The organism is Streptomyces sp. NC-S4 (assembly GCF_054353315.1).
Genome location: NZ_CM135937.1, coordinates 2,825,672 through 2,883,342 on the forward strand (window position 1 = coordinate 2,825,672; position 57,671 = coordinate 2,883,342).

45 protein-coding genes and 1 other RNA gene (2 of these 46 running past the window's edge) are annotated in these 57,671 nt (G+C 71.7%); 23 read left to right on the forward strand and 23 right to left on the reverse strand.

Annotated features, from left to right (window positions below; all coding sequences use genetic code 11):
• From ACXNSR_RS12295 to efeU, 4 genes are all read left to right on the forward strand, one after another.
• Nucleotides 1-492 carry the 3' portion of a heme ABC transporter ATP-binding protein gene (locus tag ACXNSR_RS12295; RefSeq protein ID WP_458643282.1) on the forward strand. It extends 336 nt beyond the left edge of the window, so only the last 492 of its 828 coding nucleotides appear in the window; its start codon lies off the left edge, out of view; its stop codon occupies nt 490-492.
• 190 nt (nt 493-682) lie between these two features.
• A complete protein-coding gene (gene efeO, locus ACXNSR_RS12300) occupies nt 683-1,837 on the forward strand; it encodes an iron uptake system protein EfeO (protein ID WP_458642103.1) in 1,155 nt (384 codons plus the stop codon).
• A 32-nt stretch (nt 1,838-1,869) separates the two neighbouring features.
• The gene (gene efeB, locus ACXNSR_RS12305) at nt 1,870-3,177 is read left to right on the forward strand and encodes an iron uptake transporter deferrochelatase/peroxidase subunit (RefSeq protein ID WP_458642104.1); all 1,308 of its coding nucleotides are present in this window, start codon (nt 1,870-1,872) and stop codon (nt 3,175-3,177) included.
• Nucleotides 3,178-3,203: 26 nt separating this feature from the next.
• A complete protein-coding gene (gene efeU / locus ACXNSR_RS12310) occupies nt 3,204-4,061 on the forward strand; it encodes an iron uptake transporter permease EfeU (RefSeq protein ID WP_458642105.1) in 858 nt (285 codons plus the stop codon).
• 59 nt (nt 4,062-4,120) lie between these two features.
• Here efeU and ACXNSR_RS12315 read toward each other — a convergent pair whose 3' ends face one another.
• The 3 genes from ACXNSR_RS12315 to ACXNSR_RS12325 all read right to left on the reverse strand — a co-directional run bounded on the left by ACXNSR_RS12315 (nt 4,121) and on the right by ACXNSR_RS12325 (nt 6,396).
• On the reverse strand, nt 4,121-4,711 hold the full coding sequence (locus ACXNSR_RS12315; protein WP_458642106.1) for a GNAT family N-acetyltransferase: 591 nt from the start codon (nt 4,709-4,711) through the stop codon (nt 4,121-4,123).
• A complete protein-coding gene (locus ACXNSR_RS12320) occupies nt 4,708-5,571 on the reverse strand; it encodes a PhzF family phenazine biosynthesis protein (protein ID WP_458642107.1) in 864 nt (287 codons plus the stop codon). Before ACXNSR_RS12320 ends, ACXNSR_RS12315 begins: the two co-directional genes overlap by 4 nt.
• Nucleotides 5,572-5,634: 63 nt before the next feature.
• Complete coding sequence (locus ACXNSR_RS12325) at nt 5,635-6,396, reverse strand: SDR family oxidoreductase (RefSeq protein ID WP_458642108.1); 762 nt, start codon at nt 6,394-6,396, stop codon at nt 5,635-5,637.
• Nucleotides 6,397-6,504: 108 nt separating this feature from the next.
• Between ACXNSR_RS12325 and ACXNSR_RS12330 the strand changes: the two genes are divergently transcribed.
• Entirely contained in the window at nt 6,505-7,818 is a 1,314-nt protein-coding gene (locus ACXNSR_RS12330; RefSeq protein WP_458642109.1) for a Bcr/CflA family multidrug efflux MFS transporter, read from the forward strand.
• A 106-nt stretch (nt 7,819-7,924) separates the two neighbouring features.
• Nucleotides 7,925-8,923, forward strand: coding sequence for a small ribosomal subunit Rsm22 family protein (locus tag ACXNSR_RS12335; protein WP_458642110.1), 999 nt, complete (start codon nt 7,925-7,927; stop codon nt 8,921-8,923).
• 7 nt (nt 8,924-8,930) lie between these two features.
• Here the strand turns inward: ACXNSR_RS12335 and ddaH are convergent, their stop codons facing one another.
• Nucleotides 8,931-9,800 (reverse strand): dimethylargininase, encoded by an 870-nt coding sequence (gene ddaH, locus ACXNSR_RS12340; RefSeq protein WP_458643283.1) that lies wholly within the window; start codon nt 9,798-9,800, stop codon nt 8,931-8,933.
• An 84-nt stretch (nt 9,801-9,884) separates the two neighbouring features.
• Between ddaH and ACXNSR_RS12345 the strand changes: the two genes are divergently transcribed.
• Both ACXNSR_RS12345 and ACXNSR_RS12350 read left to right on the forward strand, forming a co-directional pair.
• The gene (locus ACXNSR_RS12345; RefSeq protein WP_458642111.1) at nt 9,885-10,496 is read left to right on the forward strand and encodes a TetR/AcrR family transcriptional regulator; all 612 of its coding nucleotides are present in this window, start codon (nt 9,885-9,887) and stop codon (nt 10,494-10,496) included.
• Nucleotides 10,497-10,666: 170 nt separating this feature from the next.
• The gene (locus ACXNSR_RS12350; RefSeq protein ID WP_458642112.1) at nt 10,667-11,416 is read left to right on the forward strand and encodes a bifunctional DNA primase/polymerase; all 750 of its coding nucleotides are present in this window, start codon (nt 10,667-10,669) and stop codon (nt 11,414-11,416) included.
• 119 nt (nt 11,417-11,535) lie between these two features.
• On the opposite strand, the gene yaaA is transcribed toward ACXNSR_RS12350, so the two are convergent.
• Nucleotides 11,536-12,339 (reverse strand): peroxide stress protein YaaA, encoded by an 804-nt coding sequence (gene yaaA / locus ACXNSR_RS12355; RefSeq protein ID WP_458642113.1) that lies wholly within the window; start codon nt 12,337-12,339, stop codon nt 11,536-11,538.
• 568 nt (nt 12,340-12,907) lie between these two features.
• Here yaaA and ACXNSR_RS12360 point away from each other — a divergent pair.
• From ACXNSR_RS12360 to ACXNSR_RS12370, 3 genes are all read left to right on the forward strand, one after another.
• Nucleotides 12,908-14,803, forward strand: a complete 1,896-nt coding sequence (locus ACXNSR_RS12360; protein ID WP_458642114.1) for a PhoX family protein — start codon at nt 12,908-12,910, stop codon at nt 14,801-14,803.
• A 58-nt stretch (nt 14,804-14,861) separates the two neighbouring features.
• The gene (locus ACXNSR_RS12365) at nt 14,862-16,679 is read left to right on the forward strand and encodes a peptidoglycan recognition protein family protein (RefSeq protein ID WP_458642115.1); all 1,818 of its coding nucleotides are present in this window, start codon (nt 14,862-14,864) and stop codon (nt 16,677-16,679) included.
• A gap of 107 nt (nt 16,680-16,786) precedes the next feature.
• Nucleotides 16,787-18,229: an RNB domain-containing ribonuclease gene (locus ACXNSR_RS12370; protein ID WP_458642116.1), complete on the forward strand. Its 1,443-nt coding sequence runs from the start codon at nt 16,787-16,789 to the stop codon at nt 18,227-18,229.
• Here ACXNSR_RS12370 and ACXNSR_RS12375 read toward each other — a convergent pair.
• Nucleotides 18,226-19,062: a hypothetical protein gene (locus ACXNSR_RS12375; RefSeq protein WP_458642117.1), complete on the reverse strand. Its 837-nt coding sequence runs from the start codon at nt 19,060-19,062 to the stop codon at nt 18,226-18,228. The genes ACXNSR_RS12370 and ACXNSR_RS12375 overlap by 4 nt on opposite strands.
• Nucleotides 19,059-19,793, reverse strand: coding sequence for a MerR family transcriptional regulator (locus tag ACXNSR_RS12380; protein ID WP_458642118.1), 735 nt, complete (start codon nt 19,791-19,793; stop codon nt 19,059-19,061). The genes ACXNSR_RS12375 and ACXNSR_RS12380 overlap by 4 nt, the downstream gene beginning before the upstream one ends.
• A gap of 87 nt (nt 19,794-19,880) precedes the next feature.
• Here ACXNSR_RS12380 and rnpB point away from each other — a divergent pair.
• Nucleotides 19,881-20,282, forward strand: an RNA gene (rnpB, locus tag ACXNSR_RS12385) — RNase P RNA component class A.
• A 537-nt stretch (nt 20,283-20,819) separates the two neighbouring features.
• Here rnpB and ACXNSR_RS12390 read toward each other — a convergent pair.
• Genes ACXNSR_RS12390 through ACXNSR_RS12400 form a run of 3 tightly spaced genes read right to left on the reverse strand, consistent with a single transcriptional unit; the run spans nt 20,820 to nt 23,736 of the window.
• On the reverse strand, nt 20,820-22,136 hold the full coding sequence (locus ACXNSR_RS12390; RefSeq protein WP_458642119.1) for a bifunctional RNase H/acid phosphatase: 1,317 nt from the start codon (nt 22,134-22,136) through the stop codon (nt 20,820-20,822).
• Nucleotides 22,136-22,879 (reverse strand): zinc ribbon domain-containing protein, encoded by a 744-nt coding sequence (locus tag ACXNSR_RS12395; RefSeq protein ID WP_458643284.1) that lies wholly within the window; start codon nt 22,877-22,879, stop codon nt 22,136-22,138. The genes ACXNSR_RS12390 and ACXNSR_RS12395 overlap by 1 nt, the downstream gene beginning before the upstream one ends.
• The gene (locus tag ACXNSR_RS12400) at nt 22,876-23,736 is read right to left on the reverse strand and encodes a Nif3-like dinuclear metal center hexameric protein (protein WP_458642120.1); all 861 of its coding nucleotides are present in this window, start codon (nt 23,734-23,736) and stop codon (nt 22,876-22,878) included. Before ACXNSR_RS12400 ends, ACXNSR_RS12395 begins: the two co-directional genes overlap by 4 nt.
• 436 nt (nt 23,737-24,172) lie before the next feature.
• On the opposite strand from ACXNSR_RS12400, the gene ACXNSR_RS12405 reads away from it, so the two are divergent.
• Nucleotides 24,173-25,249 (forward strand): hypothetical protein, encoded by a 1,077-nt coding sequence (locus ACXNSR_RS12405; RefSeq protein ID WP_458642121.1) that lies wholly within the window; start codon nt 24,173-24,175, stop codon nt 25,247-25,249.
• Nucleotides 25,250-25,277: 28 nt separating this feature from the next.
• Here the strand turns inward: ACXNSR_RS12405 and ACXNSR_RS12410 are convergent, their stop codons facing one another.
• Genes ACXNSR_RS12410 through ACXNSR_RS12420 form a run of 3 tightly spaced genes read right to left on the reverse strand, consistent with a single transcriptional unit; the run spans nt 25,278 to nt 28,201 of the window.
• Nucleotides 25,278-26,219 (reverse strand): 3-oxoacyl-ACP reductase, encoded by a 942-nt coding sequence (locus tag ACXNSR_RS12410; protein ID WP_458642122.1) that lies wholly within the window; start codon nt 26,217-26,219, stop codon nt 25,278-25,280.
• Nucleotides 26,220-26,243: 24 nt separating this feature from the next.
• Nucleotides 26,244-27,320 (reverse strand): Zn-dependent alcohol dehydrogenase, encoded by a 1,077-nt coding sequence (locus ACXNSR_RS12415; protein WP_458642123.1) that lies wholly within the window; start codon nt 27,318-27,320, stop codon nt 26,244-26,246.
• Between the two features lie 26 nt (nt 27,321-27,346).
• Nucleotides 27,347-28,201, reverse strand: coding sequence for a MaoC/PaaZ C-terminal domain-containing protein (locus tag ACXNSR_RS12420; RefSeq protein ID WP_458642124.1), 855 nt, complete (start codon nt 28,199-28,201; stop codon nt 27,347-27,349).
• Between the two features lie 253 nt (nt 28,202-28,454).
• Between ACXNSR_RS12420 and ACXNSR_RS12425 the strand changes: the two genes are divergently transcribed.
• The 4 genes from ACXNSR_RS12425 (at nt 28,455) to ACXNSR_RS12440 (ending at nt 30,338) form a co-directional block, all read left to right on the forward strand.
• Nucleotides 28,455-28,808: a DNA-binding response regulator gene (locus ACXNSR_RS12425; protein ID WP_458643285.1), complete on the forward strand. Its 354-nt coding sequence runs from the start codon at nt 28,455-28,457 to the stop codon at nt 28,806-28,808.
• Nucleotides 28,809-29,005: 197 nt separating this feature from the next.
• Nucleotides 29,006-29,560, forward strand: a complete 555-nt coding sequence (locus ACXNSR_RS12430) for an RNA polymerase sigma factor (RefSeq protein ID WP_458642125.1) — start codon at nt 29,006-29,008, stop codon at nt 29,558-29,560.
• On the forward strand, nt 29,547-29,831 hold the full coding sequence (locus tag ACXNSR_RS12435; RefSeq protein WP_458642126.1) for a hypothetical protein: 285 nt from the start codon (nt 29,547-29,549) through the stop codon (nt 29,829-29,831). Before ACXNSR_RS12430 ends, ACXNSR_RS12435 begins: the two co-directional genes overlap by 14 nt.
• Before the next feature lie 78 nt (nt 29,832-29,909).
• On the forward strand, nt 29,910-30,338 hold the full coding sequence (locus ACXNSR_RS12440; protein WP_458642127.1) for a hypothetical protein: 429 nt from the start codon (nt 29,910-29,912) through the stop codon (nt 30,336-30,338).
• Between the two features lie 39 nt (nt 30,339-30,377).
• Here the strand turns inward: ACXNSR_RS12440 and ACXNSR_RS12445 are convergent, their stop codons facing one another.
• Together ACXNSR_RS12445 and ACXNSR_RS12450 are read right to left on the reverse strand one after the other, a co-directional pair.
• Nucleotides 30,378-30,893 (reverse strand): YcxB family protein, encoded by a 516-nt coding sequence (locus tag ACXNSR_RS12445; RefSeq protein ID WP_458642128.1) that lies wholly within the window; start codon nt 30,891-30,893, stop codon nt 30,378-30,380.
• 521 nt (nt 30,894-31,414) lie between these two features.
• Nucleotides 31,415-39,058 carry a polymorphic toxin-type HINT domain-containing protein gene (locus ACXNSR_RS12450; protein ID WP_458642129.1) on the reverse strand — a complete coding sequence of 2,548 codons (7,644 nt, stop codon included), beginning with the start codon at nt 39,056-39,058 and terminating at the stop codon, nt 31,415-31,417.
• 385 nt (nt 39,059-39,443) lie between these two features.
• On the opposite strand from ACXNSR_RS12450, the gene ACXNSR_RS12455 reads away from it, so the two are divergent.
• Complete coding sequence (locus ACXNSR_RS12455) at nt 39,444-43,643, forward strand: ricin-type beta-trefoil lectin domain protein (protein WP_458642130.1); 4,200 nt, start codon at nt 39,444-39,446, stop codon at nt 43,641-43,643.
• A gap of 75 nt (nt 43,644-43,718) precedes the next feature.
• Here the strand turns inward: ACXNSR_RS12455 and ACXNSR_RS12460 are convergent, their stop codons facing one another.
• Nucleotides 43,719-44,930 (reverse strand): lipid-transfer protein, encoded by a 1,212-nt coding sequence (locus ACXNSR_RS12460; protein ID WP_458642131.1) that lies wholly within the window; start codon nt 44,928-44,930, stop codon nt 43,719-43,721.
• 12 nt (nt 44,931-44,942) lie between these two features.
• Nucleotides 44,943-47,075, reverse strand: coding sequence for an acyl-CoA dehydrogenase (locus ACXNSR_RS12465; protein ID WP_458642132.1), 2,133 nt, complete (start codon nt 47,073-47,075; stop codon nt 44,943-44,945).
• Nucleotides 47,076-47,215: 140 nt separating this feature from the next.
• On the opposite strand from ACXNSR_RS12465, the gene ACXNSR_RS12470 reads away from it, so the two are divergent.
• Nucleotides 47,216-47,839 carry a histidine phosphatase family protein gene (locus tag ACXNSR_RS12470; RefSeq protein ID WP_458642133.1) on the forward strand — a complete coding sequence of 208 codons (624 nt, stop codon included), beginning with the start codon at nt 47,216-47,218 and terminating at the stop codon, nt 47,837-47,839.
• Between the two features lie 77 nt (nt 47,840-47,916).
• On the opposite strand, the gene ACXNSR_RS12475 is transcribed toward ACXNSR_RS12470, so the two are convergent.
• The 3 genes from ACXNSR_RS12475 to ACXNSR_RS12485 all read right to left on the reverse strand — a co-directional run bounded on the left by ACXNSR_RS12475 (nt 47,917) and on the right by ACXNSR_RS12485 (nt 50,183).
• On the reverse strand, nt 47,917-48,279 hold the full coding sequence (locus tag ACXNSR_RS12475) for a hypothetical protein (protein ID WP_458642134.1): 363 nt from the start codon (nt 48,277-48,279) through the stop codon (nt 47,917-47,919).
• A 186-nt stretch (nt 48,280-48,465) separates the two neighbouring features.
• Nucleotides 48,466-49,530, reverse strand: a complete 1,065-nt coding sequence (locus ACXNSR_RS12480; RefSeq protein ID WP_458642135.1) for a helix-turn-helix transcriptional regulator — start codon at nt 49,528-49,530, stop codon at nt 48,466-48,468.
• A gap of 38 nt (nt 49,531-49,568) precedes the next feature.
• Complete coding sequence (locus tag ACXNSR_RS12485) at nt 49,569-50,183, reverse strand: hypothetical protein (protein WP_458642136.1); 615 nt, start codon at nt 50,181-50,183, stop codon at nt 49,569-49,571.
• A 536-nt stretch (nt 50,184-50,719) separates the two neighbouring features.
• Here ACXNSR_RS12485 and ACXNSR_RS12490 point away from each other — a divergent pair.
• Nucleotides 50,720-51,097 (forward strand): peptidase inhibitor family I36 protein, encoded by a 378-nt coding sequence (locus ACXNSR_RS12490; RefSeq protein WP_356795048.1) that lies wholly within the window; start codon nt 50,720-50,722, stop codon nt 51,095-51,097.
• A gap of 127 nt (nt 51,098-51,224) precedes the next feature.
• A complete protein-coding gene (locus ACXNSR_RS12495) occupies nt 51,225-52,052 on the forward strand; it encodes a hypothetical protein (RefSeq protein WP_458642137.1) in 828 nt (275 codons plus the stop codon).
• Nucleotides 52,053-52,247: 195 nt separating this feature from the next.
• Here ACXNSR_RS12495 and ACXNSR_RS12500 read toward each other — a convergent pair whose 3' ends face one another.
• Genes ACXNSR_RS12500 through ACXNSR_RS12510 form a run of 3 tightly spaced genes read right to left on the reverse strand, consistent with a single transcriptional unit; the run spans nt 52,248 to nt 54,987 of the window.
• Nucleotides 52,248-53,876 (reverse strand): serine/threonine-protein kinase, encoded by a 1,629-nt coding sequence (locus ACXNSR_RS12500; protein WP_458642138.1) that lies wholly within the window; start codon nt 53,874-53,876, stop codon nt 52,248-52,250.
• A gap of 36 nt (nt 53,877-53,912) precedes the next feature.
• On the reverse strand, nt 53,913-54,179 hold the full coding sequence (locus ACXNSR_RS12505) for a DUF397 domain-containing protein (RefSeq protein ID WP_458642139.1): 267 nt from the start codon (nt 54,177-54,179) through the stop codon (nt 53,913-53,915).
• A complete protein-coding gene (locus ACXNSR_RS12510; RefSeq protein WP_458642140.1) occupies nt 54,139-54,987 on the reverse strand; it encodes a helix-turn-helix domain-containing protein in 849 nt (282 codons plus the stop codon). The genes ACXNSR_RS12505 and ACXNSR_RS12510 overlap by 41 nt, the downstream gene beginning before the upstream one ends.
• Before the next feature lie 203 nt (nt 54,988-55,190).
• Here ACXNSR_RS12510 and ACXNSR_RS12515 point away from each other — a divergent pair, with 203 nt between their 5' ends.
• Together ACXNSR_RS12515 and ACXNSR_RS12520 are read left to right on the forward strand one after the other, a co-directional pair.
• A complete protein-coding gene (locus ACXNSR_RS12515) occupies nt 55,191-56,993 on the forward strand; it encodes a serine/threonine-protein kinase (protein ID WP_458642141.1) in 1,803 nt (600 codons plus the stop codon).
• 115 nt (nt 56,994-57,108) lie between these two features.
• Nucleotides 57,109-57,671: the 5' portion of a class I SAM-dependent methyltransferase gene (locus tag ACXNSR_RS12520; RefSeq protein ID WP_402696285.1), read on the forward strand. It continues 79 nt past the right edge of the window; only the first 563 of its 642 coding nucleotides appear in the window; it begins with the start codon at nt 57,109-57,111; its stop codon lies off the right edge, out of view.

The following is a 57,671-nucleotide window of genomic DNA, read 5'->3' on the forward strand; positions in this document are numbered from 1 at the left end:
GTGGAGGACGTCGTACGGATGGGCCGCGCGCCCTGGGCCGGCACCCCCCTCGCCGAGGCCGACGAGGAGGCGGTGGCCGTCGCCATGGCCGCCACCGAGGTCACGGACTTCGCCGCGCGCCCCTTCTCCGCCCTCTCCGGCGGTGAGCGGGCGCGGGTCGCCCTGGCCCGCGTACTGGCCCAGCGGGCGCCCCTGCTGCTGCTCGACGAACCGACCGCCGCCCTCGACCTGCGCCACCAGGAGCTCGTGCTGCGCATCTGCCGGGAGCGGGCGGCCGCCGGGGACGCGGTCGTCGTCGTCCTGCACGATCTGGGGCTGGCCGCCGCCTACGCGGACCGGGCCGCGGTCCTGCACGACGGGCGGATCGCCGCGGACGGCCCGCCGGCCGAGGTGTTCGAGGGCGAGCTGCTGAGCCGGGTCTACCGGCAGCCGGTGGAGGTCCTCCCGCACCCGCGCACCGGGGCCCCGCTGGTGGTTCCCGTACGGACTTGACCTCCGCTTGACCGTGCCATGGGGTTGTCGTGGAGGGGCCGTGACAGGGCCGTGTCCGGGACCCAGACGTATGAGCTGAATCACGGTACGAGGGGGTATGGGTGAGGTAAGCCTCGGTTAAGTTAGGTCCGCCTCAACGGCCTCTCCCTCCTCGGGGCGGCCCCTAACGTCCGACGCCAGGAGCCCCCATATGCGCCCCGCCCGCCTCACTGTCATCGCCGCGGCCTCCGTGGCGGCCGCACTGACCGCCGTCACCGGCTGCTCCCAGAAGAGCGACGCGGGCGGCGACGACGCGATCAAGGTGGCGGCGTCCGACAGTGCCTGCGACGTGTCGAAGACGGAGTTCCCGGCCGGCAAGGTGCAGATCGACGTCGAGAACAAGGGCTCCAAGGTCACCGAGGTCTACGTCCTCTTCCCGGACGCCCGCATCGTGACCGAGCGCGAGAACATCGGCCCCGGCACCAAGGCCTCCATCACCGCCGAGATCAAGGCGGGCGACTACGAGATCGTCTGCAAGCCCGGCATGAAGGGCGACGGCATCTCCAAGAAGGTCAAGGCCACCGGCAAGGGCGGCGCCGAGGAGAAGCGCAGCCCCGAGGCGGACGCCGCGGTCGCCGCCTACCGCGCGTACGTGGTCGCGCAGGCCCAGGAGACCCTCCCCAAGGCGCTGGCCTTCGCGGACGCGGTGAGGGCCGGTGACGTCGAGGGCGCGAAGAAGCTCTACGCCGCCTCGCGCATCGGCTGGGAGCGCACCGAGCCGGTCGCCGAGTCCTTCGGTGACATCGACCCGAAGGTGGACGTCCGCGAGGACGGCCTGGAGGCCGGCCAGGACGTGGAGAAGGACTGGACCGGCTGGCACCGCCTGGAGAAGGCCCTGTGGGCCGACAACAAGATCGGCGACCGGGAGAAGCAGCTCGCCGACACCCTGCTCTCGGACCTCACCGACTGGCAGCAGAAGGTCGGCCAGGCGGAGATCACCCCGACCTCGATGGCCAACGGCGCCAAGGAGCTCCTCGACGAGGTCGCCACCGGCAAGGTCACCGGTGAGGAGGAGCGCTACTCCCACACCGACCTGGTCGACTTCAAGGCCAACGTCGAGGGCGCGCAGAAGGCGTACGAGCTGCTCAAGCCGATAGCCACGAAGAACGACCCGGAGCTGGTCAAGCAGCTCGACACCCAGTTCGCGGCCCTGAACACCCTTCTGGACAAGTACCGCGCCGACCAGACCACCTACGAGTTCACCTCGTACGAGAAGGTCGGCGAGCCGGAGCGCAAGGAGCTCTCGGACGGCGTGAACGCGCTCGCCGAGCCGCTCTCCAAGCTCGCCGCCGCGGTCACCAAGTAACCGGCAGAGACGAAAGCAGGCGGGAGAGCAGGATGACCGAGTCGGACTCGGCTGCGCAGCAGCCGCAGCAGCAGTCCCGGCAGGACGGCGACGGTGCGGCGCCGGCCTCTGCCGCGACGCCCTCGCGACGTGCGGTACTGGGCTGGGGCGGGGCCGGGTTCGCGCTCGGCGCCGCCGCGGCCGGCGGTGCGGTCGCGGCCTTCGGCAGTGGCCCGGACATGGTGTCGGCGGCCTCCGCCGGGGCGTCCGTGCCGTTCCACGGCGAGCACCAGGCCGGCATCGCGAGCGCGGTGCAGGACCGTCTGCACTTCGCGGCCTTCGACGTGAAGACGAAGGACCGCGAGGAACTGGTCAAGCTCCTCAAGGAGTGGACGGTGGCGGCCCGGCTGATGACGGCCGGTCTGCCGGTCGGCGAGGGCGGCTTCGGCGGCCTCCCGGAGGCACCGCCGGACGACACGGGCGAGGCGCTGGGCCTGAAGGCCTCCCGGCTCACCCTGACCATCGGCTTCGGGCCGGGCCTGTTCGCCAAGGGCCGGTTCGGGCTGGAGGGCAAGCGCCCCGAGGCGTTGGTGGACCTGGAGCTGTTCCCCGGCGACAACCTGGACCCGGCCCGCTCCGGCGGCGACCTCTGCGTCCAGGCCTGCGCCGACGACCCGCAGGTCGCCGTGCACGCGATCCGCCAGCTGGCCCGCATCGGCTTCGGCCGCACCGCGATGCGCTGGTCGCAGCTCGGCTTCGGCAAGACCTCGTCGACCACCCCCGACGAGCAGACCCCGCGCAACATGATGGGCTTCAAGGACGGCACCCGGAACATCTCCGGCACCGACAAGGCCGCCCTGGACAAGCACGTGTGGGTCGGCGCGGGCGACGGCAGCGACTGGCTGACCGGCGGCTCGTACCTGGTGGCGCGCCGGATCCGGATGAACATCGAGACCTGGGACCGCACCCCGCTCCAGGAGCAGGAGGACATCTTCGGCCGTGACAAGGGCGAGGGTGCCCCGGTCGGCAAGTCCAAGGAGCGCGACGAGCCGTTCCTGAAGGCGATGAAGCCGGAGGCGCACGTGCGCCTCGCGCACCCGGACACCAACAACGGTGCGACGATCCTGCGCCGCGGTTACTCCTTCACCGACGGCACGGACGGACTGGGCCGCCTGGACGCGGGCCTGTTCTTCCTCGCCTACCAGCGCGACATACGCAAGGGCTTCATTCCGATCCAGCGCAATCTGGCCAGGTCCGACGTCCTCAACGAATACATCCAGCACGTGGGTTCGGCCGTCTTCGCCGTCCCGCCGGGCGTCCGTGACAAGGACGACTGGTGGGGCCGGACGCTGTTCGCGTAAGTATCCGCCGGAGAGGAACAACCGCCGTGTTCGGCAACTATCTGATCGGCCTGCGCGAGGGGCTGGAGGCCAGCCTGGTCGTCTGCATCCTCGTCGCGTACCTGGTGAAGACCGAGCGCCGGGACGCCCTGCGTCCCGTGTGGCTGGGCATCGCGATCGCCTGCGGGCTGTCCCTCGCCTTCGGCGCGATGCTCGAGTTCGGCACCCAGGAGCTGACCTTCGAGGCGCAGGAGCTGCTCGGCGGCACCCTGTCGATCATCTCCGTGGGTCTGGTGACGTGGATGGTCTTCTGGATGAAGCGCACCGCGCGGCATCTGAAGGCCGATCTGCACGGCAGGCTCGACACGGCGCTGGCCATGGGCACCGGGGCGCTGGTGGCCACCGCCTTCCTGGCCGTCGGCCGGGAGGGCCTGGAGACGGCGCTGTTCGTGTGGGCGTCGGTACGGGCCAGTGGCGAGGGTTCCTCGGCGCCGCTGATCGGTGTGCTGCTGGGCATCGCCACGGCGATCGCGCTGGGGTACCTCTTCTACCGGGGCACGCTGAAGATCAATCTGGCGAAGTTCTTCCGGTGGACCGGCGCCATGCTGGTGATCGTGGCCGCGGGTGTGCTCGCGTACGGGGTGCACGACCTCCAGGAGGCCCGTTTCCTGGGCGGCCTGGGCGACAAGGCCTTCGACATCAGCGCGACGGTCCCGCCGGATAGCTGGTACGGGACCCTGCTCAAGGGCGTCTTCAACTTCCAGCCCGACCCGACCGTCCTCCAGCTCACGGTGTGGGTGCTGTACCTGGTCCCCGTGCTGACGCTGTTCCTCCTGGACCGCGGCCGTCCGGCGCCCGCGCCGAAGGTGCGGCCGGCGGACTCGGACTCCACGCCCGCGGGCTGAGTGCGGGCGGCCGGGCGGCCGCCGCCGCCGACAGGCTGTGGTGAAGGGCTTCGGGCCCGTCACCACAGCCTGTCGGTGTTTCCGGGGTGGAGCGGGACGCGGACGCCCGTGAAGGCGGCGCGGTCCCGGTCCGGGTCGCCGGTGAAGAAGGCCGCGAGCACCACCTTGTCGAAGCCGGGTTCGTCGGTGGCCAGGGGATCCTCGGGGGTTCCGCCCACCAGGACCGTGCCGGGCAGCACGTCGAAGCCGGCCGCCTCGTAGAAGGCGGCCAGGGGCCGGTCGCAGCTGAACAGCGCCAGGTCCACGGCCGGGTCGGCCGCCAGCTCGGCGCGGGCCGCCGCGACCAGCCGGCCGCCGAGCCCGCGGCCGCGCAGCGCGGGCCGGGTCACGACCGCGCTCAGCCCGGCCGCCCGGTAGGCCCGCCCCGCGAGCGGGATCTCCTTGAACAGCAGTGCCAGCGAGGCGGCCACGGTGCCGTCCGCGGCCAGCAGGAGCAGGGCCCGCGGGGCCAGGGCGGGGTCGTGCCCGGGCTCGGCCCCCGGCCAGGCCGCGTCCTCCAGCTCCGCGACCTGCCGCGCCAGCCCTGCGGGCAGGTCCGCCTCGGCGCATCCGATCACCCCGGAACCCCGGCCGGGCCGGACGGTGCTCACGGGATGCGGACGCCCTCGCCGCTGACCCGGACGCGCGGGTCGCCCTCGCACAGTTCCACGGTGAGCACCCCGGGGCGGCCCATGTCCGTTCCCTGGTGGAGGGTGAGCACGGCGTCCGCCGGGACCAGGCCGCGCTCGCGGGCGTACGCCCCGAAGGCGGCCGCGGCCGCTCCCGTGGCGGGGTCCTCGACCACGCCGCCGACCGGGAAGGGGTCGCGTACGTGGAACTCCGCCGGGCCGGCCCGGTGCACCAGCTGGACCGTGGTGAGGTCCAGGCTGCGCATGAGGGCCTCCAGGCGGGCGAAGTCGTAGGCCAGGTCCGCGAGCCGGGCCCGGGTGCGGGCGCCGATCACCAGGTGCCGGGCTCCGGCGTAGGCGATGGCGGGCGGGATCTCCGGGTCCAGGTCGGCCTCGGGCCAGTCCAGCGCGGCCAGGGCTTCGGCGAGGTCCGCCGCGCCGATCTCCTCGGTGTGCGGCTCGACGCTGGTGAGCGTGGCCCGCAGCTGACCGCCCTCGGAGGTGACGGAGACCGGTACGGTCCCGGCGCGGGTGGCGAGGAGGAGTTCGCCCGGCCCGATCCGCTCCCCCAGCGCGATGGCCGTGGCCACGGTCGCGTGCCCGCAGAAGGGGACCTCCGCCTTCGGGCTGAAGTAGCGCACGGTGAATGACCGGCCCTCCTCACCGCCGAACCCCTCGGGCGGGGGCGTCAGGAAGGCCGACTCGCTGTAGCCCAGCCCGGCGGCGATCTCCAGCATGGCGCGGTCGTCCAGTCCCGCGGCGTCGAGCACCACCCCGGCGGGGTTGCCGCCGTCCGGGTCGTGGGAGAAAGCGGTGTAGCGCAGTACCTCGGTGTCGGTCATGCGGTCATGATCGTCCGCGTCCCCGCCGCCTGGCAATGCGTTTGGGGCGGCGGATCGTGCGGCTCAGCCGCGGCCGATGTACGGCATCGAGGTCGCCATCACGGTCGCGAACTGCACGTTCGCCTCCAGCGGGAGCTCCGCCATGTGCAGGACGGTGCGGGCCACGTCGGCCGCGTCCATCACCGGCTCGACGGCCAGCTGACCGTTGGCCTGGAGGATCCCGGTCTGCATCCGCTCGGTCATCTCGGTCGCCGCGTTGCCGATGTCGATCTGGCCGCAGGCGATCCGGTACGGCCGCCCGTCCAGGGAGAGGGACTTGGTCAGGCCGGTCATCGCGTGCTTGGTCGCGGTGTAGGCGATGGAGTTCGGGCGCGGCACGTGGGCCGAGATGGAGCCGTTGTTGATGATGCGGCCGCCCTGCGGGTCCTGCCGCTTCATCTGCCGGAAGGCGGCCTGCGCGCAGAGGAAGGCGCCGGTGAGGTTGACGTCGACGACCGAGCGCCAGGCCTCGTAGGTGAGGTCCTCCAGCGGGACCCCGCCCGGCCCGAAGGTGCCCGCGTTGTTGAAGAGCAGGTCGAGGCGCCCGTACCGGGCCCGGACCGACTCGAACAGCGCAGTGACGTCGTCCGGTTCGCCCACGTCCGCCCGGACGCACAGCACGTCGGCGTCCTTCCCGGCCGCCTCGGCGGTCTGCTGCAGCGGCTCGGTGCGGCGGCCGGCCAGGGCCACGGCCCAGCCCGCGGCGGCCAGGGTCAGGGCCACGGTGCGGCCGATGCCGGAGCCGGCGCCGGTCACCACGGCGATCTTCTTCGTACTTTCGTCCATGGGGCCGCAGGGTACGTCACACGGCGCTCCGTTCCCCGGACGTTCCGATTGCTGAGAGCATGGGGCGGTCAGGGGTGCGTAGATCAGATGAGAAGACTGGAGTCCCGCATGTCGGAGAGAGGCCCCGCGACCGCCGCCTCGCACGACTCGTCGCCCGATTCGCCCTCTGTCCCCACCGCCGCAGCGCCCCTGACGGCCGCCCGCCGTACGAGCCTGCTGGTCACCTTCGTACTCGGCGGGCTCACCGCCCTCCCCCCGCTGTCCATGGACATGTACCTGCCGGCGCTGCCGCAGGTCACCGACGCCCTGAACAGCCCTGCCGCGACCGTCCAGCTCACCCTCACGGCCTGTCTCGCCGGCATGGCCCTGGGCCAGCTCGTCATCGGCCCGATGAGCGACAAGTGGGGCCGCCGCCGGCCCCTGCTCATCGGCATGGTCGTCTACGTCCTGGCCACCGCGATCTGCGCGCTCGCCCCGACCACCGAGCTGCTGATCGCCTTCCGGCTGCTCCAGGGCCTGGCCGGCGCCGCCGCGATCGTCATCGCCCGGGCCGTCGTACGCGACCTGTACGACGGGGACGAGATGGCCCGCTTCTTCTCCACGCTGATGCTCATATCCGGGGCCGCACCGATCATCGCCCCGCTGATCGGCGGCCAGGTGCTGCGCTTCGCCGACTGGCGCGGGGTCTTCCTCGTCCTCACCGCCGTCGGCACGGTGCTCACCCTGATGGTCTGGCGCGGCCTCGGCGAGACCCTGCCGCCCGAGCGGCGGCACACCGGCGGTGTCGGCTCCGCCCTGCGGACCATGCGCGGGCTGCTCGGCGACCGCGTCTTCGCCGGCTACACCCTGACCGGCGGCTTCTCCTTCGCCGTGCTCTTCTCCTACATATCCGCCTCGCCGTTCGTGATCCAGGAGATCTACGGGGCCTCGCCCCAGGCCTTCTCCCTGCTCTTCGGGCTCAACTCCGTCGGCCTGATCCTCGTCGGCCAGGTCAACGGCAAGCTGCTGGTGGGCCGGGTCCGCCTGGACAAGGTGCTGGGCGTCGGGCTCGCGGTGGTCCTGACCGCCGCGGTGTCGCTGCTGCTGATGTCGACCGGAGTGTTCGGGGAGGTCGGGCTGACCCCGATCGCCGCCGCCCTGTTCGTCCTGATGTCGGCCATGGGCGTGGTGCTGCCGAACACCAACGCGCAGGCCCTGATGCGGACCCCGCACGCGGCCGGATCGGCCTCCGCCCTGCTCGGCACCTCCTCGTTCCTGATCGGCGCGATCGCCTCGCCGCTGGTGGGGATCGCGGGCGAGGACACGGCGGTGCCGATGGCGCTGGTCCAGCTGGTGTGCGCCCTCCTCGCCGTGAGCACCTTCCTCGGCCTGTGCCGCCCCTGGCAGACCGCGCCCGCCGCATCCGGCCCGGCCGGCGTCTGAGGCGCGGGGTCCGGGGCTGAGGCGCGGGGTCCGGGGCGGAGCCCCGATCTTCGAGCCGCACCGGACCCGGCGGCCCGCACCGGACCCAGCGGCATAAACTTCGCTGGTGAACGCCTCCGCCCCCACCTCCGCCGAAACCCTGCGCAGCACCCTCGGCGGGCTGCTCGACGGACTCCCGCCCAAGCAGGCCGCGGCCGCCGTCGAGCGGCTCATCGCCAGCTACCGGGGGCAGACCCCGACCGACGCGCCCGTACTGCGCGACCGCTCCGACGTGGCGGCGTACGCGGCGTACCGGATGCCCGCCACCTTCGAGGCCGTCCGCAGCGCCCTCGACGGGCTGGCCGAAGCGGCCCCCGACTGGGCGCCGGGCTCGCACGTGGACGTGGGCGGCGGCACTGGCGCCGCGACTTGGGCGGTGGACGCCACCTGGGACGGCCCGCGGGAGACCACGGTGCTGGACTGGGCGGAACCGGCCCTGGACCTCGGCCGGGAACTGGCGGCCGCCTCCACCTCCGAGGTGCTGCGCGGGGCCGCGTGGCGGCGGGCCGTCATCGGCTCGGGGCTGAGCCTGCCCGAGGCCGACCTGGTGACGGTGTCCTACGTACTCGGCGAGCTGACCCCGCAGGCGCGCACGGCCGTCGTCGCCGAGGCCGCGCGGGCCGGCCAGGCCGTGGTGCTGATCGAGCCGGGCACGCCGGAGGGGTACCTGCGCATCCGCGAGGCCCGTGACCAGCTGATCGGGGCGGGGCTGCGGATCGCCGCCCCCTGCCCGCACGACGGGACCTGTCCGATCGAGGTCGGCAAGGACTGGTGCCACTTCTCGGCGCGGGTCAGCCGGTCCTCCCTGCACCGGAAGGTAAAGGGCGGCTCGCTCCCGTACGAGGACGAGAAGTTCAGCTACGTCGCCGCGACCCGCTTCCCGGCCGGGCCGGCCGCCTCCCGGATCACGCGGAAGCCGCAGATCCGGAAGGGGCTCGTCCTGCTGGAGCTGTGCGGTCCCGAGGGAGAGGGCCTGACCCGGGTCAACGTGACCAAGCGCCACGGCGACCTCTACAAGGCCGCCCGCGACGCCGACTGGGGCCAGGCCTGGCCCCCGGCGCCGTAGCCGGTGCCTAGGGCCGCAGCTCCTGGGTGCAGCACTTCACGCTGCCGCCGCCCTTGAGCAGCTCGCCCAGGTCCATCGGGACCGGCTCGAACCCCCGGTCCCGCAGCGGCTCCAGCAGGCCGGTCGCCGCCTGCGGGAGCAGGACGTGCAGGCCGTCGGAGACCGCGTTCAGGCCGAGGGCGGCCGCGTCCCGGCCGTCGGCGATCAGGGCGTCCGGGAAGAGCCGTCTGAGCACTCCCTGGCTGCCGGGCGAGAAGGCGTCCGGGTAGTACATGATCTCGTCGCCGTCGAGGACGCTGAGCGCCGTGTCCAGGTGGTAGTAGCGCGGGTCCACCAGGTCGAGGCCGATGACCGGGCGGCCGAAGAACTCCTGGGCCTCGTCGTGCGAGAGCGGACTGGAGCGGAAGCCCCGGCCGGCCAGGATGTAGTTCTCGGTGACCGCGAAGTCCCCCTCGCCCTCGTTGACGTGGGACGGCTCGTGGATGTCGGGGTAGCCGTGGGTACGGAACCAGTCCAGGTGCTTCTCGGCCTCGGCGGCCCGTTCCGGATAGGCGAACCGGGCCCCGAGGACGCGGCCGTCGACGACGAGGGCCCCGTTCGCCGCGAAGACCATGTCGGGCAGCGCGGGGTCGGGTTCGAGGGTCTCGACGATGTGGCCGAGGGAGCGGTAGCGGTCCCTCAGGTCTTCCCATTGGGCCAGTGCGAGGGGCAGGTCCACCGGTTTCGTGGGATCCATCCACGGATTGATGGAGTACGTGACCTTGAAGTGTGCGGGTGGGCACATCAGGTAGCGCCGGGGTGTGGCGTCTCTGCGCAAAGAAGGCTCCTCACGACTTACACGACTCTGGGCGAGTGCTGAAGAGAATCGTCTCTCCAACACGTGGACAGCACAGTGAACTGATTGGGTGGTTTACGCAAACCTATGGAAAGACGAGACGTCTCGCTTTGATACTTTCGGGCCATGCCCAAGACCCCTGACGCCACCCGCCGCAGCGACCGCTCCCGGCGCGCCATCCTCGACGCCGCGCTCGCCCTCGTCGGGGAGGTCGGCTACAACAAGCTGACCATCGAGGCCATCGCCGCCCGCGCGGGCGTCGGCAAGCAGACCATCTACCGCTGGTGGCCGTCGAAGGCCGCCGTCCTCCTCGACGCCTCGCTGGCCCTCTTCGGCGACGCCGAGACGGAGGCCGAGTGGACCGGCTTCCCCGACACCGGGGACCTCGCCGCCGACCTGAAGCACGTCCTGCGGCTGACCGTCGACCAGTTCAACGACGAGAAGTACGACGCCCCCACGCGCGCCCTGACGGCGGCCGGGGCCACCGACCCCGAGCTCGGCGCCCGCTTCACCGAGCAGCTGCTGGAGCCGCAGCTCGCCCTGTACGAGGACCGGTTGCGCGCGGCCCGGGAGGCCGGCCGGATCGCGCCGGACACGGACCTGCGCCTCACCGTCGAGATGCTCGTCGGACCGCTCACCTACCGCTGGCTGATGCGCACCGCGCCCCTGACGCACGCGTACGCCGACGCGCTCGTGGACCGGGTGCTGGGCGGGGTGGCCAACGTCACCGCCCGATAGCGGGCAAGGATTCGAAGAACGGCCGAGAACATTTGGCCTGTTTCTATGGTTATGTGTGGGTTTTCGGATGCGCATCCCCAACCCCCCGGTCGTCAAGAGCGGTCACCCGGGGCTCAGGATGGTGGGACCATGGGTTGGTCCGCCGGGGATACGGTGAGGTGAGGGGATAGATGGGGTCTGAGTCCGGCCGCGTCAAACGCGGCGAGCAGAGCAGGATTTCCCAGTGGCTGCGCCGGCGGCAGAAACCCACCGCCGAGGATCCGGGAGCGGAGCGCGAGGCGCTCCTCCTGGCCGTCGCCGCCGCGGGCCTGCCGCTCGCCCCCGCCGCCCATCCCGCCGGTTACCGGTGTTCGTGCGACCGGATCGGCTGTCCGACGCCCGCACGGCACCCCGTCTCCTTCGCCTGGCAGACCCAGTCGACCACCGACCGCGCACAGGTCGAGCGCTGGGCGCGCAACCAGCCCCAGGCCAACTTCATCACCGCGACCGGCATGGTCCACGACGTGCTCGACGTCCCGCTGGAAGCCGGCACCGACGCCCTCGACCGGCTCCTGCTCGCCGGGATCAAGGTGGGCCCCGTCGCCGAGTCGGGCGGCACCGGTGACCAGGCCCGGATGCTCTTCTTCACCGCCACCCGCGGCACCCCCGAGGACGAGGACGAGTGGTGGCCGTGCGCGCTGGACTGCCACCCCGAGACGATGGACGAACACCCGGGCCTGCGCTGGCACTGCCGCGGCAGCTACGTCCTGGTCCCGCCGGCGGCCCTCCCCGGTGACCACGCGGTGACCTGGATCCGCGGCATGGAGCACCCCCTCCCGGACCCGCTCACCCTCCTCGAAACCCTCACGGACGCCTGCGCCGCGTACGCGGGCTCGACCGACGGCACCCCGGCCACGGTGGCCTGGCCCCTGGGCCAGTAGCCCCGGAGGCCGCCGCCACTCGGTCTTTCGGGGCTCCGCCCCGCACCCCGCGCCTCAAACGCCGGCGTTCGAGACGCGGGGGGCCGGGTAGCGTCCCCGGCAACGGCGCCGGGCCCGGCTCAGTGGTGGATCTGCGTGACCACCACGTCGAGGGACCAGGCCCTGCCCGCCTTCGCGGGGGCCTCGGCCTCGACCACGTACCCCAGGTCCCGCAGGGCCGTGACCAGCTCCGCGGGCGAAGCCGGAGCGGCTCCGGCCAGCAGCAGGTCCCGGACCAGCCGCCCCTTCGTCGCCTTGTTGAAGTGGCTCACCACCGACCGCTTCTCCACCCCGTCCGCCAGCTGCGAGTGCAGCACCCGGACGGTCGCGGTCCGCCCCGCCACCTCGCCCTTCGGCTTCCACGCGGCCCCGTACGCCGCCGACCGCAGGTCCAGCACCAGCCCGTCCCCGGCCGCCTCCGGCATGACCTCGGCCATCGGACCCCGCCAGTACGCGCCCAGCGCGCCCAGCCCGGGCAGCTTCACCCCCATCGAGCAGCGGTACGAGGGGATCGCGTCGCCGATCCGCACCGCGCCCCACAGCCCCGAGAAGACGAGCAGCGCGTCCTCGGCCGTCGCCCGCGCCGCCGCGGGCAGGTCGGCCAGGCCCAGCGCGTCGTACAGCACGCCCGTGTAGATCTCGCCCGCCGGACGGGCCCCCGCCGTGCGCAGCTCGGCGTTCTTGGCGACCTCGCCGCGCAGGCCCTCGCTCAGGCCCAGCACCTCGCGCGCCTTCAGCTCGTCCGCCGCGCACAGCTCGACCAGCTCCTCCAGCACCGCCGCACGGGCCGGGGCCAGACCGGGCAGGGAGAGCGCCTCCGGCTTCAGGGGTGCGCCGGAGCCGCCGGCGGCCTTTCCTTCGGACGGCGGCAGCAGCACGAGCACGGTGGTTCTCCTTCGGTACGACGTCGCAGGGGGTGCGGCCCCCGAGCCAGGGTAGACGGCCCGGCACCCACCCCACCTCGCTCGCCGGCCGCAGGCCCGGCATCCGGCATGATCACGCCAGTCGTGGCCCCTGACGTGACGGGCCTGTACGGTGGCCCCGCCGCCGATGCCGCAGTCGGGTACGCCTGCCCGGGCCGGAGCGGCGGTCACGGCCGGATCCGGCGGCCTCATCGGGCAACACAGCCGCCGCGCGGGCCCGTTCGCCGTCCCACAGACCCCCGGAACATCCCGGGACGGGCACCGCGCCCACTGGGGTTCCGATCACCCGGAATCACGTGCGCACCGGTCACGGCCTGCCGCCCGCACGGGCCCACCCGCCGTCCCGAACCCGCATCCGGGCCGGTGGGACGCCCTGGGACACCCTGTCGTGGCCCGAATCTGCCCTAGGGTCTTCGCAGTTCGCCGACGAGATCCCGTGGCCGGGACCGCCTCCACAGCCGGCCGCACCCTTCTCCCCACTCGTTGCGGCGTCCCCTTCTGCCGCTCGCCCAGTCAGGAGCCGTGCCCTATGTCCCCTCACCCGAGCCCGTCCTTCACGGACGTGGTCGCCGCCCGGATGTCCCGGCGGGGCGTGCTGCTCACCGGCGCCCTCGCGGTGGCGGCCGCCGGCCTCTCCGCGTCCCCGGCGTCCGCCGCGGGCCGGACCGGCACCGGTCCGGACGGGGCGGGCCCGGACACCGCGGAACTCGGCTTCACCGCCGTACCCGTCAGCGACGCCGACGCGATCACCCTGCCCGCGGGCTACACGGCACAGACGCTCGCTCCGTGGGGGCAGCCGATACGTCCGGGCGGTCCGGCCTGGCGCAAGGACGGCTCCGGCTCCGCCGCCGACCAGGCCCTGCAGATCGGGTCCCACCACAGCGGAACGCACTTCTTCCCGCTGTACCGCGGTCCGGCCGGCAGCCGCCGCGGAATGCTCGTGATCAACCACGAGTCCGCGGACCCCGCCCTGCTCCACCACGACGCGGGCGCAGCCGGGCCGGCCGGGGACCGGATCGCCAAGGAGCTCGCCGCCCAGGGCGTCAGCGTCGTGGAGGTCGAGCAGACCGGGCGCGGCGACTGGCGCATCCTCGACTCGCGGCGCAACGCCCGGATCACCGGCACCAGCCCCGTCACCTTCTCCGGGCCGGTCGGGGCGGACCACCCGGCGCTGCGGACCGGACGCCCGCCGGTGGGCACGCTGAGCAACAGCGGGTACGGGGTGACGCCCTGGGGCACGTACCTGGCCTGCGAGGAGAACACGAACGCATGGTTCGGTACGGCCGACCCGGCCTGGCGGCCGACCCGCACCCAGCGACGCTACGGCCTCGGCGCGAACGGCCACGGGAGGCGCTGGCACGAGGCGGACCCGCGCTTCGACCTCGCCGCCAACGGCAACGAGCCGCACCGCTTCGGCTGGATCCTGGAGATCGACCCCTTCGCCGCACAGCGCACCCCGGTCAAGCGGACCGCTCTGGGCCGCTTCAACCACTCCTCGGCGGCGGTGACCGAATCGGGCGGGCGGGCCGTCGTCTACAGCGGCGACGACCAGGACGGCGGCTACCTCTACAAGTTCGTCGGGGACGGCCCCTGGAAGGCGCACCGGTCGAAGGGCCGCAGTCCGCTGGACCACGGCACCCTCCACGTGGCGCGCTTCGAGGAGGACGGCACCGGCCGCTGGCTGCCGCTGTCGCACGGGCACGGGCCGCTGACCTCGGCGCTGGGCTGGCAGGACCAGGCCGACGTCCTGCTGCGCGCCCGGGAAGCCGCCGACGCCCTCGGTGCCACGCCCCTCGACCGGCCCCAGCAGATCACCGTCAGCCCGAACAGCCAGGACGTCTACTGCGCGCTGGCCAACGGCACCGGTGGCCACCACCCCGGCCAGGGCTCCGGCGGCCCCCGTGACACCAACCCGTACGGGCACGTCGTCCGCTGGCGGGAGGAAGCCGGTACCGGTGCGTCCGACCGCTTCGGCTGGGACGTCGTCGTACTCGGCGGCGATCAGGCGCAGGGCGAGGGCGCGCTGCCGGACGCCGGTACGTTCGGCTCGCCGAAGGGCCTCGCGTTCGACGCCGCCGGACGGCTGTGGATCCAGACCGGGATCTCCAACCACGCGGTGGGCCGGGCGGACCACGAGGGCCTCGGCAACAACGCGGTGCTGGTCGCCGCACCGCGCGGCGGGGTCCGGCGCTTCCTGACCGCGCCGCGGGGCGCGGAGGTCACCGCGGCCGTGCTCACCCCGGACCTGCGGACGATGTTCGTCAGCATCCAGCACCCCGGAGAGCGCACGGCGGCCTGGGGGGAGCCCACGCCGGAGAACCCGCGGGCCGTCAGCAACTGGCCCGACCGCGACCCGGCGGGCCGTCCCCGCTCGGCCACGATCGTCGTCCGCCGCGCGGACGGCGGCGTCATCGGCGCGCGCTGAGCACCGCCGCCCCCTCACCCCCACCCCCACCCACGGCATTACGTTCACGGAGGACGTTGTGGTCACGATCATCAGTCGAAGCGAATGGGGAGCCAGGGCCCCCTTCAAGCCGCAGAGGCTGTCCTGGAAGCCCTGGCAGGGCGGGGTGGTCATCCACCACCACGGCGCCGGCAGCTGGCCCGTGTACGAGCACGACAGGTGCTACGGCCAGATGCGGAGCGTGCAGCTGACGGCGATGTATCCCTGGCCGTTCCTCCAGGAGCAGTTCAACGACATCCCCTACAGCTTCGTCGTCTGCCAGCACGGCGGCATCTTCGAGGGCACGGGCACCCAGGTGCGCTCGGAGGCGAACGGCACGCAGACCGTGGGCGCCAACCAGGACTACTACGCCGTCATGGGTCTGATCGAGAGCGAGGACCAGCCCTCGCGGGCCATGCTCGACTCCATCCGCGAGCTGATCGCCCACCTGCGGGAGAACCACTCGGCGGGCCCCATCATCCGCGGACACCGGGACGTCTTCAACACCGAGTGCCCCGGGAACCTCTATCCGCACATACAGGGGTTCTACCCGGTCCTGGGGCCCGGCGAGCCGGACCCCACTCCCCCCAAGCCCTCCCGGCCGCTCTTCCTCTACTCCCGCAGCCAATGGGGCGCCAGGCCGCCGCGTGAGGTGACCCGGGTCGATCCCGGCAGCCGCACCGGATTCACCGTGCACTACTCCGCGGGGCCGGCGAGCCAGACGGTACGCCAGATCCAGAACTACCACATGGACTCCAACGGCTGGTCGGACATCGGCTACAACTTCCTCGTCGACGTCGAGGGGCGGATCTACGAGGGCCGCGGCTGGGACGTGGCCGGCGCCCACGCGACCGGGCACAACACCACCCACATCGGGGTCTGCTTCATCGGGGAGGACGGCGACGCGACCCCCCGCGCGCTGTCGGCCATCCGCGCCCTCTACAACCAGGCGAACTCCCGGACCGGCCGAACCCTGGCGATGACGTGGCACGGCGGGCTCTCCGGCCAGTCCACGCAGTGCCCGGGGCCCGGCCTGCGGGCCTGGGTCCAGGGCGGAATGAACGCGTCCACCCTGCCGGTCCACACCGGTACGGGCGACCTCGGCGGCGACTCCGGCGGCAGCGCAGGCGGCGGCATGACGCAGGTCCGGACCATCGCGGCGCAGCAGGAGGCCGTCAACCAGCTCGGCTACAGCCCGGCGCTGGAGGTCGACGGCATCTGGGGCCCGAAGACCGACGCCGGCGTGCGCTGGCTCCAGCAGAAGGTCGGGGCGGGCGCCGACGGCCTGTGGGGACCGGCCACCGAAGCCGCGTACTCGGCCCACACGGGCGGCACCGGCTCGGGCTCGGGCGGCGGGGGCATGACCTCGGTACGCTCGGTCAAGGCGCAGCAGCAGGCCGTCAACGCGCTCGGCTACAGCCCGGCGCTGGATGCCGACGGCATCTGGGGCCCCAAGACCGACGCCGGCGTGCGCTGGCTCCAGCAGAAGGTCGGGGCGGGCGCCGACGGCCTGTGGGGTCCGGCCACCGAAGCCGCCTACAACGGCTATCTCGACAACGGCGCGATGCTGACCGTCGACGGCCAGTGGGGTCCGGCCACCATCCGCGCCACGCAGAAGGTCATCGGCGTCGCCGTCGACGGCCAGTGGGGTCCGAACTCCGTACGGGGCCTCCAGCGCCACCTGAACACCTGGAGCAACGCCGGGCTGGTGGTGGACGGGGCCGCGGGTCCCGCGACGTACAAGGCGCTGCAGACCCACCTCAACAAGATGATCGGAGCCGGTCTGGCCGTGGACGGCGCCTGGGGCCCGGCCACCGTACGGGCGCTCCAGACCGCCCTGAACCGGGGGCAGTTCTAGGGGACTCCCCCCCTGGGGGGGGCGGCATGCGGGCGGGGGGTGGTGCGCGGAGGACATCACCGCCCGCTCGCCGTGCCGTCCGCGCCGCCCGACCATAGGCTCGGTCCATGCCACGCCGTCAGATGCACATGACCGGCGCAGACGGGGCTGCTCTGCGGGCCGCGCTGCGTGAACTGCGGACGGAGCTGGAGGTGCCAGAGGCGTTCCCGGCCGCGGTCCTCGCCGAGGCCGAGCACGCGGCGGCGCACCCCCGCCTCCCCGGCCCGGACAATACGGAGATCCCCTTCTTCACGATCGACCCGCCGGGCTCCGTCGACCTCGACCAGGCCATGCACCTGGCGAAGCGCTCCGGCGGCGGATACCGGGTGCACTACGCCATCGCCGACGTCGCCGCGTTCGTCACCCCCGGCGGCGCGCTCGACGCCGAGGCCCACCGCCGCGTGACCACCCTCTACTTCCCCGACGAGAGGGTCCCGCTGCACCCGGCCGTCCTCTCGGAGGGCGCCGCCAGCCTGCTGCCCGACCAGGTCCGCCCGGCCCTGGTGTGGCGCTTCGACCTGGACCCCGACGGCCGGGTCGAGACCGTCGACGTCCGCCGCGCACTGATCCGCAGCCGGGCCCGGCTCGACTACGACGGCGTGCAGAAGGCCATCGACACCGGCACGGCGGAGGAGCCGCTCGCGCTCCTGAAGGACGTCGGCCGGCTCCGCGAGGCCCTGGAACGGGCACGCGGCGGCATCTCCCTCAACGTGCCCGAGCAGGAGATCGTCGCGCGCGACGGCACGTACTCCCTGGCCTACCGCGCCCCGCTTGCCGCCGACGGCTGGAACGCGCAGCTCTCCCTTATGACCGGCATGGCCGCGGCCGACCTGATGCTGGCCACCGGCACCGGAATCCTGCGTACGCTGCCCAGCGCCCCCGACGGCGCGGTCGGCAGGCTCCGGCGGACGGCGAAGGCCCTGCGGATCGACTGGCCGCACCACGTGCCGTACGCCGAACTCGTGCGTTCCCTCGACCCGCACCGCCCCGCCCACGCCGCCTTCCTCCAGGAGTGCACGGCCCTGCTGCGCGGCGCGGGCTACACGTCCTTCAGCGGTGGCGAGAGCCCCGACCCGGCGATCCATTCCGCGGTGGCGGCCCCGTACACGCACTGCACCGCGCCGCTGCGCCGCCTCGTCGACCGGTACGCCGGGGAGCTGTGCGTGGCGGCGGTGGCCGGGACCGAACCGCCGGAGTGGGTGACGGCGGCGCTCCCCGCCCTCCCGGACGAGATGGCGGAGGGCGGCCGGCTGGCGAACACGGTGGAACGCGAGTCCGTGGACCTGGTCGAGGCCGCCGTGCTGAAGGACCGGGTCGGGGAGACCTTCGAGGCCACGGTCATCGACGTCAAGGACCGGGAGCCGCTGGTGGGCACGGTCCACCTGGAGGACCCGGCGGTAGTCGGCCGCGTCCGGTCCACCGCGCTCGACCTGCCCCTGGGCGAACGGATCCGGGTCCGGCTGGCGGAGGCCGACCCGGGCACGTCGAAGATCCTCTTCGCGCCGGCCTAGGGGGCCGCGGGCTGCCGGCGCAGGGCGGTGACCAGGGCGCGCGGGTCGTCGGCGTGGAAGCGGACGGTCCGGGCCTCGCCCGTGGCGCCGAGCGGCCGGGTGAAGGGGAGCGGCCGGTTCAGTTCCAGGGTGACGGAGGTCTGGCTGCCGACGACGAGGTCGAGCACCCCGTCCTCGGACAGCGTGACCAGCCGGCCCTCGGGATAGCGCCGGTCCACCCGTACCGAGGCCACCGCGTCCGCCGGTACGGCCAGGTCGAACAGCGCCCCGTAGCGGATCCGCAGGGACCCGTCGGGGCGGACCACGTGCGGCCGGGTGACGCAGGAGGCATGCAGGGCGAGGACGAGCAGGACCGTGTACACGTCCAGCACGAGCACGATCCGGTGCACCGTCGGCCAGGGGATCAGCAGCGCCAGGCCGACCGTCTCGATCACCGACACGAAGAGCATCCCGTACATCATGGCCGTCTGCGGTCCGGTGTACGCGGCGGCGAGGTCCCCGGCGCGCACCCCGTGCTTGGTGCGCACGGCCCACCGGCCGAGGGAGGCGACGGCGCGCAGCTCGTGCCGCACCAGCCGTCGCACCTGCACCGGGACCACGGCACGGACCGCCGCGCGTCCGGCGGCCCGGCGGTCCGCGCCGCGGGCGCGTTCGGCCGCGTAGAGGCCGTGCAGCACCCAGGCCTCCAGCAGCAGCACGCCGAGGAGGAGCGCCTCGGTGGCGGCGAGCGCCCACCCGGGCGGGCGCACCCCGGCCGCCAGGCACACCACGAGCGCCAGCTCCGCCGGGACGACGGCGGTGACGGCGATCCGTGCCGCCCGTATGCGGGTCATCCCCGCCCCCTCTCGATGAACGCCTCCATGACGAGGCGGACGACTTCGGCCTGCGCGGGCGCGTACTCGGCGAGCAGCGCCTCCGTGAACCCGGTCACGACCACCCCGTCGGAGGGGATCGCGGCGAACACCTCGTCCGGGACGGCGGCCACCAGCTCCGCCGCCAGGGGCGGGATCCGCGGATCGTCCACGGGCGCGTCGGCGAGCTCGTCGAGGCGCACGTACAGGGCGAGCACGGCGGGATCGGCGGCCAGCGGCCCGAGCGCGGCGTAGACCTCCTGCCCGGCCACGCCCGTCGCGTCGAGCAGGGTCAGGTGTTCGCGGTCCTTGGCGGCGGCGGGCGAGTCGGTCGGCGGCGCCTTCGCCAGCAGCTCGGCCAGCCCGGGAGAGAGCGGTTCGGCCTCCCCGGGCCCGGCGGCGAGCAGCACGGCGAGCCGGCGGCGCCGCTCCTGGATCTCGGCCTCCTGCCGGGCGAGGTCGGCGTCGAGTTCCGTGAGGACCTCGGCCAGTTCGCGCCCTGCGTCGTCCGCGAGGACGTCCCGCACCTCGTCGAGGCTGAGCCCGAGCTCGGTGAGCCGGCGTACGCGGGCCAGCAGGACGGCGTCACGGAGGCTGTAGGCCCGGTAGCCGTTGGGGCGCCGCTCCGGTTCCGGGAGCAGCCCGACATGGTGGTAGTGCCGGATCGCGCGGGTGGTGACCCCGACGACCGCGGCGATCTCTCCGATCCGCATGACCCCAGTAGAAACCCTGCCGCTGCGTCAAGGTCAAGCGAGGTCAAGCGCGACCGTCGCCCCGGGTAACATGGTCGCCACGGCAGACGAGTCGGCCGGGCGGCCGCGTCGGGATCCTCGGATCCCGCCGAGGAACGTCCGGGCTCCACAGGGCAGGGTGGTGGCTAACGGCCACCCGGGGTGACCCGCGGGACAGTGCCACAGAAAACAGACCGCCAGGGGCTTCGGCCCCCGGTAAGGGTGAAACGGTGGTGTAAGAGACCACCAGCGCCTGAGGTGACTCAGGCGGCTAGGTAAACCCCACCCGGAGCAAGGTCAAGAGGATCCGTCCCCGGACGGGTCTGCGCGAACGCTCGAGGGCTGCCCGCCCGAGTTCGCGGGTAGACCGCACGAGGCCGGTGGCAACACCGGTCCTAGATGGATGGCCGTCTCCCCGGCGACCGCGAGGTCACCGGGCGACAGAACCCGGCGTACAGGCCGGCTCGTCTGCCGCTTCCACTCCCGTTCGGGTGCGGCGCCGTTGCGGGGGCTCTGCCCCCGGGCCCCGCGCCTCAAGCGCCGGCGGGGCTGGGTGGTGTGGGGCGGTGCCCCGCCGGAGTGTCTCCTCGGCTCGCGCGGTTCGGCATGTCGCGGCGGTGCCCGGTGGTGCGCGCTCGTCCTGCGGGGACACTCCGCCGTGTCCCCGCCCCACGGCAGTGCTCCGACAGCACCCCGAAGCCGCCCCGACGCGTGCCCCACCAGTACCCCCGGCCCGTGCCCAGCAGTGCCCCGAAGCCGGCCCACGGCGTGCACCTCCGGCCGGTGCTCCGGCAGTGCCTCAGAGCCGCCCCGGCGCGTGGGGAGCGGGGACGGGGAGGGGTGTCCCCGCAGGACGAGCGCGCAACCACCGGGTACTGCCGAGACACGCCCGCACGCGCCGAGCCGAGGAGACACCCCTCCCCGGCCCCGCGCACCAACCCGCACCCGCCCGGCCCCCCGCCAGGGGTACCGCACCGAGCCCGGACCCCGCCCGGCCCCCCGCCAGGGCTACCGCAGGTGGGACGTGTCGTTCAGGAGACGCACCGATGCGTTGCCGTCCGCGTAGTACGCCACCGCCGAGAGGGAGGCGGCCGAGAGCTCCATGCGGAACAGGGATTCCGGCGGGGCGCCCAGGGCGAGGCGGACCATGATCTTGACCGGGGTCACGTGGGTGACCAGCAGGACCGTACGGCCCGCGTGGGCGGACAGCAGGCGGTCGCGGGTGGCCGAGATCCGGCGGGTGGCGGACGCGAAGCTCTCGCCGCCGCCCGTGGGGGCCGCCTTCGGGGAGTCCAGCCAGGCCTGGAGGTCGTCCGGGAAGCGCTGCTGCACCTCGGCGAAGGTCAGGCCCTCCCACGCCCCGAAGTCCACCTCGCGCAGGCCCTCCTCGACCGTGACGCCGAGGCCGAGGCGGTCCGCGACCGCCCGGGCGGTCTCCCGGCAGCGGCGCAGCGGGGAGCTGATGACGCTCTGGATGGTGCCGCGGGCGGCGAGCGCCTCGGCCACGGCGGCGGCCTGCCGCAGGCCGGCCGGGGACAGTTCGGGGTCGCTGCCGCCGCTGCCGGAGAAGCGCTTCTGCGGGGTGAGGGCGGTCTCGCCGTGCCGCAGCAGCACGAAGGTGGCCGGCGCCCCCATGTCCGGGCCCCAGCCGTGACTGCCCGCGGCGACCGCCGGGGCATCGGCGTCGAGGCAGGGCTCGATCGCTTCCGCCAGGGCCTCGGCGTCGGCGAACAGCGAGTCGGCGACCTCCTGGGCGGCCGTGGCCGCGGCTCCCGAAGAGGCGACCAGGGCCGCGCGGACGGCCGCGGCGCCCTTCGTCGCGTCCCCCGGCGGCCCGGCCGGCGGCGGGGTGGCCAGGGCGCGCGCCGCGCCGTGGTCGAGGACGGCCGTGGACGCCGACGGCTCCCACTGCTCGCCGCGCTTGCCCGCGTCCATCGCCTCGTTCGCGAGCCGGTCCGCGTGCTTGTTCCGCTCGCGCGGGATCCACTCGTACGTCACCTGGGTGCGCGGCAGGATCCGCGCGGCCTCGGCCGCGAGCGGCTTCATGTCCGGGTGCTTGATCTTCCAGCGGCCCGACATCTGCTCGACGACCAGCTTGGAGTCCATCCGGACCAGGACCTGCGCGTCGGACGCCAGGTCACGGGCCGCCGCGAGCCCGGCGATCAGGCCCTTGTACTCGGCCACGTTGTTCGTCGCGACGCCGATGTACTCGGCACGCTCGGCCAGCGTCTCGCCCGTCGCCGGGTCGAGCACCACCGCGCCGTAGCCGGCCGGCCCCGGGTTGCCCCGGGACCCGCCGTCCGCCTCCACGACAAACCGCGGCATCAGATGCCCGAGTCGGCCGTACGGACCAGGATGCGGCCGCAGTTCTCGTGACGGACGACCTGGTCGCGGGCCGCGGCCTTGATCTCGTTGACCTCGGCCATGTCGAGCTCCAGCCGGCAGCCCTCGCAGCGGCGCTGGTAGAGGCGCGCGGCGCCGACCCCGCCCTGCTTGACGCGGATCTTCTCGTACAGCGCCATCAGGTCGGCCGGCATGGACCCGACGATGACCTCGCGGTCCTTGGTGACCTTCGCGACCTCGGTGTCGATCTCGGCGGTCGCCGCGTCGCGGCGCGCGGTGGCGTCCGCGGTCTTGGCGTCCAGGGCCGAGACGCGCTCGGTGAGCTCGGAGACGCGCTCCTGCGCACCCTCCAGGCGCTCCATGACCTCCAGGACCACGTCCTCCAGGTCGCCCTGGCGCTTGGCGAGGGAGACGACCTCGCTCTGCAGGTTCGCCAGGTCCCGGGCCGAGATGCCCACGCCCGAGTCGAGCCGCTGCTGGTCGCGGACGGCGCGCTGGCGCACCTGGTCCACGTCCTGCTCCGCCTTGGTCTGCTCGCGCGCGGTGTCGCTCGCCTGGGTCTGGGCGGCGACGAGCAGGTCGCGCTGCTGCGCCAGGTCCTTGGTGAGCGAGTCGAGCTCGGCGTGCTCGGGCAGCGACTTGCGCTTGTGGGCGAGCTGAGACAGCCGGACGTCCAGCGCCTGGACGTCGAGAAGTCGGATCTGGTCGGCGGGCTCGGCGTTCAGTTGGGGGCTCCAGAGATAGAAGGGGGTGTGACGGACGGCGCGTGGGCCGTCCACGGGTCGGTGACCGTGCGCGAGACGTGGGTACGCAGACCCCAGCCGTGGCGCTCGGAGATCGCGTCGAGCTGGGCCGCGGCCTGCTCGCACCAGGGCCACTCGGTGGCCCAGTGGGCGGCGTCGACGAGGGCGAGCGGGCGGCTCGTCTCGCGGGCCTCGGAGACCGGGTGGTGGCGCAGGTCGGCGGTCAGGAACACGTCCACACCGGCGGCGCGGACCTGCGCGAAGAGGCTGTCGCCGGAGCCGCCGCTGACGGCGACGCGGCGGACCAGCGCGTCCGGGTCGCCGGCCACACGGATGCCCTGGGCGGTCGGCGGCAGCCAGGCCGCGGCGCGGGCGGCGAACTCGCGCAGGGTCTCGGGGTGGTCCAGTTCGCAGATCCGGCCGAGGCCCCGGCGGCCTTCCGGGTCGCTCGGGTCGGGCACGAGCGGGCCGGTGATCCGCAGGCCGAGGGCGCCGGCGAGGGCGTCGGAGACTCCCGGGTCGGCGGTGTCGGCGTTGGTGTGGGCGACGTGCAGCGCGATGTCGTTCTTGATCAGCGTGTGCACGACGCGGCCCTTGAAGGTGCCGGCCTCGACGGTGGTGGTGCCCCGCAGGTAGAGGGGGTGGTGGGTGATGATCAGGTCGGCGCCCAGCTTCACCGCCTCGTCGGCGATCTCCTGGACGGGGTCCACGGCGAACAGGACCCGGGTGACCTCGGCGTCCGGGTCGCCGCAGACGGTTCCGACGGCGTCCCACTGCTCGGCCCGCGAGGGGGGCCAGAGAGCGTCCAGCGCGGCGATGACTTCAGAGAGACGGGGCACGGGCCAAGGCTACCGTCCGGGGCGACCGTCCCGGTCAGGCCAGCCCCGCCGGACGGGGCCCCACCCCTCCGGGGCGGACAAATGATCAGATTCCCGCCCGGGCCCGGGACCGCCGCGCCCGGCCCGGGCGCCGGTCCGGTCCAGCGCCTCCCCGTCCCGGGCCCCGGGAGGACGCCCAGGCCGTGACGGCGGCGGGACCCGGGCCCGGCTGCGGAGGGGCCCCGGCGCCGGCTCCGGGCCCGGCGCCGGCCCGGCCCTTCACTGCGCCGTCGGCCCTTCCGCGGCGGAGCGGCCGGGTCCCGGGGCCCGCGCAGCACAACCGGCTCGTCCGGCACGCGCGAATCGCCGACCGGACACCCGTATGTGTGAAGCGCTGTTGGTGGTGTTGTTCGCCGGGAAGCCCGAAAACTAGCTTCCCCCCCGGAGGTGACCACGGATGACCGTCTGTGCCATCGAAATGACGACCACGGCCGCGTTCAGCATCGCCGCGGACGGGTCGTACGCCGCCCGGCTGGCCGGCGAGGGCGACGCCCTCTACGCGGAGCGCTGGACCCTCGCCGGGCCCGAGCCGTACGCGGTACCGCTGCCGCTCGCGCAGCCCGAGGAGGCGGACAGCGAGGTGCTGCCGCTGGCCGACGGGCGGGTGCTGATCCACCGGCGGGTGGCGGACCGGCACGCCTTCGCGCTGCTGTACCCGACGGGTGCCGGGACCGGGCCGAGCACCGGGGAGCTCCAGCTGGGCGGGGTCGACGCGCGGGAGGGCGTACGGGTGCGCCTGCTCCCGCCGTGCCCGGACGGATCCGGTGCCTTCGCCCTGGCCGCGGAGGACACCGTGAGCACGGTCTGGCGGGTGGCCGGGGGCCTGTCGGGGCCGCAGCCCGTCGCCCGGATCCCCGGGCGGTGCTCGGGCGGCGTCTGGCTGGACCGGTCGGGGCGGCTGCTCGCCCTGGACCGCGAGCTGGACGGCATCACGAAGACCGTCGCCGTGGACCTGGGGCGCACGGAGGTGTCCCCGCTGCTCCAGATCACCGAGGACAGCGACGACCGGCTGCTGCTGGCCGACCCGGACAGCGGGCTGCTGCTGATCCGCTCCGACGCCCCGGGCACCTCCCGCCTGGGCTGGGGCGTGTCGGGCAGCTCCCTGCCCGTCCGCTTCCCGGAGTGCCTGGCCCGGCTGGGGGACGCGTACCCGTTCGCGGCCCAGCCCGGCCAGTCCCTGATGCCGGAGACCTCCGGGGTGGCGCTGCGGCTGCCCGAGGGCGACATCGGCCTGTGGCGCCCCGCCGACCGGCGCGTCTTCCGGCTCGGCGCCCCGGCGGGCTGGCTCGGCGGGACCGGTCTGTGGAGCCCGCAGGGCCGCCTGCACCTCCCGTACGCGACGGCCGAGGTGCCCTGCGGGATCGTCGGCCTGAGCCTGCCGGCCTCCCAGCCCCCGCCGGTGGTCCTGGATCCGCCCACGCCGACCGCCCCCCGCCCGGTCCCCCTCCAGCAGGCACCGCTGGCCGGGCGATAGGGACGGAGGGCGCTCGCCTTCCTGCGGTCTAGGCGTGCTTGAGGCCCAGCACCTCCGCCGCGGCGAAGGTCTCGTTCGCCGGGCGGGACGCGTAGTGCGGGGTCAGGAGTTCGTCGAGCTCCTCGAAGGAGAAGGACTCCTTGGCCGTGTCGAACTTGGCGGCCACCTTCGGGCGCTCCATGACGGCCACGATCCCGCCGTGCACGACGAACAGCTGGCCGTTGGCCCTGGCCGCGGCGGGCGAGGCCAGGTACCCGACGAGCGGTGCGACGTGCTCGGGGGCGAGGGCGTCCAGCTTGCCCTCCTCCGGGACCTGGAAGCCGGCGAAGACGTCCTCGGTCATCCGGGTGCGGGCGCGCGGGCAGATGGCGTTCGCCGTCACCCCGTACTTCGCGAGCGCGAGGGCGGTCGAGGTGGTCAGGCCCACGATGCCGCCCTTGGCCGCCGCGTAGTTCGGCTGGCCGGCCGAGCCGCCGAGGAAGGCCTCGGAGGAGGTGTTGACGATCCGGCCGTAGACCGGGCCGCCCGCCGCCTTGGACCGCTCCCGCCAGTGCGCGGCGGCGAAGTGCGTCGTGTTGAAGTGGCCCTTGAGGTGGACCCGGATCACCGAGTCCCACTCCTCCTCCGACATCGAGAAGACCATCCGGTCGCGCAGGATGCCCGCGTTGTTGACCAGGACGTCCAGCTTCCCGAAGCGGGACACCGCCAGCCCGACCAGTTCCCGCGCCTGCTCGAAGTCGGCCACGTCGCCCAGGTGCGCCACCGCCCGGCCGCCCGCCGCGCGGATCTCCGCGGCGACCTCCTCCGCCGGGGCGGCCGAGGCCTCCCCGGAGCCGTCCCGGCCGCTCTGGCCGAAGTCGTTGACGACCACGCTCGCGCCGAGCCGCGCGAGCTCGATCGCCTCGGCCCGGCCGAGCCCGCGGCCCGCACCCGTGACGATGGCGGAGAGGCCCTCAAGTGGGAGTGACATCCGTAGCGTTCCTCTCAGAGCGGGTCAGAGTTCGATGCAGGTGCGCAGGGCGACACCCGTGCGCATCTGGTCGAGCGCGTCGTTGATCTCGGCGAGCTGCACCCGGTGCGTGATCAGGCCCGCCAGGTCCACCCGGCCGGCCCGCCACAGCGCGATGGTGCGCTCGTAGGAGCGGAGCACGTCCCCGCCGCCGTACATCGACGGCAGGATCTTCTTCTCGTCGAAGAAGAGCGAGAACATGTCGATCTGGAAGTTGTCGTCCAGCGCGCCCGCGCCGACGATCACCACGCTGCCGCCGCGGCGGGTCATCTTGTACGCGGTCTGCGCGGTGGCGGACTTGCCGACGACCTCGAAGACGTAGTCGAAGCCCTCGCCGCCGGTGATCCGGTTCTTGGCGTCGTCGAAGGCCTCCGGCCCGACCGCCTCGGTGGCCCCGAACCGCAGGGCCGCCTCTCGCCGCGACTCCACCGGGTCGACGGCGATGATCTGGGCCGCGCCCTGGACCTTGGCGCCCTGGATGACGGAGATGCCGACGCCGCCGCAGCCGATGACGGCCACCGAGGATCCGGCCTCCACCTTGGCGGTGTTGATGGCGGCGCCGAGCCCGGTGGTGACACCGCAGCCGATGAGCGCGGCGATGTCGAAGGGCACGTCGTCGGGGATCGGGACGGCGCAGGCGGCGTCGACCACGAGTTCCTCGGCGAAGGTGCCGGTCGCGGCGAAGCCGAAGATGTCGCCGCCCGCGCGGCGGAAGTTGGGGGTGCCCGCGTTGACCAGGCTCGCCAGGCACAGGTGGCCCTGGCCGCGCTTGCAGGACGGACAGTGGCCGCACGGCGGCAGCCAGCAGACGAGGACCCGGTCGCCCTGCTTGAGGGCGGTGACCCCGTCACCGACGTCGGAGATCACCCCGGAGCCCTCGTGGCCCGGGACGAAGGGGGCGGGCTGCGGCAGGACGCCGCTCATCGCGGAGAGGTCCGAGTGGCACAGGCCGGTGGCCCTGATCCGGATCTTCACCTTGCCGGGGCCGAGGCCGACGGCCTCCATGTCGTCGACGACTTCCAGCTTGTCCTGGCCGATCTCGCTCTGCAGTGCTGCGCGCACGGTGCGGCTCCTTGTGTGGTCGGGCGTTACGCGTGTTCGACGACGGTGTCGGCGAGGACCGGCGCGTCGTCCCGTTCTGCGGCGGTCACCGAGACCTGGACCCGGCCGGGCTCCTGCCACATCCGGATCCGCAGGGTCTCGCCCGGGAAGACGATCCCGGCGAAGCGCGTGCGGTAGGCGCGGACCCGGGAGACGTCCCCGCCCAGGGCCGTGTCGACGACGGCCTTGAGGGTCATCCCGTACGAGCACAGGCCGTGCAGGATCGGCCGGTCGAAGCCGGCCAGCTTGGCGAACTCGGGGTCGGCGTGCAGCGGGTTCCAGTCGCCGGAGAGCCGGTAGAGGAGCGCCTGCTCCTCGCGGATGTGCCGCTCCTCGGTACGGTCGGGGGCACGCCCGGGCAGTTCCTCCCGGACGGAGGGACCGCGCTCGCCGCCGAAGCCGCCCTCGCCCCGTACGAAGATCTGCGCGTCGCTCGTCCACAGCGGCCCGTCGGCATCCGCGACCTCCGTGCGCAGGACGACGACGGCGGCCTTGCCCTTGTCGTAGAGGGCCGCGACCCTGGCGGTCGAGGTGGCCCGGCCCTTGACGGGGATGGGCCGGTGCAGCTCGATGGACTGGCCGCCGTGCAGCACGTTGGCGAGGTTGATGTCGATGCCGGGTGCGGCGAGGCCGCCCATCATGGCCATGCCCGCGCCGGCGACGGTGGCGAAGCTGGGCAGGACGTGGAGCTTGGATTCGAGGGTGTAGCGCAGCTCGTCCGGGTCGGTGGCCGGCAGGCCCGCGCCGAGGCCGAGGTGGTAGAGCTGGATGTCCTTGTGGTCCCAGCCGATGTCCCCGAGGCGGGGTTCGGCGGCGAGGGCCTTGGCGGCATCGATCGGCATGGGGATGCTGCTCCCTGTCGTTGGAGAACCGGGGCCGTGGAAGACCTCGGCGCGGCCGTCCGCACCGTCGGCCGCGCCGAGGTCGCATGCGACGGCCAGTTCTAGAACGCGTTCTAGGCCCGGCCGGTGAGGGAATGTATAACGCACGCCCCCACACTTGGGAAGACTCTTGACTTCACGTCAGATCCGCTGCGCACGGGGCGTGTTGCGCGCCCGGCGGGAGGCGGGGCAATACCCTGCCCGCGTGGAAGAAATGCCTGTTGACCACCGTGAGGTGCGCGCCCTGCGCGTCCTGCTGGAACCGCCGAATCCGGCCCTGGCGCTCCAGCTCGGCCTCCAGCCGGACATCGAGGTCGTCCGGGATCCCATGGCCCGGCCCGCCGTCGCCCTGGTGGAGGAGCTCGCGGCCGTGACCGCCCTGCTGGCCGACGACCCGGAGTGCCGGGTACTCGTCCTGACGGGCTCCGCGCACCCCGGCCTCGCGGAGGCCGCCCTCGCCGCGGGCGCGGTGGGGCTGGTGCTGCGGGACGGCCCGGTCGGTGACCTGGCGGACTGCGTCCGGCGCGCCTCGACGGGCGAGACGGTGGTGGACCCCGCCCTGGGGTGAACCCGGTGGATCCGCGAAGATCCCGGTGAGTCCCGGTGAATCCTTTCGCGGCGCCCGCGCCTCTTATGCGTGTGCCGACGACGAGATCGGCACTGACCTGGAGGTTGTCGTGATCACTGCTGTCGCCGTCGGCGCCGTCGTACTGCTCCTGCTCTGCACCTGCACCGTCCTCGTGGCGCGCCGTCGGAGCCGCTCCCGTGGCTGAGTCGACCTGGCCCGCCGAGCCGCTGATCCTCGCCGCGCAGGGCGGGGACCTCGATGCGGTCACCGCGCTGGTCTCCGGATCGCACCCGAACGTACGGAGGTTCGCGTACTCGCTGTGCGCCTCCCCCGAGGACGCCGAGGACGCGGCCCAGGAAGCGCTGATCATCCTCTACCGGAAGATCGGCATGCTGCGCGCTTCCGGCGCCCTGGCCTCGTGGATGTTCCGCATCGTCCGCAACGAGTGCCTGCGCCGGGCCCGGCTGACGCCGCGCGAGCGCGCCCCGCTGCCCGACTCCGCCGTGGCGTCGGCCGAGGAGGAGGTGCTGGAGCACCTGGAGACCGCCCGCGTGGCGCGGGCGATCGCCGCCCTCCCCGCCGACCAGCGGCGGGTGCTGATCATGCGGGACGTCCAGGGCTACAGCGGGCGGATGGCGGCGGACGCGCTCGGGCTCACCCCCGCCGCGATGAAATCTCGGCTCCACCGGGCCCGCGCGGCCCTGCGGCACACCCTGTACCCGGCTCCCGGAGGCAACGATGAAGATCACTGACGGCCCCGACTTCGCGAGCTCCTCCCTGCCCCGGCACCTGCTCCGCGGCGCGGTCGGCCTCGGCGCCCTGATCGGCGCCTTCGCCCTCCTCCCGTTCTACGGACCGGCCACCCTGCTCCTCGCACCGCTCGGCCTGGTGGCCCTGCGCGGCTGCCCGATGTGCTGGGTGATCGGGCTGGCCCAGACGCTCTCCCGGGGCCGGCTGCGCCGGGAGTGCACGGACGGCCGCTGCGAACTCAGGGTCAACCACGCGGTCCCGGCCACCGATTGACGGATTCCGCAGCAGCGCTCGCCCACCCGCCGGAGCAGGATGAGACCCTCTCGACCCAGCTTCGTGGAGGCAGCAACCATGCGTATGTCCGCCCTGTCCGCCACCGCCGCGCTCGTTCTCGCGACCCTCGCGGGAGGCGCGGCCCCGGCCGCCGCCGACACCCCGGCCGGCCCGGTCCTCCAGGTCGACCTGGACGCCGGCAAGGGCCTCCACCACAACATCGGGACGGTGATCTACGAGCGCGTCGACGGCGCGGCGAACGCGGTCAGGATCATCTCGGTGTCGATCACCAGCGGCGAGCGCGACTGCGCCTGGGTGTCGTGGAACGACCCGCACAACGTGAACGGCTGGACCAACCTGACCACCGAGCCCTCCTGCAACGGCACCGGCCTGGGGGAGAACCCCGACATCATCATCAAGGCACCGGTCGGCCACCCGCTCAAGGTGCGCCTGGCCGCCGACCACCCCGGCTCCGACGTGGTGCACAAGGACATCCAGAAGCTCTGACCGGGGCGGGCCCGGCCTGGTCCAGGCCGGGCCGGGGCGCTACGAGCCGTCGCCGGCCTGCTCGTGCCCGAAGGCGGCGAGGAGCTCGCTCTCGCCCGGGGCCGTGAACAGCCGCTTGGGCACCGCCACGAGGCACGTCCGGCGGCGCGAGCGGCCGACGAACACGTGGAGCCGGGGCGTCTCGTAGTAGAAGCGCATCTCGTCCCACACGATCCGCTGCGACTCCCCGCCGCGGAACACCTCGATGCCCGTGCCATCCACCACGACCCTCTTCTCCTCGGCGGCCCTGCCGCTGCGGAAGCCCCGGCCCACCATCCAGCGTGGCAGCACCAGCAGCACGGCGAGGCCGTACGCCAGCGCGATCCCGAGGGGCACGGGATGCACGGTGACGCCGGTCGCGGACAGCGTCACGCCCATCGAAGCGAGCAGGACCGTACCGAGGGCGCCCACCATCCGGCCCCGCCGGAACATCCCCGCCGCCCTGGCGGCTTCGTCGTACTCGTCCCTGGTCAGGCTGCCGGTAGCACTGAAGGACACCTCGCGTATCTCACTCACGGGAGCGGAGCCTAACGCTCCGCCCCGACATGAGGCACAGGGACATCGAGCAGCTCTGGCCGGGCCGGGCCGGCGAGAGCCCGCCCCTTGTCAACAGCACCGTCCGCTGACACGGCCCTCAACCACTGCCACCGGACACCACAGCGGGCCCCACCGGAAATAGATCCGGCGGGGCCACCAGTAATGCGGAACAAGGGCGGGCTACTCGTCATCACCAACCAGTCGGGCCCCCAAGGCGGACGCAATTGACTCCGCCAAGTCCCAGTCATCATCATCGACGCGTCCGGATACCACTACACGCCCATGCCTCCACGAGAAGGATGCCGAAGAAGCAGAAATTCCATAAACAGGCTGCATTCCGATGTCCACCCATCGGACAAAACCCTGGCGCTCCAGCTTCGAATTCCCTCCGGCAAGAGCCTCCCACTCCTCGCGAGCGATTGGTTGATTTTCACTCTCGGTCCACAGATCAGCTCGCGTGATATGGAAGTCGTACCCCACGCCCGGCCCCTCTCATCGAACTATCCGCTCGTCTGCCCGAAGAGGAGATTAACCCCTCTCCCCTGCGCGTATTCCACAGCCCTGGACATCTGACCCAGGTGCATATCGCTCAAAGTCCCGGACCTTACAATGACATAGACCGAGCGACTCCCAATGTTCGCCGGGTTGGTGAACGCATAAGGACCTACGCCGTCATAATTGGCCGCATCGTCAACCGCCCCCTTGAGTCGCTGATAAAGCGTTCCCTTGAGCTGAAAACTGGGGAGGCCCGTATCCATAGCCTTGAGGCTGATCGCGATACCCGTGTCAGGCTCAAACTGATCAAAAGCCTGATGATTTGTCGGAAGGTTCGAGAACCCCATCTGCTCCTCGAACGCAAGGCCCTTGTCCCGAGAGCTCATGGTCCAAATATTCGTTTCACTGCCACTCGTCATCTCACCGAGGTCCTGAATTTCAGGACCGCACGCGTTGTGGACGAGGATCGGAGTGGCGCCCGCCACAACATAGTACGTGTGGAGCTCGTCGACGGTCAGGTTGTACCGGGTGGCCGTGCCGGGGGTCGGCCGGACGTCGAGCACCCGGATCTCGCGGGCGTCCGGGGTAATCAGGGCGTGGCCGGGGGTCAACTCCGCAGCCGGCACCCAGGTTCGAGTGGTCTCGTCCCAGAAGGGGTGCTCCGCCGTGGTGTGCAGCGTCTGCTCGTCGCCGGGGGCGACCTCCACGACGAGGTCGATGAGGTCGCTGTCGTCGTGAGCCCAGGTGGCCACGACGGAGCGGCCGCCCGAGACCTCTCCCGTCTCCGGGTCGGCGGCTTCCACCTCGTCGCCCGGAGTGATCTCGGCGATCGCCTTGGTCTCGCCGTTGCCCAGCAGGACCGGGGTCTCGGGCGAGAAGCTGCAGGTGCCGTCGCTTGCGGGCTCGGCCGGGCTCGGTTCCTTCGGGGTACCTGCGCCCGGTTCGCTCGGAGCTGTGGTGTCCGGGGCGTTTTCGTGCGGGGTTTCCTTCGTTGACGGGGTGGGGACTTCGTCGTCGAGGAGCTTGTTCAGGGGCGCGGCGCCGCTATCGGCCGCCTCTGCGGCTCTGACAGCGGCACGGTATCCCTTGACGAGCTTGAAGGCTGCGACACCGTCTATGGCCAGTGAGCCGATGAAGCCCGTCCAGTAGCCCTGCTCGTACCGCTCCGAGGTCGGGTCGGTTCCGAAGAGCTCGGCGGCAGGCTCGTCGCCCCACAGGTTGGGGACCTCGTAGTCGCTGCCTTCCCAGCCCGTCCAGTCGTTGAAGGTCTCGTTGTCGCCGTTCCAGATTTCGACGCAGTTGTCGAGGAGCCAGGCCCCCGGGTTGATCCAGAGCTCGTTCGCGCCGCCGAAGGCACCGTCGATGGCGCCGGTGAAGAAGTCACCGAGGCCACCCCAGGTCCACAGGCCTGAGGGGTCGCTCGCGTTGACGGGGTCGTTGCCCGCGTAGGCGTAGCCGCCCATCTGGTTCGGGTCACCGGCTTCGAAGACCGGGTCACAGGTCAGGAAGCGGCCTATGACGGGGTCGTAGTTGCGGGCGCCGAGAAGACTGAGGCCGGTGGCCGTGTCCGTGGGCTGGCCCAGGTATCCGCGGTTGTCGGCCCAGGCCGGCGGTGCCGGGCCCCGCTGGGCTCCGTACGGGTCGAAGGCCCTGCGCGTCACGTTGAGCGTTGCCGCGTCGACCTGGAGCTGTGACGTGTTCTGCGGGTTCGTTGCCTGGTAGACGACCGCGCCGGTGGAGGAGCGGGTGATCTTCGTGCCGTCCGGACCCTTGTAATTGCGCAGGCCTGAGACCGTGCGCGACGACTTGTTCAGAGTGAGCTGTTCGGCGCCTCCGAAGAGGTAGAGGGTGTCGCCGTCCGCCCCTCGCTGGATCAGCATGCCGCCGTCGGCGTCGTACAGGTAGTTGGAGGTGAGCGTTCCGCCGGCGGGCTTGGGGGTGACGACGCTGTCGGTACGGCCCTTGACGTTGTAGGTGAACGTCTGGGTCGTGGCCGCGGCGGCGCCGACCTTCGTGTCCCGGCTGGTGGTATTGCCGACGGCGTCGTAGTGCGGGGTGAGGGTGGTCGTGCCGTCCGGCCCCGTCGTGGTGATCGTCGTCGCCGTGTTGGGCTGGGCGGCCGGCGTGGTGCCGTTGCCGGGGTAGGTGATGTTCTGGGTGACGTTCTTGAGCGGGTTGCCCGCCGTGTCGTGCTTGACCTGCTGGGTCCGGTCACCGAGCAGGTTGTACGTGTAGCTCTGCCAGTACGGGTTGGGCCCGCCGATGGTGGCGGCCTTCGGAAGCGCGGTGTTGCACTTGGATATCTGTCCGGGCTTCGCGGCTGCCAGGCCCTTGGTGTCCGTCCAAGCCTCGGACAGGCGGTTCTGCCCGTCGTAGAGGAAGCACTGGGTGTCGGTGCCGGTGACCGCGCCACCGCTGGACTGCACCGTGGACGTGCCGGTGAGGTTACCGGCCTCGTCGTAGGCGTAGGTGGTGGCGTCGAGCGGGCTGTTGCTGCTGGTCTGCAGGCTCACCGTGTTGGTGGCGAGCCTGCTGGTCGCCTGGTCATAGGTCTGGGCGGTGCGGAACTGCTTCCCGAAGACGCCGTAGGTGGACTGGACGACCTGCCCGAGCGGCGTGTAAATGCTCTTGTTCAGATACGGGGTCGTGCGGGAGCCGAACTCCGTCGTGAGGCCCTGGAGGTTGTACCCGTAGCCGACCGTCTCGGCCGGCAGCCCGCCGTCCTCCCCGAAGGAGGTGGACTGCAGCAGGCCCACGGTGGGGGTGTACTCGGAGGTCGCCGTGTAGGTACCGGCGAGCTTGCCCTCCGCCGCGGGGATGACCACGGTGGAGCCGGTGGGCTGGTAGGCCGTGTTGTAGCCGTTGATCTTCTTCGTATAAGCCGTTCCGCCCGCACCCCCCACGAATCGGGTCGAGGACGTCATCCGCCCCTTGAGGAGGGTGTCGTACGTCCACTCGGCCAGCTTCTTGGACTGGTCGGTGGTGCTGGCGCCTTCGTACTCACCGGTCTTGCGGCCCAGCGAGTCGTAGGTGGTCGCGATGCTCTTGCCCAGGGCGTCGGTGCTCAGGGTCTGCCGGCCGAAGACGTCGTAGCCGAAGGTCGAGAGGCCCGTGTCCGGGTCGGTCTGGGAGATCTTCTGGCCGAGCAGGTCGTAGGTGTAGGTCCACTTGTTGCCGACGGTGTCGCTGATGGACTTGACGGCGCCTGCGGGCGTGTAGGTGTAAGAGGTCTTGGTGTCGGCGGCAGCCGCCTTCCCGGCGGTTCCCGACGACCAGATGGCGGTACCGGCGGCGTTGTACATGCGGAAGTTGCCGTCGGCCTTGACGATGGCGTATCCGCCGGTGGCTCCGGTGGTGCCCGTGCCGGATGTCCACAGGGCCGTCCCTGTGGTGCTGGTGACGACCAGGTTGCCGTCGGCGCGGACCGTGGCGCTCGCACCCGGGTTGCCCGCGGTGCCCGAGGACCACAGGACCTTGCCGCCTGCGATGCCCGTCAGGACGAGGTTGCCGTCCGCCTGCATGTCGAGCCGGACGCTCTTGGAGGAGAACGTCGTGCCCGACTGGATGACGGTGCCGGCCGTCAGCTTGCGGTCCGCCGTGGTGTCGAGGGTCTGGGTGGCCGTCGTCTGACCGATGGCGTTGGTGTAACGGGCCTCCGCCTGACCGCCCTTCGGCGGTGTGTTGACCGTCTTGTCGACGCCCGGATAGGACGTGGTGGCCTCCCAGAGCTTGGCGCCCTTCGACCACTGCTGGTTGGCGATGACCCGGCCCTGACCGTCGTAGACCTGTCGCGTCTGGCTCGGGACCGTGTTCTCGGTCTCCACCCACAGCGTGGTGCCCGGATCCGTGGTCGGATCCGCGTACGTCGCGATGCTGGATACCGTCCAGCCGTGGCTGTCGTACGAGGTGGAGGAGATCAGACGGCCCGCGGAATTGTCCGCCGTGGTCGACTGCTGCTGACGGGCCCGCAGCAGTCCGTCGTAGATCGTGACGGACTTGCCGTAGCTCCCGTCCTCGCGAAGCGTCTCGGTGGTGACGGCCGAGGGGTTCGGGCTGTCGCCCGCGCCGTTGACGGAGTAGGTGAACTTGCGGTCCGGGGTCTGCTTCGCCCGGTCGCGGCCCGGCGTCCAGACCGCGGTACGCCGCCCCAGGGTGTCGTAGGTGCTACTGGTGACACGGCCGTTGACATCGACCGACCGCTTGTCGAGACCGCGTGTCGGGGATACGTCCGTCGTGGCCGTCCAGTTGTACGGCTGGGGGTAGGTCGTGGTGACCTGTGTCGGGAGCGTGCCCGAGTCGGGGGAGAAGGTGATGGTGGTGGTCTGGGACGCCACGTCGTTCTGCTTGGTGACACGACCGTAGTCGTCGTACACCAAGCCGCCGTTCACCTGGAAGACGGGATTGCCCGCACCGTCGTACTTGGTCGCGACCTGCACGGCCGTCATCTGGCCGACCGAGTGCGTCTTGCCGTCGGAGGCCCAGCTCTGGCCGAGCTTCCCGTAGGTGCCGGGGCTCGTCACGGAGCCGTCGCCGTCGTAGAAGATCCGCTTGTGGCTGAGGGTCGTGTCCTTGCCGGGCTTGGTGCCGCACGGGCCGGAGACCGAGAGGATCTCGCTCGGGTACGTCAGCATCATCGGGTTGTCCGACGGCGCCGATGCGTACTCGGTGGTGGTGCAGTTCTCCTGCTCGGGCGCGGTGACGTCACCCTTGTCGTCGACCTGGTGCACCCGGCCGAGACTGTCGTAGGTCGTGACCTTCTTGGACGTACGCCAACTGCCGGTGGAAAGGAGGCCCATCGACCGGTTGGTCACCTCCGTCGAACGACGGGACACCAGGTCGGGCAGCGTCGAGAGGGAGGCCGGCTCGGGGTCCTTCGAGGTCCAGGCCTTCCGGGTACTGGAGCTGGTGTCGACCGTGGTGAGCGGCCCGTTGAGGGACTTCGCAGTGACCGTGCCGCCGGCGGCCGTGAAGGTCTGGGACTCCAGAGTGGCACCGGCCAGCCAGTCGCTGTCGGGGAAGGACTCACCGAGCGAGTTCGTCACCGACACGGACCGCTTGGTGCCGTCCTGCTTGTAGTCGCCGTCCATCCCCTGCAGGTAGGTGGAGACGGTCTGGATGACCGGGTCCGGAGCCACACCGGAGGTCGTGGTGACGCTGCGGTATCCCCGGAAGTCGTTCCACGTCCGGTACTGGTCGTCGGTGAGTTCGGAGTCGTCACGGTGCCATGCCGCGCCGCCGTCGTAGGCATAGCTGGTGACCTTGGCCGGCGAGCCGGCCTTCGTGAGGTCGCTGTTGACCACCTGGGTGACGAGGGTCTTCACGAACCAGTCGGCCACGGGCTCGGCTGCGCCCGACGGGTACCAGTTGACCGGGTAGCAGGCCATCGTGTTGCTGTCCGCCGACACCGGCATCGTGTTCTTGGTGCGGGAGCACTCGGGCTCGCGGTAGGTGACCGCCGAGGACTCGCCGGATTCCGTCCGGACGCTGGAGATGCGGGGACGGTACAGGGGCGGGGCCGCCGGTTCCAGACCGTCGACGCGGTTGTCCATCTCGATGCCGGTGAAGGTGACCGGGTCCAGCGTGATGGGCTTGTCGCCGCCCGCGGTGGTGTCACGGCCGGTGTGCTGAATGGAGGACAGCCACATCACCGACTGGAGCATGCCGGCGCTCTCCGTCTTTCCGGTCTTGCCGGTGACGGGGTCCATCACACCGCCCGCGTCCGAGAAGACGTGGGTCAGGCTGTAGGAGTCGACGTCCTGCCAGGCGGTACCGATCTTGACCTGGGTGGTGATGTCCTTGAGGCGGTAAGTGGACCAGAACGTGGGCGAACCGAAACGGCAGACGTCGTCGCCCTCGCCCTCCGTCTTGTAGTCGGAGGGGCAGTTGATGTCGTACGGGACGTCCGGCCAGTTCTTCGCCGTGTCCTTCGACAGGTTGCCGTCCGCGCACACCGTGTCCGACGTGGTGCACCGCTGCTTGGTGTCGAAGGCGATCCGGGCCGCGGGGTCCTTGCCGGCGACCGCGTCGGCGAGCTTGTAGCCGTAGGAGATGCGCTTCAGGTAGCCCGAACGGGTGTACTGCGTCAGGGTGCCGCCCTTGCCGTCCTTGACGACCTGGCCGTAGCCCATGTTGTAGTAGTTCGACTCGGTCGCGTAGTCGTACCGCTGGACGTTGCCGTGCGGGTCGACGACGAAGTCCAGGTTGAAGCGGTAGCCGGCCTGCTTGTCGCACTGCGATTCGTTGCCCTTGGCCGAGGTGTGGCACGGGTCGTCCGACTTGGGGTGGTAGAGCGGCACACCCCAGGCACTGTTGGTCGCGGTGTCGCCGGACGTGCCGGGCGCGTGGTTCAGACCGAGGTAGTAGGCGGTGCCGTCGGTCGTGGTGACCTTGAAGTACTCGCCTTCCCAGAGGTCGTTCGTCGCGCCGGTCAGTCGCTCGATCTTGGTGCCGTCGTCGGACTCCAGCCGGTAGACGCCGTCGCCGCCGCGGACGAGCTGGCCGGTGTGAGCTCCGAGTGACAGCGTCGCGTTGTAGCCCGCCCAGCACTGGTCGCCCGAATCCTCGATGCCCGAGTACTTGCAGGGCTTGTAGGAGCGCTCGATGAAGCCGGGGCTGTAGCCCCAGCCGTCGCCGATCCAGGAAGCCTGCGAGTTGCGGGCCGACGTCTTGCCGTCGACGGACTGCGAGTTGTAGGTGAGCGCCACGGACGGTGCGGCTCCGCCCAGGGAGGGCGGGACCGCTACCGGGTAGCTGTACGTGAAGGCGCCGGAGGCCGACTGTGCCCACGATCCCGAAGCCGAGAGAGACGTCGCGCCGTAGTCGCCCTGCGAGCCGGCCGTGCCCGACACCGCTGCGACGGCGACGGATCGGCTGCCTGCGGCCGCGGCCATCGTCCGCCGCTGGCCTGACAGAGCCGCGTCCTTGAACGGTGCGGCACTGGTGCCCACGTTCACATCGGCGGTGAGTCGCTGCGCCTTCGGGTCGTTGACCGTCCGCAGCGGCTGCTGGACGCGGCAAACGGGGACGTCCGGAGTGGTGAGCGCACACCCGGGCATCGCCACGAGGTGCAGTCGCGAAGCCCAACCGCCGCCGTAGGCATTGGCCAGTGCGCTGTAGTCGAGTCCGACGGAGACCTTGCCGCCGGTGGCGGCATCATCGGCCGGTGTGAGGCCGACCAGAATGCCGTTCACGTTCGCCGCGGCGGCCTGCTTCCGGCCGGCCGTCTCCACCCGGACCGTGGTCAGGCGGCTGTCGGCAGCGGGTGCGTTCGCCGCCCCCGCCGTCGACCGGGCGGCGGGCGCCGAGGCGGCCGGCGCGATCCATACGGGTGACGTGCCGGCCTGGACCGGCCCGCCTGCCGGGTCCATGCCGCTGTCCGCCGACCGGCCCATGCCGCGCACTTGTCGCGACGAGTCGGCCACCTTGACGGTTTCGGTCCGCGCGGCGGGCCACTTGGGCGTCTTGGCCTGGTGCACGCGCATCTCACGCGCACCCTGAGGTACGCGAGGAAGCACCTGCTTCGCCGCCTGGCCGGCCGGGTGTCCCTTGACCACGGGCAGGTCCGGCAGTTCACCGTCACGCCAGGATTTACCCGTGTAACGGTAGCCGCCGACCGTTTCCGCATTGGCCAGCGGCACGACAACGGACATCGCAGCCGTCATGGCCACGGCAACAAAGGCCCGTCGCCGCCAGCCTCTTACAGGCATAGCGGCAGGCCAACGCATCGATGAACGCACCTCGACAGTCCCCACCCCAAGTGCGCGGCCCCGGGGGGCCGTAAAAGAGAAGAGGCCGCAGTCGGCCTCACAAGATCAGCGGAACAGTATTGTTGTGTACATGCAAACGCAATAGCCTTCCCGCGGATCCACCCCCGCCTCCTCCAGCATGAGCCGAAAGCCCGCTTCGGAACACGTGAGTTGGACACGGAACGGCGGGGCCGGAGTCCTCAGCACAAGCCTTTCTTGGGGGGAATGAACCCGTATGCGCCACCATCCACGTCGACGCACCAGACGCGCTGTCAGTTTGGTCACATCCGTGGGCATCGTGCTCGCCACAGCGCCCCTGGCGATCGCCGCCACAGCCAACACCACGCCAACCACGGCTCCTGTCAAGGCAGTTCAGCCCACAGCCGACGGCCCGCTCCCGACGGCTCTGCGACAGGCCAAGCTCGAGCAGAAGCCGGTCCCGGTCCCCGCACTGACCACCACGACCACGGAGACCGTCGCGCATCCGGACGGGACGCTCAGCACCACGTCCCACATCAAGCCCGTTCGCGTGCTCAAGTCGGGGAAGTGGACCGCCCTCGATGCCACCCTGCAGCGCAATGAGGACGGTACGTACAGCCCCAGGGCCACGCCTTCCGGCGTCTCGCTCTCGGGCGGCGGCTCCGGGCCGCTGGCCACACTGACGAACGACAAGGGCCGTCGGCTGTCCCTGTCCTTCCCCGTCGCACTGCCCGCCCCCCGGGTCAGCGGCAGCAGCGCCCTGTACCCGAACGTCCTGCCCGGCGTGGACCTGCAGGCATCCGTCAGCGACCAGGGATCGTTCAGCGAGGTGCTGATCGTCCACAACGCCGAGGCGGCGGCGAATCCCGCACTGCGCAGCCTGCGGCTGGCCACCGAGGCCGAAGGCCTGACCGTGGGCAGTGACGCGGCCGGAAACCTCCAGGCCGCCACACCCGACGGTGCCGCCGCGTTCACCAGCGCCACCCCCCTCATGTGGGACTCCAGCACCGAGGCCGGGCAGAAGGGCCTCACGGGCAAGAGCTTCCTCGCCGGCCGCAGCTCGGCGTCTGCCGAGGGCCCGGGGCCTCTCCCCGGTCCTCTCGTCCAAGCCCCGGCCAGGTCGTCGGCCGCCCGCCCCGGGGACGGTGCCCAGGTCAGGCCGATCGGTGTGTCGGCACAGCCTGATGCCGTGACCCTGGCCCCCGACCTGGAGCTGCTGACGGGGCAGAAGACCGTCTACCCCGTCTTCATCGACCCCGTCGTCAACCCTGTGACTTCGGGGACCGGCCACTACGTGGTGGCCCAGGAGGGCTGTCCCGGAGCCAACACCTACGACACCGCGCAGGACTGGGGCGAGGGTGTCGGCTACCAGCAGTACACGTCCAACTGCTTCGGAATGCAGGAATCGTTCTTCGAGATCAACACGAGCGCTCTCACGCCTCAGATGGTGATCCAGAAGTCAACCCTGTACCTGACCGAGACGTACAGCGCGGACCACGGCTGCTCGAACACCTGGCCACTCACCCTGAAGCACACGAACGGCATCAACAGCGGCACGAACTGGAACAGGCGGCCCTCCGCGATCGCCACGATCGGCACCCAGCAGGTCGCGAGCGCCAGCCCCGCCAACGACTGCGGCTACCGGAACGTCAACTTCGATGTCACCGACCGCATCCGGCAGGGGGCGTCACAGGACGCCGACACCTGGACCTTCGGGCTCTACGGCGACAGCCGCAAGACCATCTCGAACCTCGGCTTCATGCGGTTCAGCACCAACCCGTACCTGGTGACGGTCTTCGACATCCCGCCCTACGCCCCGGACTCCCCGAGCACCACCCCCGACTCCGCGAACCCGGCCGGCGCGGCCTGCGACAACGGCTCCCGGGGCTGGATCGGCAGAACCTCCACGACCAACGGAGCGACCAACCTCACGCTCAACGCCCGTCTGACGACGCCCATGGAGGGCGTGAACCTCCAGGCCGTCTACCAGGTCTGGGACGACATGAAGAACAACGGCAGCGGTGCCCCCGCCACCGTCTCCGAGCCGAGGAGCACCTACGTCGCGCCGGGCACCACGGCACGCACCAACGTCGGGATCGCACTTGCCGACGGCCATGCCTACGGCTGGAGCGTCAAGGCCTTCGACGGCACCCTGGAAGGCCCCTGGACCTCGTACTGCGGCTTCAAGGTCGACCTGACGCCGCCCACGGCTGTCGCCTTCGCCGATTCGAAGGCGTTCCCTCCGCTCGCCAGCGGCCGCACGCCCACCGCCCACGCCGGCGACTCCGGCATCACCATCGCCGTGTCCAGCAAGGACGTCCTCCCCACCGGATGTGAGCTCGCGGCCTGCATCAAGAGCGACATCCGCCGATTCGAGTACGCACTCGACGCACCCATTCCCACGACCGGCGCACAGTCGGTCACCGTCACTCCCGACGCGAACGGCGTCGCCACCGCGAACATCCCGATCAACCTCACCGCCCAGCAGTGGGGCACGCACACCCTCTACGTCCAGGCCGTCGACGGGGCGAACAACGCCCGGCCCGCCGGGTACAGCTTCTACGCACCCTGGAACCCGGCGACGCCGGTCACCGCCGGAGACGTCACGGGCGACGGGATACCGGACACGCTGAGGCCGGACCGGAGCGGCAGCGGCAGCCTCCTCCTCGTCCCGGGCAACACCGACGCCTCCGCCACTGCCGTCACCGCGTCGACGGCGGCCCAGAGCCCGGACCGCACCGGCTGGGACAACTACCTCGTCAGCCACCGCGGCAGCCTCAGCCAGTCGGGCGTGGACGACATCTTCGCCTACAACAAGAACACCCGTCAGCTGTACGCCTACGGGAACGACGCGTCCAGCAACGGGACGCCGGGGCACTTCAGCCTCACCCAGAACGTCATGCACATCTCGAGCAAGCCTGCGTGCAATCCGGCGGCACAGTGCACCGGGTACGTGGCGGACTGGTCGAAGGTCACCCAGATCCTCGCCCCGGGCAGCTTCGACAACCCTCGCGGGCTCGCGGACCTGATCACCATCGAGGACAACCGCCTCTGGTACTACCCCGGCACCTCCTTCGGCGGCCTGCACCTCGACCAGGGCATGCTGCTCAGCTCCGGTGACTGGTCGCGTACCACCCTCATCGCTCCGGGCAGGATCGGTGGGACTCCCACGCTCTGGGCGCGCGACGACACCACCGGGCGCATCCACAGCTACGCGCTGAAGTTCGATGCCAACGGCATTCCCACCGCGCTGCTGGCACCGCCCTCGGCGCAGGCGCCCGCGGCCGCCATCTCGACGCTCGACGCCTCGGTGTACCCGCAGGTCGGCTCCTACGGAGATCTCAACAGCGACGGGCGCGCCGACCTGTGGGCGATCAACGCCACCCAGCAGCTCGTGGCCTTCAGCGGGACGGCCACCGGCTTCTCGCCGACCCCCCTGTCGCTGGGCAACCTCAACATACCCGCGGCGCAGTGGAAGCTGACCGGCCAGAGCGGCAGCACCACGCCGAGCACCGACGGCAAGTACCCCGCGACCCCCACCGGAATCACGTGGTCCACCGATTCCGTCGGCGGCCGCCAGACCACGTACGCCGAATTCAAGGGCGCTCAGTCGACCATCACGGCCAACGCCCCGGTCATCGACACCAAGAAGAGCTTCACCATCAGCACCTGGGCGAAGCCCGGTACCAAGACCAGCATCATCGCCAGCCAGGACACGAACCGAAGCAGTTCGTTCATCCTGTACGCCGATGGATCCAGCTCCAAGTGGCACTTCGCGCTGGCCAATGCGGACACCGACGGATGGCCCTTCGACTTCACCTACGCCACCAATGACGTCGCGCGGTACACCCCCAACGTCTGGACCCGCCTGACGGCCGTCTACAACGCCGAAAGCGGCCTGATGAGCCTCTACGTCAACGGCGTCCTGGCCGGCAGCGGGCAGCACCAGGCCTCCAGCAGCCCCGCCTCGACCGGACCACTCGTCCTCGGCCGGTTCAAGGCCGACGGGACTCCGCACGACAGCCTCACGGGTGGCGTCAGCAACTTCGCCGTCTATCCCTACGCAGCCACTCCCACCGCGCCCGGAGCGGCCGGCCCGATCGCACTGACGGCTGCCCCCGCCAACTGCATGGACAACGACTACGCCAGGCCCGACGACGGCAACAGGATCCAGATCACGAACTGCAACGGCAGCCCGGCCCAGAACTTCGAGGTCCGGGGCGACGGAACACTCGGCATCCAGGGCAAGTGCGTCGATGCCGCGTGGGCGGGGACGGCCAACACGACCCTGCTCCAGCTGTACACCTGCCATCGTGGCCCGAATCAGCTGTTCGTACCCCGGGCCGACGGTTCCTTGTACAACCCGGCCTCCGGCCGCTGCATCGACCTCGGCAACTTCAACACCACTCCGGGCACCCAGCTCTGGCTGTTCGACTGCAACCTCTCAGACGCCCAACGCTGGAGCATCCCTGCTCTGACCGGGACGTCTCTGCCCGTCCCCAGTCCGTAGCCACCACTCTCCGAACAGGACTGCGGTCTCCCCACCCTGCTGGATGGGGAGACCGCGCAGGCGGTCCTGACGGAATCACCGCCGCAGCAGCGTCACCACCGCCGCGCCGCCCAGCCCGATGTTGTGCGCCAGACCCACCCGCGCCCCCGACACCTGCCGCGGACCGGCCTCACCGCGCAGCTGCCACACCAGCTCCGCGGCCTGCGCCAGCCCCGTCGCCCCCAGCGGATGGCCCTTGGAGATCAGCCCCCCGGACGGGTTGACCACCCACCGCCCGCCGTACGTCGTCGCGCCCGACTCCACCAGCTTCCCGGCGGCGCCGTCCTCGCACATGCCCAGCGCCTCGTACGTCAGCAGCTCGTTGACCGAGAAGCAGTCGTGCAGCTCCACCACGTCCACGTCCTCGATGCCGAGCCCGGAAGCCTCGTACGCCTGCCGGGCCGCCGCCGCCGTCATCGGCTTGCCGACCACGTCGATGCAGGAGCCCGAGGCGAAGGAGGCCTCGGTGTCCGTGGTCATCGACTGGCCGACGATCTCCACCGCCTTGCCGTGCAGCCCGTGCCGCACCAGGAACCGCTCGGAGACCACCAGCGCCGCCGCCGCGCCGTCCGAGGTCGGCGAGCACTGGAGCTTCGTCAGCGGCGCGTGGATCTCCTTCGCCGCCAGGATCTCCTCGACCGAGTACACGTCCTGGAACTGCGCGTTCGGGTTGTTCGCCGAGTGCCGGTGGTTCTTCGCGCCGACCGCCGCGAGCTGGGCGGCCGTGGTCCCGTACCGCTCCATGTGCTCCCGGGCCGCGTTCCCGAAGATCTGCGCGGTCGGCGGGGACATCTCGAAGCCGTGGCCCGCGGCCATGATCCCGTAGTGCCGGGCCACCGGCGAGGTCTTGAAGGATTCATCAGCGGCTCCGCCGCGGGCCCCCCCGTCCGCTCCCCCGCCCAGCGCGCCGCGCTTCATCTTCTCGAAGCCCAGCGCCAGCACGCAGTCGCTGATCCCGCCCTGCACGAACTGCCGCGCCATCATCAGGGCCGTGGAGCCGGTCGCGCAGTTGTTGTTCACGTTGTAGACCGGCACCCCGGACAGCCCCAGCTCGTACGCGGCCCGCTGGCCGGCCGTGGAGGCCTGGAAGCAGTACCCCACCGGGACCTGCTCGACCAGGTCGTAGCCGATGCCCGCGTCCGCGAGCGCCGCCGATCCGGCCTCCTTCGCCATGTCCCAGTACTGCCAGTCCCGTGACTCCGGCTTCTCGAACTTCGTCATGCCGACGCCCACGATGTACGACTTCATGCCCGACAACTCCTAGTCCCTGGGTAGGCCGAGGATCCGCTCGGCGACGACGTTGAGCTGGACCTGCGTGGTGCCTCCGGCGATGGTCAGGCAGCGGGACATGAGCATCCCGTGCACCGCCCGCTCCCCCGCGCCCTCCCGCACCGCGCCCGCCGGCCCCAGCAGTTCGAGCGCGAGCTCGGCGGTCCGCTGCTGGTGCGGGGTCTGGACGAGCTTGCGCACGGACGCGCCCGCGCCCGGCTCCAGCCCCGACACCTGCTGGAGCGTGGTGCGCAGCCCGATGCAGGCCAGGGCGTGCGCCTCGGCGGCGAGCGCGCCGATCCGGGCCCGGTACGTGCCGTCGAGGTCGGCGGCGCGCGCGAGGAGCGCCTCCAGGCCGGTGTCGAAGGTCATCTGGTCGGCCATGTGGACGCGTTCGTTGCCGAGGGTGTTGCGGGCCACCTTCCAGCCGCCGTCCGCCGCGCCGACCAGCGCGTCCGCCGGGAGCACCGCGTCGTCGAAGTACACCTCGTTGAAGAGGGCCTCGCCGGTGATCTCCTTCAGCGGCCGGACGTCGATGCCGGGGGTGTTCTTCATGTCGACGACGAAGTAGCCGAGGCCCTTGTGCTTGGGCGCGTCCGGGTCGGTGCGGGCCAGCAGGATCCCGAAGTCGGCGCTGTGCGCGGAACTCGTCCACACCTTCTGCCCGTTGACCTTCCAGGAGCCGTCCTCCCGGCGCTCGGCCCGGGTCCGCAGCGAGGCCAGGTCGGAGCCGGCGCCCGGCTCCGAGAAGAGCTGGCACCAGGTGACGTCGCCGCGCAGGGTCGGCAGGAGGTGGGCCTCCCGCTGGGCGGGCGTCCCGTAGGCGAGCAGCGAGGGCACCACCCAGGTGGCGATCCCGAGGTCGGCGACCTTCACGCCGGCCGCGCTCAGCTCCTGCTGGACGACGAGCTGCTCGACGGGACCCGCGCCGATCCCGTAGGGCGGTGGCAGGTAGGGGGCCGCGTAGCCGGTGGGGGCCAGGATCCGGCGGGCGGCGGCCGGATCGAGTCCCCGCGCGTCCGCGATGGCGGTCCGTGCCTTCGCGCGGTACGTCTCGGCCTCCGCGGGCAGTTCCAGGCGCAGCTCGCGCCGCGCACCGCCCGCCGCGCACCGCACGGCCCGTACGCGGTGCCCGTCGCCGGACCCCAGCAGCTGGCGGGCGACCAGCGCCCGCCGCAGGAAGATGTGGGCGTCGTGCTCCCAGGTGAAGCCGATCCCGCCGAGGACCTGGATGCAGTCCTTGGCGCAGGAGCAGGCGGCGTCCAGGGCGGTCCCGGCGGCGAGGGCGGCCACCAGCGTGCGCACGTCGGCGGGCTCGTCCATCGCCCGCGCGGCGTCCCAGGCCAGCGCCCGGGCCTGTTCCAGCCGGACCAGCATGTCGGCGCACAGGTGCTTGACGCCCTGGAACTGCCCGATGGGCCGGCCGAACTGCTCGCGCACCTTCGCGTACTCGGCGGCCGTGTGCAGCGCCCGGGCGGCGGTGCCGCAGGCGTCGGCGGCGAAGAGCGTGCAGGCCAGGTCGCGGACCAGGGCCGTGTCCAGCGCCAGGCGCCGGTCCGGGCCGGCGACGACCCCGCGCGCCCGCACCTCGGCGGTGGGCCGGGTGGGGTCGGCGCTGTCGTGCGTACGGATGTCCAGCGCGGCGGCGTCCACGGCGAACCAGCGGGTGCCGTCCGCGGCCTCGGCGGCGAGCAGCAGCAGGTCGGCCTCACCGGCGCCGAGCACCGGCGGGGCGACTCCGTCGAGCAGGTGGCCGCCGCCCTCGACGGCGACGGCGGTCAGGGTTCCCGGCCCGAGCGCGACCGCCCCGACCCGGCCTTCGAGCGGCTCGGCGCCGGCCCGGTCCAGCAGTACGGAGGCCAGCGCGCTCGGCAGGTACGCCCCCGGCAGCGCGGCCCGGGCCGCCTCCTCGACGACGACGGCCAGGTCGAGGAGGGTGCCGCCGTCCAGGTGCGGGTCGAGCAGGCCCTGCGCGGTCAGCGCGTCCCAGTAGGCGGGCCGCGCCCCGGTCTGCGGCGGGGTGTCGAGCAGCTTGCGGACCTCCTCGGGAGGCACGGCGCGCGCGATCCAGCCGCGCACCGCCTCGGCCAACTCGCGCTGTTCCTGCGTGATTCCGATGCCCATGCGCGGCAGACTAGAACACGTTCCAATCTGACGGAAGGTCAGATGACGGTCGATTCCGGGACAGGGGGCGGGAACCGGCGGCGGAAGGGGTGACGTCCCCCCGATGGACAAGATCGATTACGGGTTCGAAGGAGTCTGGAATGACCGGCACGGCCACCCGATACCTCTATCTCGCCCGGCACGCCGAGGCATCGCCGGACGAGAGCGGGCTCACCGAGGACGGCCGCCGACAGGCCGTACTGCTCGGCCGGCGCCTGCGGGACGTCCCCCTCGCTGCGGTCCACCACGGCCCGCTGCCCCGGGCGCAGCAGACGGCCGCCCTGATCGGCGACCAGCTGGCGGGCGTCCCCCTGCACCTTTCGGAGGCCGCCGGCGACTACGTCCCCCACCTGCCGGAAAGGGAGGAACTCCCGCCGGATTCCGCCGACTACTACCTCGACTTCCTCGCCGGTGCGAGCGCCGAGGAGCGCGAGCACGGCCCCGCACTGGCCCGCCGGGCGACGGAGCTGTTCACCGGGCCGGTGGCCGGCACGGAGGACCGGCACGAACTGGTCGTCACGCACAACTTCCTCGTCGCCTGGCTCGTCCGGGAGGCCATGCACGCGCCGAAGTGGCGCTGGCTCGGCCTCAACCACGCCAACGCCGCCCTGACCGTCATCCGCTACGCACCCGGCCGGCCCGCCGCCGTGCTCCTCTCCAACGACATGCGGCACCTGCCGGCCGAACTGCGCTGGACGGGCTTCCCGCCCGAGTTGCACGTCTGAAGGAGCCCGGAAGGACCCTCCGAGGGGGCGCGGTCTCCCGCGCCCCCCCGGGTGGTGCCGGTTCGGCGTTCGGGTGTTCAGAGGAACCACATGAACTGGACCCTGATGTAGAGGTCTTCCGGCCAGCGCGCTTCCATGCGCACCTTCGCCTTTCCTCCGTCCAGGGGCACCACGTTGTGCAGGGTGACGATGGCGGATCCCATGATGGGCTTGTCGGTGACGGGGCTGAACTCCGTGACGTTGGCGAGCACCATGTTGTAGGCGCCCCTGGAGCCGGGCAGCGTCGCCTCCCCTTCGAAGACGCCGTGACCCACGAAGTCGAAGGTGTTGGCGGCCATCTCCGGATTGAACTGGGCCTCGCCCCCGCTTCCGCCCGTGGCCGGGATGCCTTGCGCGGGCCCGGCCTTCACTGCGCTGCCGCTTGCCGTGTTCTCAGTCATGTCCGTTCCCTTCGGTGAGGAGGGGATCCCGGCACGGCGGGGACGTGTCGGTGTCCGCACGCCGTGCCTGTGGGGGGGGATCTCCGGAAGACCGGACCCGTGTGCGCTGTACCGGTCTCGTTCCTCATGGTGGGCCGGATCCGCGCCGCCGCGACCCCCTGACTTCAGGGATGTACGAACCGCGGATCAGCGGGTCAGCGCGGCACCGAGTTCGTCGCGCCCGTCCGCCCCGGTCTTGCGGAAGACCGCCTTGAGATGGTCGTTGACCGTGTACGCGGACAGGTCGAGGCGGCGGGCGATCTGCTTGACGGATGCCCCGGTGCGCAGCTGCGTGACGACGTCCCGTTCCCGGGGCGTGATGCGGTACCACGCGCACAGCGACGGCAGGACCAGGTCCCACGTGGCCCCCTGGACGACGAGGGCCACGTCTCCGGTGGCGTCCGCGTCGAGCACCTGGCCCTGGCACGTGGTCCAGCGGCCGGAGGCGGCCGGGGGCGCGCACACCAGGGGAATCGCCCCGCCCCGACGGCGGGCCTCCGTCCGGGCGACGAGGGAGATCGAGACGAAGAAGGGCCCCGGCACCCACGAGGGGATGCCGTGCGCCGACCACTGGTCCAGCCACAGCTGCGCCTGGGGGCTGACGGCCTTGATCCGGTGGTCGGAACCGATGGTGATCACCCCGGCCGACAACGGGGGAACCTCGGGGCAGAGCGGACCGGCCGTCGCGTACCGGCGCAGGGCGGCCAGCAGCGCCGGTACGAGCCGGGCCGCCCGCCGGGCGTCGTCCTCGCGGAACGGCGCGGCACCTTCGCAGCGGAGCAGACCGAGAGCCCCCCACACGCCGTGCCGGTCCTGGAGGAGCAGACGCAGCTCGGAGCTCGCCCCGTGGGCGGTGAGGATCTCCCGTATGCGCGGGTCGGGCCCGGGCGACCCGTCCGTGCCCGCGCCCACGACGACGGCCGGGGTCCGCAGCAGCGTCGGCATCGCCGACCGCCGCGGGTCGTCCCCCAGATGCCGGTGCATGACGAGCTCCATAACCAGCGCGGGGTCGTACTGGTGCCAGAAACTGAAACTGCCCAGCCCGGGACCGGTCGCCGGGTCGGTTCCCACCAGGCTCAGCGCGTCGTGGGCCACGATGGGGGCGAGCACGCGCGAGATCCCCGCTCCGACCTGCTCGGCCGCGGCGTCCTGGCTCGCCGCGGCATAGAGGTCACACGCCAGACGCCTGTCGTCGAAGAACGTAAGGCCCACATCGCCCAATTATCCCCGAACTGGGCACAGAGGCCCCTTCAGGCCTCCACCGCGCGAGTACGCCGAGCGTTCCACCAATTCCAGATGACGTGTCCCACCAGGGCGAACGCAACGGCGACCGCGACGATCCGGACGGCGTTCCAGGTGGCCATGACGACCGGATCCTGTCCGAGCGACTCGTTGGTCAAGCGCATGGAGGTCTCGTAGAAGGCCACGAGCGGAATGAGCAGCCGGAAGAAGAGGCCACCGATGCCCTGCAGCCGCGCCAGGTTGCCCAGGAATCCGACAGGTGCGCCGAACACGAACGCCAGCGTTCCCCACGCCATGATCCCGGAGAGCGATCCGCCGCCGCCCGACAGGCCGGGCTCCAGTCCGCTCGGGGCGGCAGCGCCGAGATCCTTGTACAGGTAGTAGGTCACCACCCCGACAGCCAGCCCGAAAGACGAAAGAAGGGCTGATTCAATTTTGGACCGGCGGAAATACCCCACCAGGAACGCATAGCAGGCCCACGCCCACCCGCCGGAGAAGACGGCGTTCGCGACGACGCCGACGGGGCTGTCCCATTTCTGGGAGGCAGCACCCAGCAAGCCGAGCACCACACCAATCCCGAGCGGCGCTGACAGCGACGCGGCACGAGTGCGCGAAAAGTTCACGATCCCTCTCCCCCCATGGACTTTCCAGAGGAATCCTCAACGAAGACCTGACGGCAGTCAATCAAATGAGGGGTGACCGCAAAGCATTCTGGCCGGTTCATGGACCCGGTTTGCGCACACTGTTCGACTTTCCACCGAAATCCAGCGCCCCCTGACGCCGCCGGTTCTCCGCAGTCGCAGCCAGTCGATGGCTTGATTCTTGTGCACCGACCCGGACACCCCCTGCCCGGCCGCAGCCGAACGACTGCACCCGTGTGCCAGGATCGTGGCCGCACACGGCCGTCCGAACCCCGTTGCCCGGAGGTGGTGTTCGAACCGAACGCCGTCCGAGTGCATCTCGCAGATAGCGGGTCCACCGACTCACTTCACCCCAACTCGGGCTTATATGCAGGCTGTTGAGCGTGGATGGACCGTTCACTATAGTCGGCACCGACACGGCCGGCCTGGGTCCGAGCGTGCCGCATTCGGGAACCGATTCCCCTTCGTGGCGCCTGATTTGGCGTCGGCGAGAACACCACTACGTAGGGGGATGAACCATGCGCATGAAGCGGACCCTGGCACTCCTGGTCGCGGCAGCCGGTGTCACCATCGGAATGGCCACACCGGCCAGTGCATACGCATGCCAGACCGGTTTCTTCTGTCTCTACTACAACTCCAACCAGGGCGGCGCCCGATGGTTCACGGACGGCGACGTACCCAATCTCGCCGGGGAAATATTCACCACGTGGGCCACTGGTGAGGGCGAGCCGGTGAAGAACAATGCCGCGTCGACACAGAACGCCTCGAACTACTGCTACCGGGTCTACTACAACTCGAACTACGCCGGCCCGTACGACACCGTTCCGGCCCACACGTCCCGGAACCTCGTGAACACGTACAACAACAACGCTTCCCTCAGGGACATGATCTGCTGAGCATCGGCACCTGAACCGGTAAAGGGTGCTCCACGACCGCCGTCGCGACTGTGGAGCACCCTTCCTTGCCACCTGTAGAGGAAAACCAGTGAACGTGACCGCCCCTTCCTCCAGGGCGTGTGCCGGCATGGCAGTGCTGCTGATCCCGCTCCTGTCCGCGTGCTCGGCCGCCACCGCCGGCCCCACCGCAGCCCCGGGCCCGACGGCAGTGCACCGGCTCGCCGACAGCAAGGCCCTCCAGCTGCCTCTGGACGACTACCTGCTGACCACGGTCGACGCCGCAGCGCTCGCCCGTGGGCGAGATTCCATCATGCAGCGCTGCCTGGGCGGACTGGGCGTCCCGTACACCCCCAAAGACCCGGGAAGCGCCGATATCGAAACGAACGAGAGGCGCTACGGCCTGGCCGACGCGGAGCTCGCGAAGCAGCACGGATACCACGTGCCCGCGATGGACAAACGGGCCGAGGACTATCCCTCGTCGATCCTGCCGCTCGTCACGGGCGAGGCGGCCACCTACAACGGCGCAGCCGTACCGCAGGGCGGATGCAGCGGGGAGGCGCAGCGAGAACTCCACGAGGCCGAGCTGCAGGACGCCCTGAGCCTCCCCCACAAGCTGAACATGGAAAGCTACACGAGATCGCAGAAGGCCCCTGCGGTGGTCAAAGCGACCCAGGAATGGTCGGACTGCATGAAGGAGTCCGGGCACACCTACCCCGACCCCCTCGCCGCGATCAACGACAAGGAATTCAGCGGCAAGACCCCCGGAGACCACGAGAAGCAGGTGGCACTCGCCGACGTACTGTGCAAACAGAAGGTGAACCTGATCGGCGTGTGGTCCGCCGCCGAAAGCGAATACCAGCGCTTCCTGATCGAGTCCAATTCGGCCGCCCTGGCAGGGCCGCTGCTCGCCAAACAGAAGACCATGTCCGCCGCGAAGGCCGCGACCGGCCAGTAGCCCCTCCCGGCGGTCAAGGCTCGGTCCGGCTCCCCCGCCGCCGCTCCGCGAGCCGCTCCAGCGACCACGCCGCCCAAGGGTGTTCGGCTCCGAGCACCCGCGCCCGGCAGGCTCCGAGGCTCATGTCCCGACAGGCGCTGCCGCACACCGAGCGCGGGGGTTGCGCCTTCACCGAGGTCGGCTTCGGCCGACCCGTCAGCCCGACTTGACCGGTACGGGCTTCAGTGCGGCCTTGGCGACCTCCTTGGCCTTCTGCTCACAGCCCCCGGACTGGGCGAGGCCGACCCGGATGATCAGATTGCCGTGGCGGACGGCGAGCTCACAGGTCCACTCGGTGTCGGTGGTCCTCCAGTACGCCCCGTCGCCGAATCCGAGGTTGTTCACCCTCTTCCCGGCCGCCGCGTCCGTGGCGAACTCGGCCTGCTGGAGCTTCGCGTTGGCGGCGTCGCCACCGCCCAGCTTGACCTCCCACCGGACCATCGCGATCCACTTGTCGGAGACGGGTTCGTACCAGGAGCACATCGTCTTCGCCTCGAAGTCCCTGGCGACGTGGAAGTCCTCCTGGGGGTTCCGCCGGGTCAGCGGGATGTCCCGGGTCGCCTCCGGACAGGCCGGTGCGTCGGTGTAGGCGGCGGGACCGATACCGGTACCGGTACTTTCCGTCTTCCGGTCCAGGGCCGTGTACGCCCCCACGCCGACGCCCGTCGCCACCAGCACTCCGGCGGCCACCAGCGCCACGGTCCGCGACCGCCCGCGCGGTGGCGTGGGCGACGGCTCGGTCGGCGGGCTCGCCGGCCGGGGAGGAACGGGCGGCGGGGCGGAGTCCACGACCTCGGCCGCACGCTCCACCGACGCATCGGGCTCGGGCTCGGGAGCGGAATCCGGCTCCGCCTGCGGTTCCTGCGGCGCCACCGCGGTCGCCGTGTCGGCGGACAGCAGCCGGTCGATGTCCGCCCGTTGCGCGGCCAGCATCCGGTACACGGCGGGCGGCCACTGCAGGCCGGCCGGAGCGACCGGCCCGAGGAGTTCCAGCAGCTGCGCCGGGGTGGGCCTGGCCGCCGGGTCCTTGGCCAGGCAGCGCTCCACGATCCCGCGCAGCCCGTCGGGCACCGCACTCAGGTCGGGGGTGGAGTGCACCACGTCGTAGAGCGTCCGGAGGGTCGAAGCCCCGGTGAAGGGGCTGCTGCCGGTGAACGCCATGACCAGCATCGAACCGAGCGAGAACACGTCGCTCGCCGGTGTCAGCGGCTTGCTCTCGGCCTGCTCGGGCGACATGAAGGAGGGTGAACCGATCACCCAGCCGGTGCGCGTCAGCCCGGTGTCGCCCTCGACCTCGCCCTCGGTGGCCCGCGCGATGCCGAGGTCGATGACACGGACCCCGTCCTCGGTCAGGAGCACGTTGTCGGGCTTGAGGTCCCGGTGGATCAGCCCCGCCCGGTGGATCTCCGCGAGCGCCGACGCGAGCCCCGCCGCGATCCGGTGGACGACGGCTTCCTCCAGCGCGCCGTCCGCCTTGACCACGTCCCCGAGCGAGGGCCCGGACACGAACACCGAGGCGAGCCAAGGCGTCGGCGCGTCCGCGTCGGCGTCCATAACGGCCGCCGTGTAGGCCCCGGAGACCTTGCGCGAGGCCGCGACCTCGCGCCGGAAGCGGGCCCGGAAGCCCTCGTCGTCGGCGAAGTGCGCGAGCACCTGCTTGACGGCGACGAGCCGCCCGTCAGGCCCGGCGCACAGCAGTACCCGTCCCATGCCCCCTTGCCCGAGCACGCCGGCCACCTTGAACGGCCCCACGTGCGTCGGACCGGCCGGTCCTACGCGCTCCATGTCCCCCCGACTCCCTCCCCGTCGTCAGGGAGCGGATCATACCGAGAGGGACTTCACGAAGACCTCGAACGCGGCCGGGTGGACGGTGAATACGGGACCCTCGGGGTTCTTGGAGTCCCGCACGGCGACGCGGCAGGACTGAGCGGCGATCTCGACGCAATCACCGCCGGTGTCCCCGCTGTACGAGGCCTTGAGCCAGCCTGTGTCACCGAGCGGCGCGCACTCGACGCACTCACCGCCGGTGTCGGAGCTGTACGAGGACTTACGCCACTGCGCGCCCGTCAGGTTCCGGATGGTGTCCATAACGCTCCTCCATTACGCGGGCGATCCGTGCCGCCGAGCCCTCCAGGGACAGGGCGGCTGCCTGCAAATGATCGTATCGGAGCGAACCCTCCCTGAGAGCTTGCGGATTGGCCGTCATATGGCCCTGCACGAAGTCCTCGGTGTAGGCGATGTCGGGGTCGTCGTCGAAGCGCAGGAGGGTGAAGGTGCCCGGCAGCCCCGCGTGGGCGCCCGCCTCGAAGGGCAGGATCTGCACCTTCACCCACTCCCTCCTCTGCAGCGCCAGCAAGTGAGCGAGTTGGTTCCGCATCACCTCGCGGCCACCGATCTCCTGGTGCAGTACGGCCTCGCTCATCACCACCCACATCAGTGGCGGGTCTTCGCGGTCGAGGATCCGCTGCCGGTCGATCCGCGCGGCCACCTTCCCGTCCAGGTCCCCCTCGGTCCGCGCGCCGAGCACGGCCCGCGCGTAGGCGGGCGTCTGCAGCAGCCCGTAGACCAACTGCGCCTGGAAGGTGGAGATGTACGAGGCCCGGGCCTCCATCTCCGCGTACGGCTGGAACCACGTGGGCAGTTGGCTGCGCAGCACGAGCCCGATCAACCGCGAGAACACCCCGCCGGTATTGAGGGCCGCGTCCACCCGCTCGGAGAAGTCCCGGGTCGGGACGCGTTTCGTCGTCTCGATCTGGCCGATCAGGGACCCGGTGCAGAAGATGATCTCGCCCAACTGCGCCTGCTTCAGGCCCGCCTGTTCCCTCAGGCGCCGTAGTTCGTAGCCGTAGAAGTCCAGCGGCGAGGCGCTGGGATCGAGCTCGCGGATCTTGACCATGAGGTGGTCACCCCCAAGTTCACGCTGTTCGGCGTTCGTTTCGCCCTGTAGCCGAGCGTAATCAGCCGCATGCGCTCTGGTGGGGTGAATCACGCACTCGGTCACGGTCGGTCAGAAGCGGTCGACGGTCGCTCCGCGCGCGAACGGCGATAATGCTCTACCGAACTGATCTTGTGGTGACGGGGGCCTGGCAGGTGCGGGAAGTGATCGAAGGCCGGTACGCGCTGGCCGAGTTGCTCGGTCAGGGCGGCTTCGGCGAGGTGTGGCGGGCCGAGGACAGCCGGGTGGGCCGCCAGGTCGCCGTCAAGATCGGCTATCCGCAGACGCCGGAGGACACCCGCCGCTTCGAGCGGGAGGCCAGCCTCGCCGGGAACCTCGGGCACCCCAACATCGCCACCATCCACGACTTCGGCCGCACCGAGCGCGAGGGCCGCGACGCCGTCTACCTCGTCATGGAGCTGCTCCGGGGCCGCAGCCTGGCCGACGTGCTGGAAGCCGGGGTGCCGCCGCTCGCGGACGCCCTGGAGTGGGCCGGGCGCATCGCGGACGCGCTGGGGGCGGCCCACGCCGCCGGGATCGTCCACCGGGACGTCAAGCCGGCCAATGTGATGGTCACCGACGGCGGGGTGACGAAGGTGCTCGACTTCGGCATCGCCAAGGCCGGGAGCGGCGCCGTCACCACGACCGGGCTGACGGCCACCGGCATGGTCATCGGCTCGTTCCCGTACATGGCCCCCGAGCGGTGGACCGGCGGGGCGAACGGCGTGCCCGTCGACGGGCGGGCCGACCTCTACGCCCTGGGCTGCGTGCTGATGGAACTGCTGACCGGCACCCGCCCCTTCGCCGCGCGCGAGATGCACGAGCTGCTCGCCCAGCACCTCACGACCGCGCCGCCCGCGCCGAGCTCGCTGCGCGCGGAGCTGCCGGACGCGCTGGACTCCCTCGTACTGGAGCTGCTCGCGAAGGACCCGGCGGACCGGCCCGCGGACGCGGCCGAGGTGTCCCGTCGGCTGGCGGAGATCGCCCGGAGCCAGGCACCCGCACCTGTGCCGGCGGCGGCCTCTTTCCCGCCCCCGCCGTCGTACGCCCCCACCGTGCACACCGCGGTCGGCGACCCGGTCCGCGCGCTGCTGGAGCGCAGGCTGACGCAGCTGCTGGAGGACGAACCTGCCGACGTCGTGGAACGGCTGCGCATGCTGACCGACGACCTGACCGAGGAGCTCGGCGCGCAGGACGCCCTGACCGTACGGGCCGCCTACCACCGCGTGATGCGGCTCCCGGGGCGGTCCAGGACGACCGATCTGGAACGCCTGCTGCCGCGCATGGTGCGGGTCCTGGGCCTGGAGCACCCGGACACGATCACCGGGCGGGCCGCCTGGGTCGGCGAGGCGGCGGCCTTCGGTTCGGGGGACGGCCGCCGCAGCGAGCAGGAGCTGCGCGAGATCATCGAGCAGGCGACGCGGGTGCTCGGCTCGCACGACCTGGTCACGCTGACCGCCCGCTACCACCTGGCGTCGGCCATGCACCGGGGCGCCCACCCCCGCGACGCCCAGTGGGACGCGCGCGGCCGGGAGCGCGCGCTGAGCGAGCGCGCCTGGCTGGGGCCGCTGCTGCCCGACCTGGAATGGGCCCTGACCGCCGACAGTCCCGTCCTGCTGGACGTGCGGCGCAGGCTGGCCCACGACGCCTGGCTGGTCGGTGACGTCGCCGGAGCCGCGCTCCTGTACTGGCGGCTCTTCCCCGACCTCGCCGAGCTCGCCGAGCGCGGGAATCCGGAGGTGGCCCACCGGGTGCTCCGCGCCATCGGCGAGGCGGGCGATCCGGCGGCCGCCCTGGCGCACCTGAACCCGTTGCTGCGCCGGCTGCCCTTCCTCCCCGGCATGCAGGACCTGGCCGACGAGGTCTCCGACACCCGGGCGGACTTCCGGCGGGCCGTACGGGAGCAGCGGCGGGCCGAAGGGACGGGCGGCGGGACGAGCGGCCTGTCCCGGCTGTTCGGCCGCTGACGGGAGACCGGGGCGGAGGGCCGGGCGGCGGCGTACGAGCCCCACCCCGGCCGTAGCGTCCTACCAGCGGGTAGGGCACCATGGGCCGCCACACACGATCACCGCCGGAGGAACCATGGCCACCCCCAAGCCGGAGACCCTCGCCGCCTTCGAGGCCGCCAAGGGGTTCATGCCCGTACGCGAGGGCCTCGCCCTGTACGAGGCGGCCACCGCCGCCGGGGCTCTCGGGCTGCCGCTGCTGGAGGTCGGCACGTACTGCGGCCGCTCCACCATCCTGCTGGCCGACGCCGCGCGCGAGGCCGGCGTGGCGGCGATCACCGTCGACCACCACCGGGGCAGCGAGGAGCAGCAGCCGGGCTGGGAGTACCACGACCCGACGGTCGTGGACCCGGAGGTCGGGCTGATGGACACCCTGCCGACCTTCCGCCGGACCCTGCACAAGGCCGGGCTGGAGGACCACGTGATCGCGATCGTCGGCCGGTCCCCGCAGGTCGCGGCAACGTGGGGCGGCAAGCTCGGCTTCGTCTTCATCGACGGCGGCCACACGGACGAGCACGCGAGCGGCGACTACGAGGGCTGGGCCCCGCACGTCGCGGAGGGCGGCACGCTCGTCATCCACGACGTCTTCCCGGACCCGGCCGACGGCGGCCAGGCCCCGTACCGGATCTACCTGCGGGC

Bases quoted from the DNA above. Each gene is read 5' to 3' on its own strand.
- efeO (WP_458642103.1), top strand. From the start codon at position 683: ATGCGCCCCGCCCGCCTCACTGTCATCGCCGCGGCCTCCGTGGCGGCC.
- efeB (WP_458642104.1), top strand. From the start codon at position 1,870: ATGACCGAGTCGGACTCGGCTGCGCAGCAGCCGCAGCAGCAGTCCCGG.
- ACXNSR_RS12320 (WP_458642107.1), bottom strand. From the start codon at position 5,571: ATGACCGACACCGAGGTACTGCGCTACACCGCTTTCTCCCACGACCCG.
- ACXNSR_RS12325 (WP_458642108.1), bottom strand. From the start codon at position 6,396: ATGGACGAAAGTACGAAGAAGATCGCCGTGGTGACCGGCGCCGGCTCC.
- ACXNSR_RS12330 (WP_458642109.1), top strand. From the start codon at position 6,505: ATGTCGGAGAGAGGCCCCGCGACCGCCGCCTCGCACGACTCGTCGCCC.
- ACXNSR_RS12345 (WP_458642111.1), top strand. From the start codon at position 9,885: ATGCCCAAGACCCCTGACGCCACCCGCCGCAGCGACCGCTCCCGGCGC.
- ACXNSR_RS12350 (WP_458642112.1), top strand. From the start codon at position 10,667: ATGGGGTCTGAGTCCGGCCGCGTCAAACGCGGCGAGCAGAGCAGGATT.
- ACXNSR_RS12360 (WP_458642114.1), top strand. From the start codon at position 12,908: ATGTCCCCTCACCCGAGCCCGTCCTTCACGGACGTGGTCGCCGCCCGG.
- ACXNSR_RS12370 (WP_458642116.1), top strand. From the start codon at position 16,787: ATGCCACGCCGTCAGATGCACATGACCGGCGCAGACGGGGCTGCTCTG.
- ACXNSR_RS12375 (WP_458642117.1), bottom strand. From the start codon at position 19,062: ATGACCCGCATACGGGCGGCACGGATCGCCGTCACCGCCGTCGTCCCG.
- ACXNSR_RS12380 (WP_458642118.1), bottom strand. From the start codon at position 19,793: ATGCGGATCGGAGAGATCGCCGCGGTCGTCGGGGTCACCACCCGCGCG.
- ACXNSR_RS12390 (WP_458642119.1), bottom strand. From the start codon at position 22,136: ATGCCGCGGTTTGTCGTGGAGGCGGACGGCGGGTCCCGGGGCAACCCG.
- ACXNSR_RS12405 (WP_458642121.1), top strand. From the start codon at position 24,173: ATGACCGTCTGTGCCATCGAAATGACGACCACGGCCGCGTTCAGCATC.
- ACXNSR_RS12410 (WP_458642122.1), bottom strand. From the start codon at position 26,219: ATGTCACTCCCACTTGAGGGCCTCTCCGCCATCGTCACGGGTGCGGGC.
- ACXNSR_RS12420 (WP_458642124.1), bottom strand. From the start codon at position 28,201: ATGCCGATCGATGCCGCCAAGGCCCTCGCCGCCGAACCCCGCCTCGGG.
- ACXNSR_RS12425 (WP_458643285.1), top strand. From the start codon at position 28,455: ATGCCTGTTGACCACCGTGAGGTGCGCGCCCTGCGCGTCCTGCTGGAA.
- ACXNSR_RS12435 (WP_458642126.1), top strand. From the start codon at position 29,547: ATGAAGATCACTGACGGCCCCGACTTCGCGAGCTCCTCCCTGCCCCGG.
- ACXNSR_RS12440 (WP_458642127.1), top strand. From the start codon at position 29,910: ATGCGTATGTCCGCCCTGTCCGCCACCGCCGCGCTCGTTCTCGCGACC.
- ACXNSR_RS12450 (WP_458642129.1), bottom strand. From the start codon at position 39,058: ATGTCCGTTGTCGTGCCGCTGGCCAATGCGGAAACGGTCGGCGGCTAC.
- ACXNSR_RS12460 (WP_458642131.1), bottom strand. From the start codon at position 44,930: ATGAAGTCGTACATCGTGGGCGTCGGCATGACGAAGTTCGAGAAGCCG.
- ACXNSR_RS12465 (WP_458642132.1), bottom strand. From the start codon at position 47,075: ATGGGCATCGGAATCACGCAGGAACAGCGCGAGTTGGCCGAGGCGGTG.
- ACXNSR_RS12470 (WP_458642133.1), top strand. From the start codon at position 47,216: ATGACCGGCACGGCCACCCGATACCTCTATCTCGCCCGGCACGCCGAG.
- ACXNSR_RS12475 (WP_458642134.1), bottom strand. From the start codon at position 48,279: ATGACTGAGAACACGGCAAGCGGCAGCGCAGTGAAGGCCGGGCCCGCG.
- ACXNSR_RS12490 (WP_356795048.1), top strand. From the start codon at position 50,720: ATGCGCATGAAGCGGACCCTGGCACTCCTGGTCGCGGCAGCCGGTGTC.
- ACXNSR_RS12495 (WP_458642137.1), top strand. From the start codon at position 51,225: ATGGCAGTGCTGCTGATCCCGCTCCTGTCCGCGTGCTCGGCCGCCACC.
- ACXNSR_RS12500 (WP_458642138.1), bottom strand. From the start codon at position 53,876: ATGGAGCGCGTAGGACCGGCCGGTCCGACGCACGTGGGGCCGTTCAAG.
- ACXNSR_RS12505 (WP_458642139.1), bottom strand. From the start codon at position 54,179: ATGGACACCATCCGGAACCTGACGGGCGCGCAGTGGCGTAAGTCCTCG.
- ACXNSR_RS12510 (WP_458642140.1), bottom strand. From the start codon at position 54,987: ATGGTCAAGATCCGCGAGCTCGATCCCAGCGCCTCGCCGCTGGACTTC.